The sequence below is a fragment of the Chlorogloeopsis sp. ULAP02 genome (assembly GCF_038404745.2).
Taxonomy (GTDB): Bacteria; Cyanobacteriota; Cyanobacteriia; order Cyanobacteriales; family Nostocaceae; genus Chlorogloeopsis.
In genome coordinates this window covers 1-43,882 of record NZ_JAYKTT020000022.1, presented here as the reverse complement: position 1 = coordinate 43,882, position 43,882 = coordinate 1, and the positions used below count along the sequence as shown (strand labels likewise).

Genomic DNA, 43,882 nt, shown 5'->3' with positions numbered 1-43,882 from the left:
GGTACTGAAACGTAACCCACCGATCAAAATAAACGAAAGTAGTCCATCAATTAATGGCAATGAACGTGGAAGTCCACTTAAAACGGAGTCTGGAATGTCATTGATGACAACAAAACAAAGAGATTGTATGATGATCGCTGCTGCCATCAACATAGCGATGTATGTGAGTTCCTCAATGCTGGCATAGCGCCAGTAGCGGCGATAGAAACCAGAACTCCATAAAATGAATTGTTTGATGAGCAAAAATAGTATTGTGGCGAATGCTAAGTTTGGTAGATATGCTTCTAGGCTAGGTATTCCATCTAAGCGCAGAATCAAAGCTAATAAGGGTGTAGTTGCAAAAATAATGATGTCGAGTATTAACCAATGCCTGTTTCTCATTTTCAGCAATTTATTCAGCAATATATTGCTTGATTTTTGTATCAACCAATGAGAAACAAAAAATAGTAAATTCATGGTTGTGCGTTCAGGCTACTGTATGTGAATAGTCAAAAAATTAATAACAGCTTTGCTGTCAATTGTTTAAACAAAAATTGCTTAGATAAATGTGTAAATTTTGTCTACACATTTAACATCGATTGATAAAAATTTTATTTTTACCACACAATTTATTTTTCCACCAAATACTTCACAAATGGTGAAAATTTCTTGTGGGAATTCTGAAAATAGCTTTTCGGCGCTTGTAATACTAGCTATCACCCTATTCGAGTCAAAATCTTTCAATAGAGGCTATATATCATCATCTCTCTCTAATAGAGGCTATATATCATCATCTCTCTCTAATAGAGGCTTTAATCCTCTTTTATCATCCAATCAAGGATTTTATTGCTTACATATAGCAAACTATCACAATCTGTTCAGTAAAATCGATAGATTTCTGCTCAATGGATTTTTACCTGAACAATTTAATAGTAATTAAACATTTCGTTTCATGCAACTTATTTTTTTATTTTTTTATTTTGTAACTGATTTGTATCTTGATTGATACTTTATTGATGCCATTTATTTACAATCGTTTGTATTTTGGTTGTAAGCAGAATACAAACCACAGAATCTAGAATTCAAAATTTAGTAATTAGAAAGTATAGGGCTGGAGCAAATTAGGACAAGGAGAGTGAATGTAAGTTATGTTCCTTACCCTTATTTACCTATCCACCATGCTAGGTGACGCTAGTTGCTAGACGACCAAATACTCTAGGTAGAAGGTAAAGGTCTATCCTAGCTAGTTTTTGTGAACAAGTATTTTATGTTTGATTATATCTACCTATTTAGTAAGAGTTATTCTGATTGCTAACTCCTGAGTTGATTCCATAAACTTTGTTCTGGAGTTTAGGTTAAAGATATAACAAAAGTCGAAGAAGCGTTTGCCAACTTATTCGGCTCTCTAAACTCCTTCGACCAAAATTTCTATAAACTAGAGATTTCCCTGGCGATCGCTAAACTTTTGCTTCCAAAGATTTCAGCAACTCAGTGTTTACTCCTGATTCACGAGTCAGGGCTATTTTACCAGTGCGGGCTATTTCTCTCAAACCAAATTTTTGTAATACCTGTACGATCGCCACCATTTTGCCTGGATCGCCCACAACTTCTAAAGTGAGAGAATCTTCTGCCACATCTACGACTCGCGCTCGGAAAATTTGTGCTAATTCAACAACTTCTGAGCGATTGGTGCTAGTAGCATTAACTTTCAACAACATTAATTCTCGCTCTACACAAGGAATTTCGGTGATATCCTGTACCTTCAAAACGTTGATGAGCTTGTAAAGTTGTTTTGTAAGTTGCTCAATCACATAATCGTCACCAGGTACGACCATTGTAATGCGAGAAATACCTGACTGCTCTGCTGGACCGACAGCAAGGCTTTCAATGTTGAAGCCACGACGGGCAAATAAACCAGAAATGCGGGATAGAACACCCGCTTCATCTTCTACAAGTACTGAAAGGGTATGTTTCATCTTCGCCGACAGAGGCTAGGGGAGCAGTGATTAAGGTGATGAGTATTGCCACACTTAATTGCAAGTGTGAATTTTTATTTTAATCTTAAATGAGTGAACAGGGAACAGGGGATAGGGGACAGGGAACAGGAGATAGGGTAAAAATAAATTATTACTGATAACTGTTAAAGTTAAATAGCATTTTAGGATCGGGCAAAGGTAATACTTGTACTGGATACTGCTTTAGCCACTCCTGAAACGATCGCCCGCCCTGCTCGATATATTGATTTAACTCTGGTAAACAAGAACGCCGATAGAAGCCACACAAAGGCTCCCATCTATTATCTTTTTGAACTAAAGCAGCGATCGCTTCTGGGGGTACGCGATCAAGCCCGCTCGCCCATTCCTGCAAAACTTCCAGCTGCAAATTTGGTAAATCGCAAGCTAGCAGCAACACCCACTCTGTTTCTACATATACCAGTGCTTGGGCAAATCCTACAAGTGGCCCGTGGGTTCGAGGTTCATTGCCAGTTTCTCCTGGTAAAAGTACTTCCTGAATGAACTGGCTTTTGGGAGGTAACAAGTGTTGATAGCGTTCCTGCCAAGGAGTGACTACGTAGACTTTTTCAGCACAAGCCTCAGCTATGCGACAAATAAATTGCAACATCGGCACTCCTTGAATCGGGATCAGGGCTTTATCTGTGCCCATGCGCGTACTTTTACCACCTGCGAGGACGATCGCAGTTAATTTACATTGCTGAATTTTCTCAGTTTGCTGGTTCATAAAACGTGATACACACACCAGCCGGATCAATTATGGCAAACTCTTTCATTCCCCAAGGTTTAGTTTCTAGCTTACCGTTCGGGTGAATCATCTGTCCCCCTTTGGCTTGAAATTCGGTGTAAAGTTGCTCAATCCCATCAACAAAGACACGAAAACTTGTCCATTCTGCCAAGTATTTATCATCATTCTTAAGCAGAAAAATTGTTGCCCCATCTCGTTGGACGATCGCCATCCTGACTGGATCGCCTTCTTTATGGATAGTTGTAAAGCCAAGCTGTTGTTCGTAAAACGCGATCACCACTTCCATGTCGCTTCCTGCTGGAATCATCGGGTTGATGTTTTTAAGTACAGGCGGCTTGTTCATAATTTATTGTGTTTATCCCCTAGTCTGACTTTGCTGTACTTGCTGCAACAATTGTTCTACATTCTCAGGTGCTGGCAAACATTTCAAACCTTGACAAACTAGCCCAACACTACCTTGTGGTAATTTTGATTCTGCTGTGAATACAGCACTTGGCAAATACTGGGAACTCAATGAGTTAATCTGCTCGGTTGTAGTGCGAATCAAAGTAGAATTGCTATACCAATCCAAAGCGGTAAATAAACTTGGGCAAGCTTGGGGAGCATGATTCATGGCAGAGCGAAATGCCCTCAACCCCTGCTCGGCTAAATCTAAATAATGGAGATTGTCGGTAAGCAAAGCAAGACGCACAAGATTTGTGATCGCTATTCCATTTGCAGAAGGTGTAGCATTATCTGCATAACTGCGCTCTCGTACGATTAAATCTTGAGTTGCATCGCTGGATGTGTTGTAGTATCCACCTAATTCCACACTCCAAAGATATTCGTCAAATTCTGCTTGGAGAGCGATCGCGCTTTCCAACCAATTTTTTTGATTGGGGCAACAAGTATACAAATCTAATAGCGCTTTGATGAAAAAGGCGTAATCTTCAGATTGAGCTAGTACCGTTGCTTGTCCTTCATAGTTAAGACGATGGAACCGCCCATCTACAAACTGATTATTTAAGATAAAGTTCGCTGCCTTGGTTGCTAGTTCCAAGTAAGAAGGTTGTCGGAATACTGCATACGCTCTTGCCAAACCGGAAATCATCAAACTATTCCAGGCAACAATCATTTTAGTATCTGTTACCGATGGAATTCGACCAGGCCAATTGCTTGTTTTTGCCTCTTGGTTATTGCGAGCAGGTGGAAAAGTTTTTAGCGATTCAGGCGTTGCACCATAACGAGCTACAAACAATTTCGTTAACGCTGTTTCTAACGTTTCGCTTAATTCTCCTGGGTGACGCCTTTGCAGTACGTTCTTGCCTTCAAAGTTGCCGTTAGGGGTAACTGTAAACGCTTGTTGTAATTCTGTTAGTTCTTCATGAGTAAGTAATTGCTCTAGTTCACTGTAACTCCAGACATAAAAGGCTCCCTCCTCTGGTTCAGCTTCTTCACCAGTGATAAAGCTATCGGCATCTTGAGCAGCCCAGAAGTAACCTGCTGTATCCGTCATTTCTCGTTTCAGCCATTGTACAGTGTGTGCGATCGCTCTCTCAAAGGCTGGTTCCTTTACTCCCGCACTCCAAAGATTAGCCAAGTACTCTACAATTTGACCGTTGTCGTAGAGCATTTTTTCAAAGTGAGGCACAGTCCAAGTGGGATCGACGGTGTAGCGGTGAAAACCTCCACCCACATGATCATAAATTCCGCCCAACGCCAGATCAAGTCCCCGCTGGGTACAAATTTTTTTACCATCATACTTAGATTCCTCATGAAATCGTGTTCCCCGCAGAGCTAATTCTGCATAAGGAATCATCGGAAAACTATTACCGTATTGATTGGGAGTAATGATCCCCGTGCTGTTTTCCCAGCCTTTCCGTAGTAATTCACGGTCTTGAGCTTGTGTTGTACCCTGAAATTGCAACACCGCAGAGGTAAGAAGTGACTCTAGAATTACTGCTTTGCGATCGCGCAAATCTTCTTTTTCTGTATCATAGTAACGGCGAATCGCTTGCAGAACTTGCAAAAAACCTGGACGACCGTAGCGTGGTTCCAATGGAAAGTAAGTACCAGCGTAAAATGGTACCAAATCCTCTGGAGAAAGAAAAACATTTAAAGGCCAACCTCCTTGCCCACTCATCATCTGCAAAGACTGCATATAAATGCTATCGAGGTCTGGTCTTTCTTCTCTATCTACTTTAATAGGGATAAAATTGGCGTTCATGTACTCGGCAACAGCCGGGTCGGAAAACGCTTCTCCTTCCATAACAGTACACCAGTGGCAGCTAGAGTAGCCAATGGAGAGAAAAATAGGCTTATTTTGCGCTTTTGCAGTTGCAAGTGCTTCGTTGCACCAAGGCCACCAATCGATAGGATTCTCGGCGTGTTTGCGGAGATAGAGGCTTTTAGCTTCAGCAAGGCGATTAGTCATGATTAAACACAGGTATTTACCCTATGAATGTCAGTCTAACGTGTTCTTTTAAGCCTGAGGGTGAATACCTTAATACTTACTGAAGAAACAAGGCAGAAGGCAGTCCCGTGAAAATCTTCTTTCTGTTCCCTGTTCTCTGTTCCTATTTTCTAGCTAGAGGGCAGTAGACGCGTAGCTGCTACTCGCACCAAGTCGCTCCGCGCAAGAGCGTAGGTAGGAAAGAGGATTTGACTTGTTTTATTCGTAGCGGTTGGTGTGCCACTTGTAAAGTTGCTCTTAAATATAGATAGAATTTTGGCAAGAATACTTAAATTATGATGAAGTAATTTTACATAAACAAAAACTGCCTGCTTGAACTATCTGGTAGTCTCAGCAGGCAGGCTTGTTTTATATTGTTGTGAATATTTACAAGTTGTTTACTATGTGCAGTCATATTAAAGATTTGGCACTTGTATTTGGGTCAATCTGTGAAATTTTCTTAATCTAGAAAACTCAGCAGTGAAGCTATTGGTGTTGACAGTGTGCCTGGGGATTTTGCTGCTCTAGTATGAATTGTGTTATTTGAAGTCAATCCTACGAGCAGATGAAGTAAAAAGGTGATGATCGCGGCTTGTAAAAATTTTTCTAGCATGGCAGTTTCCTCTCTTTAGGTAGATGTTTTTAAATTCCAAAGTCATAGGTCTTGAATACATCTTGTACTATTGATTAACCCGATTGAATAATGACATCGAGTTTATTGCCAGCAAAATAACGTAGTTACTTTTGACTAAAAAACGACACAATTGTTCCAAGGATGAGTGAACTATTATAGATTCACGAACAGAAGAAAGCGGTTCAGGTTGGCTAAGAAAAACAATCAGCCGTTGTAATCGGTAAAATGTATGTACATTAATTACAAGCAGGCTGCATGATTCCTATCGTTATTGAACAATCGGGTCGTGGCGAACGTGCCTTTGATATCTACTCACGATTGATGCGTGAGCGCATCATCTTTTTGGGACAACCGATTGATGACAACGTAGCTAACTTGGTTGTTGCCCAACTGCTATTTTTAGATGCCGAAGACGCGGAGAAAGACATTTATATGTATATCAATTCTCCTGGTGGTTCGGTGACGGCAGGGATGGGCATTTTTGATACAATGAAGCACATTCGTCCGGATGTATGTACCATTTGTACCGGGCTAGCTGCGAGTATGGGTGCTTTTCTCCTTAGCGCAGGTGCCAAAGGTAAGCGGATGAGTCTTCCCCATTCTCGGATGATGATTCACCAACCTTTGGGCGGTGCCAGGGGACAAGCAACTGATATTGAAATTCAAGCTCGTGAAATTCTTTATCACAAGCGACGACTAAATGATTATTTAGCCGAACACACTGGTCAACCCTTGGAAAAAATTGCTGAAGACACTGAAAGAGACTTCTTTATGTCGCCAGAAGAAGCCAGGGAATATGGCTTAATTGACCAAGTGATTGACCGTCACTCTGCTGGTAGCCGTCCGATGGCAGTTGTTTAGCTAATATCTCAGTAGTCAATAGCCAATAATTCCAACTGACTGTTGATTATTGAGTAATAACTTTTCAAAATGCCCCTGAATTATATTTTACTGTCAGCTGGAATTTCTATTTATTTAGAATTCCAGCTGTTACTTTTGGCGAATCAGTAGCAAACTAACTGTGCTTATTTTTATAAATATCATTGCCCTTATTAAACTATGAAGTCTAAGGGTTTATGATATTAGTTTTACTGAATTATATATCATACTTATCTAGAGATTTTATAGCGTTGATTACCGTTTCCTTGGGGATCGCTGTCTGTCGCTTCGAGCAAATATTTCCTTGTTTGTTAATTATTGTTAGTAATATGCAACCAATCTCCAACCCCTATGTGAGAGGGGTGGAGAAAGACAAGGAGACACGGAAATATGGGGAGGGGGAGCAAAGGCTTCAGCGCACTGGCTCCCCTACTAACCACTAACTACTAACTACTATCCAATCAAAACCCTGCTAACGGATCTAAAGGTGTAGGTTGGGATTCTAAATATTTGAGAAAATGGCGTAATTCTTCTGGATCAAGTAGATGACGCGATACCTTGCCGTAAGTTTTTTTCAAATAGTCCTTTCCTTGTTCAATTGTCCAGCCCAAACGCTGCATTTCCACGCCAATTTTGGCTATATCATCTGATTGATCTACAGGTTCACTCTTCTTTTTTTTCTTTGTAGTTGCTGGTTGAGTGTCTGCATTCTCTTTCGGATTGCTATAACTACGTTGTGGAAATGGAGTGACATTACTAGAAGTCATTTCTGGAAACTGTTGCTCTTCCAGTTCTTTGCTCGGCGCGATAGTGCGAGCAGGGATGGCAGATTCTTGCTGTGCAACATCTGCGTCAGCTTCGCTGACGGTAGAAAAATCTTCTATTTTTCTACCCCTGCCGTACCCGCTGGAGGCGATCGCTCCTGTTTCTAATGGAATTTCTAACTGCGGTTCTTGTTGACTAGTAACAGTAAAGCCTTGCTCAAAACCTTGGTTATTATATACCTCAATTTCCCCTACAGAAACAGGATGTTCTGTGACAGGCGCAATAGTTTCTGTTTGCGAAACATATTTTGTTGTGGGGGTAGGAGTCGATTCGCGATGAAATTCATCTATAGTGGGTAAAGCCAGTTTAGGCTCTAACTTTTCTCTCGGTTCTGAAGGAATAGTTGCTGATGGTTGTGACTTACTCGTTACTCCCAAAACCATCAATGCCCTATTTCTTGCTTGGTCTTCTGCTAATTCTACTGTCTCTGCTGCTGCCATACCAGTGGCACGAGTAACACCGTCAATTTGCACGCTGGCACGAACGATATATTTTCCATGATAAATTTGCAATAATTCGGAAACTAAACTACCCGTAGGATACAAGCTCTGGAACTCAGCCAACATCATACTGCCACCAATCTATCGTGTGCTAAACGAGGGATTATGTTATGTCAAGTTCGGAATCAATACTAAAGTAGTCGTGATGAACTGCATACACCAATAGGGTACTAGGTACTGGGTACTGGGTATCGGGGATTGGGAAGAAAAGGACAAGGTGACACGGTGACACGGAGAATGATTCTCCCCTTGTCTCCCCACGCCAGTCGCCCCAAGTCGGGAAACCCGCCCACGGCGCTGGCTCCTCTCCCCCTCTCCTCTTCCTAGCCCCTAGTCCCTAATCCCTTATTCTCTTTTTTCTAGTCTAGTAAAGTGTTTTGGATTGCTTGACCGCCGAAGGCAAAAGAGTCATGCTAATTTAACTAACTTTGAACTCACTGTTAATTTTCCGCCACAAAAGACTAACCTTATAGGAAGATACTTTTGCATCTGTGCTGAATTCAATTGAAAACTTAAAATTACTTAACTAAACTTATACGACTCGTTAGTTTATGAATCAGCTATTTTGCTATCAAACCTAAATTGACCAAAAAAGTGAGAAAACTCTTTATACGTGCGTTCTGGCGATGAATCGCTGCTTGGACTTGGTCATTAGTTATTAGTACAAAGGATAAATTACCCAAAATCCGCTGGTATTTTTATAAATGTAGGAGTGGAGCTTAAAAACTAGGGGACGAGGTGAATTTATCTTGCGAGGTAAGCTGCTTACCATAATTTTTGTCAAATTGTTTATAACAACTTCTGTTGTTGATTTTTTGACTATCTACAAACAACAGCCTAGATATCTACTTTCATATATTCTTTTACATGATGACCTTTGTTACTTCCGTATCCGGATTGTAGCATCGTGATTTGCAAGTAATTTTTTTGCTACCTCTCAGAGATTATACGTAGTATTACTAGTAATGCTATACTATTTACCTAATAAAACATTCAGAAATCTTTTCTGGAAGTACTTACTAAATCTACAATAATGAAGTAATGGTTCGTCCTCACAGCTGATTAAGCTGCTGACCTGATTGTTACCGATTCTACATATGTAGCATTTAGGTTTGTCGGCAGTTTCTCCTAGTTAAAAATCAGAGTCTTATGGCGTAAAGTACCTTGTAACTAGGCAATCGAACACCTGCGCTTTACCCTGCATGATGTGTTTGGGCAGTTCCACTGAGAGCAATCCAAACATAAGTCTCTTAAAAACCCGTTGCGTACTTAACTTAGTAGGGTAAAATCGGCATCAGGCACGCTTTTTCCGATTAGCATAAACAAGGGGCTTGAACGAAGATAATACTCTGAGATGAACGTGTAGCGCCCTACTTGTTGGGAAGTTCGTTTACCACTAGTGTCTGTGGTTCGTGAGGGTACTCAACCAAGAACCAGATTCAACAACAGACATTTTGCAAGGGCGGAGAATCCTCCGAAGTTCAAATTGCCGACAGTCGGCACTCTGACTTCTCTCTGCGCGCAAGTGTCCTCAAAAAAATGATGTTTTGACCAAAGGTCGGTTCACTGCATGGAATTTTCAATCGCTACACTCCTTGCCAATTTCACAGATGATAAATTGGTAGCTCGTAAACTGTTGGAAAAGAAACTTGGTTGTGAAGATGAAGCTAGTTTAGAAAAACTTCACATAGCCTTGGAGGTGCTAGAAAAAATAGGAATATTAGTAAAAGAACGTGGCAAGTATCGCCGTGTGACAGAAGAAGGCTTGATTGAAGCTAAACTTCGCTGTTCCAGTAAAGGCTTTTGCTTTGCAATTCAAGATGTAGAAGGCGCTGAAGATATATATATCCGGGAAAGCCATTTAAGTAACGCTTGGAATGGCGATCGCGTTTTAGTTAGGGTTCTCAAAGAAGGTAGCCGTCGCCGTTCTCCAGAGGGAGAAGTAAAGCTAATTTTAGAGCGATCAAATCATACCTTACTAGCACGAATCAAGCAGGTGGAAATCGGTTTTCGTGCTGTACCTTTGGACGATCGCTTGCTGTTTGAACTCAAACTGCAAAACCATAATCCCAAGTTAGAAGAAGCTGTCGATCACCTAGCTCATGTGGAGGTTTTGCGTTATCCCCTAGCACAGTATCCTCCCCTTGGTCGAGTAGTGCAAATCCTTGGTAGTGATGCAGAAGCTGCTGCTGATATTGATTTAGTTACCTGCAAACATGACCTTTCCCGTACTTTTTCGGAGAACGTGCAAGAAGCAGCCGCAAAACTACCGAAAAGGATTCTCAAAGCAGATCTGAAAAATCGATTAGATTTGCGACAAAAATTTACAGTTGCAATTAATGGTAATAATGTTGACACAAAAACTGTAGAAAATGCCTTTTCTTTAGAAAAAACTGCTGCTGGAAATTGGCAATTGAGCTTTCACATTGCTGACATTTCTCACTATGTTCAACCCGACGAAGCGCTGGATCGCGAAGCACTTAGACGCGGCAGATCTGTATATCTGGGAGAACTGGTACTGCCAATGTTACCAGAAACCGTGGCAGATCGCTGTTCTTTAGTGCCGGGCAGCGATCGCTTAACTATCTCCTGCTTGATTACTTTCGACTCGCAAACGGGACAAATGCTGGATTGGGAAATTCAGCCCAGCGTCATTAAAGTTGACACCTTACTCAATCCTCAAGAAGTAGAAGCAATTTTGGGTAAGAAATCCACCAGAAAGTCAACTGAAGTAGCACAAATGGTGCAACAGTTAGAAATTTTGCGGGTTTCTCTCAAACAGCAACGTACAGAGCGCGGTAGTTTGCAGTTAAATCTACCACCAAACAAAAACCCCTTCTATGACGAAGGCATTCTCGGATGTGTAGTGGAAAACGATTCACCTGTGCGATCGCTCCTGAGTGAATTTGTGCTGCTGGTTAATCAAATCGTGGCAAATCACCTTAATGCTTTGGGAATTCCTGCCATTTGGCGAGTGCAAGGCGCACCCGATCCAGAAGATGTACAGGAAATGCTGAAATTGGCCATTAATTTAGGCGTCGATCTGTCAATAGATCCAGAAATAGATATTCAACCACTGGATTATCAACAATTAACTAGAGTATTTGCAGAATCGTCATCTGAGCAAGTATTAACCTACCTGTTACAAGACACCCTCAAGCAGGCAATATATAGCACTAACAAAGCACCTCACTTTGGTTTAGCGCTGCCAGAATATACCCACTTTACAGCTCCTTTGCGACGTTATCCGGATTTACTAATGCAGAGGGTATTTTACGCATTACTCGAACACGGACGCGATCGCCGCAATACCCGTGTCAAAGAGCGTGTTAACCTGCGTTCTTCCACCAGTCACGGCGAAATCAATTGGAACGTTCTGCCACCAGAATTGCAAAGTGAACTGCAAAGCGAACTAACAAGGGTGATTACCCAAATTAATGATCGCGAAAAAGAAGTCCTAGAAGCCGAAGCCGATTTGGAGGGTTTGCAAAGAGCCTCTTTAATGAAACAGCGCATCGGTGAAGTGTTCAATGGTGTAATTACTGGTGTACAGTCTTACGGTTTCTTTGTAGAAATTGAAGTACCGCCCAGGGAAACTAAAGGAAGTCAAAACGTTCCTTTACGGGTAGAAGGATTGGTACATGTCAGTTCCCTCAAAGACGATTGGTATGAGTACCGAGCTAGACAACAAGCACTGTTTGGACGCAAAAATCGTGCTTCCTATCGATTGGGCGATCGCGTTGCCGTACAAGTTAAAAGTGTCGATTACTACCGCCAGCAAATTGATTTAGTAACAGTTGGTAGTGATGGTATTCCTTCTCGTCACGATATCGGCGCAATTAACGGTGAAGAACCAGGTATCTACTTACCTCATGATATGGAACCAGACGACTTAGAATCATATTCAGATGATGAATAAAGAAACTAAGAATTGGTTAATGGAGGCGTTAGTAGGGGAGGCAGTGCGGTGGTGAACCAGCACTTTTGGGAGGGTTTCTGGCGTTGTAGCACTTGGCGTCAACTGGTGTGCGGGTTTTGTTGATTATCGTTGGATTAAAACCAACAACTTATCTTCTAAACCCCCCCGCACAGTGGTTAGTTGTTAGCTACTAACCACTAACTACTATCTACTAACTACTAACTACTAAATTTCTTCCCAATTTCACATTTTACAGCGTGTCAAATCAAACTCAACCAATAGTCTTAGGAGTATCAGGTGCATCTGGACTGATTTACGCGGTGCGGATGATCAAATTTTTGCTTCAAGCCGACTATGAAATCGAATTGGTTGCTTCCAAATCAACCTACATGGTTTGGCAATCCGAGCAAAATATTCGTATGCCAGTAGAACCTATTCAACAAGAGCAATTTTGGCGAGAGCAAGCAGGTGTTGAAGTTGGAGGAAAACTACGCTGTCATCCTTGGGGTGATGTGGGAGCGAATATCGCCAGTGGTTCCTTTCGTACTCTCGGAATGATTGTAATTCCGTGTAGTATGGCGACAGTAGCCAAGCTAGCAGCAGGCTTGAGTTCTGATTTGTTGGAGCGGGCAGCAGATGTACAGATTAAAGAAGGACGAAAGCTAGTGATAGTCCCTCGTGAAACTCCTTTTAGCCTCATTCACCTCAGAAATTTAACTACCCTTGCAGAAGCTGGAGTCAGAATTGTTCCTGCAATTCCTGCTTGGTATCACAATCCTAAGACGATAGAGGATTTAGTTGATTTTGTAGTCGCTCGTGCTTTAGATCAACTAGAGATTGATTGCATCCCAATTCAGCGTTGGCAAGGTAATCATTGATAATAAGAGGTTAGGGGACAGGGGCAGGGAAGAGGACACGGAGAATCGGAAATCACGTTTTTGCCCCTCTGCTCCTGGTGCTCCTGGTGCTTCTTTCCTAGCCCTAGCCCCTAGCCCCTAGTCCCCAATCCCTATTCACTATGGCAGTATTTCGCTTAATTTTATTAGTAGCATTATTGGGAGGACTAGCATTGTTACTAGCACAAAACTGGTCACCTGTACTCCCACTAATTTTTTTGGGTATGCGGACTCAGGCATTACCACTAGCTATGTGGATTTTGTTCAGCACTGCTGCTGGTGCCGCTACCTCTTTAGCGATTTCTATCTTGTTTCAATTATCAGGTTATTTTACAGCACCAAAACGCCAAGTTCGCTCTGCATCTAAATCACCAAGAACAAAAGCTCCATTCGATAGCGATCGCCCTCGTACAGAAGAACCTAAATATAGCTATACTACTCCTCCACCATCAGCAACTAAAACTGGTGACAGTACCCGTGCTAGTGCAGAGGATTGGGAAACAAGCAGTATTAATGATGATTGGGATTTTGAAGAAATAGAGGAAACAGCTAAATCTCCTCAAAATACACAAGTTAGAGACTTTGATACCTACGAAAAACAACAAGAACCAAAAAGTGGCTCTAAATCAGGTTCTGTTTACTCTTACAACTACCGTGAACCTAAAAATTCTGGGGCGGGAAAAACGGAATCAATTTACGATGCTGATTATCGAGTGATAGTTCCCCCCTATCAACCACCGACTGAGAGTCAAGCCGATGGAGATGAAGATGATTGGGGATTTTTAGACGATGATAACGAAAATGAAGATGAACGTTCCCGTCAATAAGTAGAGGCACAATAGCCTTAGTGCCTATTTTATACCACAACGTTCGCGAGACTCTTGCTTGACTTTGCCTGTCATCGCAGCTTCCTGTAAAGTCATAAAAGCATTCAAATCTTCTAAATCATACCGGGTTGTCAGCAATTGTCGCAGTTGGTTTTCTGCCTCCACAGTTAAGTAGCCAGTTAATAAAGCCGTTTGTACAACGTCTCGAATCCGAGTCATGGTTGAAACCTCTAAAACCACACTTAATTTATTCGGCTCGCCCAGAATACGTAGTATTTTCTCCGTAGATCAATCAAGATGGCAAAGATTTTTCAACCACGAAATAAACTCAGTCATTTTTTACACCTTTTTAAGAATAAATACTGATTTGCAAATTAGAGAAATCAAGTTAAATTAGTTTGAAATTAAAGCAGAATTAAGTTTGTTACCACAGACTTGTCAGTGTACTGATAAAAACACTTTACTGCTTAAAGTTTCTACTACTTGTGAATCCCGCTTTTTGAAGTTGACGTAAATTGAGTGAATAAAGTTTCAAACAAATTTCATGAAAGTTCCTTTAAGCCTAAAGATACCTAAGCTGGAACTGTCAATTCACCTAACGAATGTTATCAAATTCGTTATAACTTTACCATACATTCATTATTGCTTCATCAAACAGTCGTTAATATTAGTTCTGAATTACTTATAAGAAATAACAGTAACTACTGTGTCTAATTTTAAGAAGAGAGAAGAGGAATTTATAGAAGCAAATACTCATTGGGAAATAGAGAAATTATATATAGATTTAGCTTTAGCAAAAGGAAAGGCTCTAACTCCAGTTGAGAAAAAGTTTCTACGCGGTTTACTTTGCGGTTTTAGTCCTGCTGAAATTGCAAGCAAAGTTTATGAAAGTCGTAGTAGTAGTACAGTTAGAGTCTATCTTTCTAATGGGTTATATAAGTATATAGAAGATTTGGTCAGTAATCAAGCTGGATATTCTGTTAAAGTAAAAAACTGGAGTCGTGTAACTTATTTACTTGAAAAGGCCGGTTACAAAAAAAAATTACTCACAATAGATTTAGATAGCGATCGCCTCATTACCACAAAACAAAACGATGCTAATTCATTTACGCTTAAACAAGACTCACATCTAGATTTAGATGAAGCAGCAGATGTGAGTTGTTTTTATGGAAGAGAAACAGAATTAGCACTAGTTAAAAAATATATTATTCAAGACAATTGTCGATTGTTAGTACTTTGGGGTATGGCTGGAATCGGCAAAACAGCTTTAGCAGTGAAACTAGCACAAGAGATTCAAGAAAATTTTGATTATGTAATTTGGCGTTCGTTACATCTTGCTCCAGCTTTAGAAACTATTTTGAGTCAAATCATTCAATTTTTATCTCCTCAGCAACAGATAAATATCACAGATAAAAGTATGAATTTGGCTTGTTCGCAACTCATAGATTGCTTACGTTCTTATCGCTGCCTTATTTTTTTAGATCATGTAGATGCAATATTAGATAATAGCTATGAGAATCAATTAGGTAATTTTAATATTCCAGATAATAATTATAGAATACAAAACACTTCTGATTACTCACTACCCCATATAGACTATCATCATGATTACGAAAATTATGGAGATTTAATTAGACGCATAGGAGATTCACAGCACCAAAGTTGCTTGTTGTTAACTATACGAGAGAAGCCAAGCAAAATAGTAGATTTAGAAGGTAAAATGTTATCTGTTCGATGTTTACAATTAACTGGATTAAATCAAGCAGAAAACACAAAGATTTTTAAAAATAACGCATTACTCGAATTTACTCAGAAAGATATAAAAAAAATTACTAATTGGTATGCAGGTAATCCATTATTGATTAAATTAGTAGCAAATATTATTCATGATTTTTTTGATAATAGTATCCAAGAGTTTTTAGCGCAAAATACTTTAATTTTTACAGATATACGAGTAATATTAGATGAACAGTTTAATCGTTTGTCTAGTATAGAAAAACAAATAATGTACTGCATTGCAGTCAATCCGGATCTTATATCATTGCAGACAATAGAAAGTCAGATATTACCATCCTTACCAAAACAATTATTATTGCAGGGTATAGAGCTACTGCGGAGGCGATCGCTCGTAGAAAAGCAAGCATCAGGTTTCTCGCTAGTACCAGTATTGAGAGAATATATTATTGAAAGATTAATAGAGGAGAGTTGGAAATTTAGTACAGAAAAAGCAGGCTCATTACTAATAACTCATGCATTTTTGGAAAAACAACTGAAAAATTATATTCAAGAAAGTCGTTTAAATATGGAAAATTAAGGTAGAGTAAAAAGCGATCGCCAATATTGGATGAGACTATAGCTGGAGCAAAGCGACTTGTGAATAGCTTATTAAAAGGAATTAACCTGTACTTAGTTGCGATGCCGGGAGCAGGAAAAACAACAGTAGGGCGTTTACTGGCAAAACAGCTAGGTTATGGGTTTATAGACACTGACGAAGTAATTGTACAAGCAGCAGGACAGTCTATTAGTCAAATTTTCGCCGAACAAGGAGAAGCAGAATTTCGCCTGTTAGAAAGCAAGGTTTTAGCACAAATTTGTGCAATTCAAAAGCTAGTAGTTGCTACTGGTGGAGGCATTGTCCTGCTGCGAGAAAACTGGAGCTATCTGCACCACGGCTTAGTTGTTTGGCTAGATGCAGCAGTAGATATACTGTACTGCCGTTTAGCACAGGACACAACCCGACCATTGTTACAACAAACCGATCCTAAAGCAAAGTTGCGATCGCTCCTCGAACAACGACAACCACTCTACGCTCAGGCAGATTTGCGAATTCCCATTAGGGAAGAAGAAACACCAGAAGACATTTCCACACGAGTTTTAGAAGCAATTCCCAGCGTTCTCAAAAAACCAGATTCTCTACCGAACGGTTATTAGTAATTTTGTTAGTGGATAGTCAATAGTCATTAGTCATTTGTTAGTAGGGGAGCCAGTGCTTTGCGGAGCCATTGCGGCGAAAGGGTTCCCAGCATAAAGCAGCGAGCGCGTTGCGGGGATTTCCCCCGTTGTAGCGACTGGCGGGCGGGTTTTATTGATGATTTTTCGGTTGAAACAGACAATTTATCTTCTAAACCCGCCCGTAGAGTGGTTAGTTGTTTATTACTCCCTTATCTCCTTGTCTCCTTATCCCTGTGTCCCCATGTCTCCGTCTCCCCATCTCCCTCAATCTGTGAGAAATTGTTGGGAGTACTAAATTAACTTTCACAAGCTCCTCATCATGATTAACGATACTGAATACATTCGGCAAGCTGCGGCTACGCGCGTGCAAGTGTTAAGTGAGGCATTACCTTACATCCAACAATTTACAGGCCGAACTATCGTTGTCAAATACGGCGGTGCCGCGATGAAAGATAGCAATCTCAAAGATAAAGTTATCCGCGACATCGTATTTATGTCCTGTGTTGGTTTGCGCCCGATTTTGGTACATGGCGGTGGCCCAGAAATTAATAGTTGGCTTGATAAACTGGGAATCGAAGCACAATTTAAGAATGGTTTGCGGGTGACTGATGCACCGACAATGGATGTTGTAGAAATGGTGTTAGTCGGTCGTGTTAATAAAGAAATTGTCTCTTTGATTAATCAAGCTGGCGGTTCAGCAGTGGGACTATGTGGTAAGGACGGCAATTTAATTAAAGCTCGTCCCCAAGGAGAAGAAGGCATTGGCTTTGTTGGGGAAGTGAGCATTGTAAAGATTAAGATTTTAGAAACACTGGTAAGTAACGGTTATATTCCCGTAGTATCAAGTGTAGCCGCCGATGACACTGGTCAAGCTTACAATATAAACGCCGACACCGTAGCTGGAGAAATCGCAGCAGCAATGGGAGCAGAAAAGTTAATTTTGCTTACTGATACACGAGGTATCCTGAAAGATTATAAAGACCCCTCTAGTTTAATTCCAAAAGTCGATATTCAAGAAGCCCGTGAACTAATTGGTACTGGTGTAGTCAGTGGCGGTATGATCCCCAAAGTTAATTGCTGCGTGCGATCGCTCGCTCAAGGAGTACGTGCTGCACACATTATTGATGGTCGCATTCCCCATGCTCTACTACTAGAAATTTTTACTGATGGCGGGATTGGCACAATGATTGGTGGCTCTCAATTTGTGTGAGCAGGGATTAGGGGCTAGGGACGCTTGTAAAGACGCACAGAGAAGAAGGAGACAAAGAAAGAGAACCTGATTCACAATTCCCCGTGTCCCCGTATCCCCGCGTCCCCGTGTCCTCTTCCTTCACCCAATTTACCAGGGAGATTTGATGATAATGTGTTGTCTTCCTGGCTTACGATCCGAAGAATCAACTATTGTCGGATTAATTAGTGTTGAGTTTATGATGCTTGGATTCGTCAACACAGGATTGACTAAGATTGTATCTTGGTTTTTGTACCGCCCATGTCGGTGTGGATGGTACTGATAATCTGGGTATGGGTGATGACTATCACTTGGGGATGAATAATAGATATGATTTGGGTACGAGTGATAACTATGACTTGGGGATGAGTGATAGGTGCGATTTGGTGTCAGCCCCGTTACCGGATTTACGGGCATGGGAGCGGGTATGGGGCTTCCGTAAATAATGTTACCAACACTAGATGGCTGGCTACCTTTATAAAAATCTGCACCACCTATTATTTTTATTTCAGCAGAAGCAGGAGCCACGGTTGCACTCATCAAAGCTGCTGTTAAACCTAGTCCCAGCATATGCACTTGGGAAAGCTTGTTGTTAAACATATTTTTATCACCTTGCTTGGATAAATTTTTTGACATTGTTATTAACCAAAAGGATTTCAAAAATGTTGCTGCCATTGGCACAATGAAGGCAGTGCTGATTTGTGAGAGAAACGTGAGTTCAGAGAGTTTAGAGATAGCTAAAACTCGTTACCAGAAAGGGAGAGCCGCCCTTGAAAGCGGGCAATACCGAGATGCCGTTGAACAGTTAGAAAAAGCCAGTGCGCTCTTGGTTCGTAATACTCGCCTCGGAGGTGAAGTACAAATTTGGTTGGCGACAGCTTATGAAGCAGCCGGACGCACACAAGATGCGATCACTCTTTGCGAACAGCTCAAACGCCATCCCCACTCAGAAACCAGCAAGGAAGCACGGCGATTACATTACATTCTCAAAGCACCCCGATTACAACGCCCTAAAGAATGGATGACGGAAATTCCCGATTTTAGTGCACTACCTGATAACGAAGCCAAAATTCGTTTTACTGCTAATACTACCAAATCCTCTCAACCTCGGAAGCCTCCTGAGGTAGAATTTGTTGACCTTAGCCAAGTGAATACTAAGGATAATCGCTTTATCTGGGTGGCTTTAATTGTTATTGTTTTGACACTAGGTAGTTTAATTTGGTTGAGTTTATAAGCTAGGAGGGAGAGGAGCGACACGGGGAATAATAGACAATCAACTATTGTACGGGCGGGTTTAGAAGATAAATTGTCTGTTTCAACCGAAAAATCATCAATAAAACCCGCACGCCAGTTGCTACAACGCGGGAAACCCGCGCAAAGCACTGGCTCCCCTACTTAACAAATGACTAATGACTAATGACTATTTAGGAGATTTACACTGATGAATTTATCTACTTTTAGAAAAAGTTTATTGAGGTTAAGGTACCTTTGCCTGGTGCTGGTGGCATCTGTGCTATTGTCGGGTTGTGTAGATTACCAGGTGGGAGTGAATTTCGATCATGCCAATAGCGGTGAACTGGTGCAGCATATTAAGTTAGGAGAACGGTTTACCAGTTTCGGTGGCGATCCAATATACGAATGGTTGAATAGCATTGAGCAGCGGGCGCGTCAAGAAGGAGGCAAAGTCCGACGGCTTTCTAAAGACGAAATTATTGTCAAAATCCCTTTCAACAATAGTCAGGAATTACAAAAGAAATTCAATACATTTTTCCACCCCAATACTAATTCAAAAGCAGAATCTGTCTCGGAACTGCCAAAGATAGAATCTAATATGCTTTTGTATCAAAACAATTTTTTACTGTTAGTAAGAAATCGCTTAATTTATGATTTAGATTTGCGCTCGCTTGGTTTGATTTCCAGTCAAGGTAATGTTTTAGCTAATACTGGCTCGATTCTGGATTTAGAATTCAGCTTGAAGGCTCCTTGGGGAGCAAGAAACATTCAAAAAACTGAAAATGCTCCCCCAGTGCAAAGAAATAAAAATCAGTTGTTATGGAAACTAAACCCCGGTGAACTTAACCATATAGAAGCGGTTTACTGGCTTCCTAGTCCGATGGGAATTGGTACATTGTTAATTATTTTGTTTGTCGCGGCAGGCTTTTACCTGCGATACAGGTTTATGCCCGATCCCAAAATTCAATTTACTTCCAAGACAGTAGCAACTCTTGGACAGTAGAATTTACAAACCACATCACTTTTTCTGTAATCAGTAGTTGTGGGTTCAACATCCAAAATTTACTATCCCTGTCCAAATCTACCAGTACTTAAAAGTAGCGATCGCTTTTTAAGACTTCTCGTCAGCGAGTCTCATAACCTCATTCATCAGTTTCAAATACTCATCAACGAGTCTTGGAAGCTCATTCATCAGTCTGAGATACTCGTTGGTGAGTCTTACAATCTGATTGATCACTCTCAGATACTCATCAACAAGTATTAAAACCTCATTCATCAGTTTCAAATACTCATCAGCGAGTCTTGGAAGCTAATTTATTAGTCTGAGATACTCATTGGCGGATCTTGGAATTTCAACAATCAGTATTAAAACTTACTCATCTAGATTAATACTCTACTCTGGAAATTTCCGCTCTCTGACTTCAACACTATAATCCTGCACTGCTTTAGTAATTGTCTCACGTAAATTGGTATAAATTTTTGCAAATGGTGGATGTTTTTCAGAAAGACCGAGAACATCAGAAGTAACTAAAACTTGACCATCACAATGCGGCCCAGCACCAATTCCAATCGTGGGAATACTGAGTTTTTGTGTAATTAGTAATGCCAAATCCGTGGGAATATGCTCTAACACTATTGAAAATACACCCGCTTGTTCAAGAGCGATCGCTTCCTGTAAAATTCGCTCCCGCGTTACTTCTGTTTTGCCTTGTTGCCGCAAGCCAATTTGATGGACTGATTGTGGTGTTAAACCAACATGACCCATTACCGGAATTCCCGCCTGTACCAAACGAGTGATGGTTTCTATCATCGCCGGGTATCCACCCTCTAATTTTACTGCTTGTGCTCCAGCTTCTTTAAGCGCACGTCCGGCAGAGTTTATAGCTTGTTGAATACTTTCTTGATACGTTAAAAATGGTAGATCTACGACCATCAAAGCGCGTTTCACCCCACGACGGACAGCTTTAGCATGGTAGAGCATCTCTTCTAGGGTAATTGGTAGTGTTGTTTCATACCCCAACACTACTGCCATTGAATCACCTACTAAGATTAAATCCACACCAGCGAGATCAAGTAGTTGGGCGATCGCATAATCCCAAGCGGTTAACGCCACAATTTGGCGTCCCTGTTGTTTCCATTGAATTAATTGCTGCGTGGTGAGTGCCATTTTCGATTAGGAGCTAGGGGTTAGAGTCTAGGGGTTATACCATTTTGGATTTTGGATTGGAATCGCCTTTTGTGTCCGGGTTCCGTGAATCCATCTATCGCAATCATTTTTTAAATTGGTATTAGTATTTAGACTCTTTAACAAAAAAGAATACAGAGTACAGAACTATTCTAAATTCTGTATTCTGTATTCTTCGTTTCATACAACGTCAATTCTTGAATTTATTAATCTCTAGTACCTAACTTCCCTACTTAACCGCGCGAGTAAAAGCTAAATGGGGTTTTGCAGCGATTGTTTTTGGCATTAGCCAAGCTAAACCCTCTGTGGTGCCAATCCACAATTTATTACCGACATCAAGGGCAAGAGTAAGCACACGACTAGAAGGAAGTCCAGGGACTTGTTGGTCTAGTACAGCTCCAGTATGCGGATTTAATCTTAGCAAACCGTTACTAGTACCAACCCAAACACTACCATCTTTAGCAAAACGTATTGCCTTTACATCACGTCCCCGCAGGCGAGTTACAGATCGTAATACAATACCAGTTTTCGGGTTAATTATCAACAGACTATTTGGCATTCCTGCCCAAATCAAACCCTCCGGACTAATAGCCAGGGCTTGCACATTTGTTCCTGGTAACTGGTCAATTCGCTTCATAATATAGGCATTAGCCGTATTCACTCGCACTACACCATCAAGCGTTCCTACCCAAAGTTGTCCTTCTGCATCTAAAGCCAAAGCATTTGCACTAACACCAGGAAGATTTTTGACTGTAGTCATAATCAAACCTTGATCCGGGCTAATCAAGGCTAAACCGTTATCTGTTCCAGTCCATAAATAGCCCCGCTTGTCAACCAGTAGAGACAAAACTCTCTTAGAAGGCAAAAATAAGTTTTGCGCTGTAATTTCACTCGTCTGAAGATCTACTCTTTTTAATCCCTCATAAGTTCCTACCCACAAGCGCCCGACTTTATCTTGGGCTAAAGCACCAATTGCCTGATTTGGTAAACTAACGCGAGCCAATATTTTGCCAGTATTGGGATCAATCCGCGACAATCCCCGCCAAGAAGCCACCCAGAGATTGCCTGTATAATCTGGGTGCAAGACGCTAACGCGATAATCAGTTTCTTGTATGCGTTCTTGTACATCGCGATCGTCGGGTAAAGGATCTACTTGTCGTGGTGGTGCAGTTGCTGGGTAAGAGGGGGTAACTTTAGGCGGACTAACATTAGGAATTTTTGGTAGTGGAGTACTATTATCAACTTTTGACGGAGTTGCTGGAATTCCTAGCGCTACATTACTTAAACTCGGCAAAGCTACCAAGCTCAACAAGGTAAAACTGATTAATAAATTAGTACGCTTGCAAAACACTTTCACAGGCAAATTTCCTCTAAAGACAGTTTTTATAACCTTTCCCTCAACGGGCTTCAGGTTAATTTCAGTGTTCCCTGGAAGCGTACTTTTTAAACTCTAATTTGTGATTTTTCTCAAATTCTCTCAAATAGCCTGGTGGTAGAATCTCCAAATCCTCGTTACCAGGTTCAACCTGGTAACGAAAACTAGAGCCTCTGGCTCAATATGTGCGAGATTTTTGAACCTTGTAAGGCTTAATATTATTTATGTCACAATTAAGGAAAACAGTATATATCCTACAACTCGGCAAGCACTTATGTGTGTGATTATTTGCCAGTACTTGTCCAATTTGTACCGAGACATTCAGCTATTCCGTTTTAGTGATACAACTGGCAATGTGTTTATTTTGGCAGGTGATGAACTGCAAATCCTTGTCTTTCGTGATGGAACTTGGAGATTTGCCAATGAAACCTAATTTTGCCCAAATGTCTACAAAAGAATTAAGGCAATATGTGCTTGCTCATCGCGAAGATATAGAAGCTTTGGAAATTCTATTTAGTCGCCGTACTCCCGACTCCGAAGCAATTATCTATCCTTCTATGTTTACTGAAGATGGTCAACTTATAGAAGAGAATATGCGGATCATTGAGGAAGCGATCGCCAAAAGAATCCAGCAAGAGAAGAACAATCAGGACTAATAGTTTTGTGTTGTTGGTAAATTTTACTTGTTATGTGGAAGTAAAAGTATGACACAATCCTTACCCAAATTACTCACCTTCAATGAATTTATCGAATGGTATCCTAACGATGGTAAACGCTACGAATTGCACAAGGGAGTAATTTTTGAAATGCCCCCTCCAACGGGAGAACATGAAAAAGTTATTGCGTTTTTGTCGCGTAAGTTAACCGTGGAGTTTGATCGTCTTAATTTACCCTACGGGATTCCCAAAACTGCATTCGTCAAAACTCCTGCTGCTGAAACTGCTTATTCGCCTGATGTGTTGCTGCTAAATCTTAATAATCTCGACAATGAACCGCTTTTTCAAAAACAGTCAACAGTCAGCCAAGCTGCATCTGTTCCTCTAGTGGTTGAGGTTGTATCAACTAATTGGCGCGACGATTACTACAATAAACTGAGGGATTACGAAGAAATGGGCATTCCCGAATATTGGATTGCTGATTATGCTGCATTGGGTGCAAGAAAGTTCATCGGCAATCCCAAACAACCCACTATTTTTGTATGCGAATTAGTTGATGGTGAATATCAAATGACTGCGTTTCAAGGCAACACCGCGATTTCATCACCCACTTTTCCCCAATTAAATTTAACCACACAACAGATTTTTGATGCGGCTAAGTAACCGACATCCTGACACCGTGCTTCATTTATTTGTACTAAAATCTCTTCTAAAATTACTATTTATTTAGTTATTTTCTGACTATACTCAGTCACCGCATCATATTGGTCAGCCATTTGCGCATATTTTGCTAATAAATCTAAATCTAAATCAGGTAATAAATTACTTCTAGTAACTTTTATATAGCTGTCACCTTGTAAACAATAAACTGATAATAAACCATCTTCCCAAAACCAAACTTCAGGTATTCGCAAACGCCGATAAATTTCTAATTTATTAATTCCGCCACTTGTGACAGTTATTTCCAAAATTAAATCGGGGATAGGTTTTTTTGTCTCTAAATTATAAGACTCATCGGGTTCTCGTCGCGTTTTGTTTTCCTGCTTACCTATAGTTGCACTTCCCCGTCCATAAAACCGGATATTTTTTGTCCGCATATAAACTTCCAGCAACATCGCCAGAGTTTTTTTATTATCCTCATGGTCGTCAGAAAGTGGGGACATAATTTCGAGAATCCCATCTAAATAAGTTAGTCGTGCGCTTGTCCCTGCAAGGGCAACATCAAGCTGTTCTAACTGTTCCCAACTGACATTGTAGAGAAGAACGTAGGAACTCTCAGAATTAGTAGGTTTTTCCAGAACAGGGGAAGACATATGTTAAACCGTAGAGTGGTTTGTTTATATCATAGAACGGTCATTATCTAGAGATGCCAATAAGTTAGCAATACCCTCTTGAACAGTAGTTAACCTGGCAACAATATCTTCTAGTCGTGTAAATCCTGACCGAAGCTCTTGTATACCCTCGCGCAATTCTTGACGTTCTAGCCTTGCTTCTACCATAGAATCAAGCATTGCTTGAGCAGTTCTTGCATTACTTTCAATTAGTTGCTTGAGTTCTTCGTCAGTCATAATTTGCGTGAAAGTGACTTTCTTTTCCTTAATTTTAAGATGATTTTTGCTATATTTTCATAGTCAATCCAAGGTGCTGTTTAGCTACCAAAAATTGGCTTAGGAATTGGATACGATCGCTAAAAGAATCCAGCAAGAGAACAATAATCGGGATTAATTGTCATAGTAAGCAACAGCATCATTTAATTCCTGTTTGGCATCAGGATGAAAATCATACGCCATTACTTACTCCTGGAATGGAGTTCTCGCAACACCTGTCCACCAGGAATTAAATTAACTTCTCCTTGTTCAACAGCTTGAAACCTTTTCTCTGCTTCCTCTGCCCAAATGGCATCTATTTCTGCCTGATTTTCTGCATCCAGACTTTTAAACAAATGTTCAGCCAGCATTGCTCTTAAACCTGGAGGCAAAGACAATGCAGCGTTGAAGATTTCATCATAAGTATTAACCATAATTTTTTCGGATTTAGTAGCAAGTTATTTTGATTTTAGTTTAGGTTACTTTTTGCGTGTCCAGCTAAATACTCAAAACTGCTAACTCAGCACTTACTACTTTAGCCGCCACATTTTGATGGTCTTGTCTTCGCCACCACTGACAAGGATTTTGCCATCTGGGCTAATGGCGACAGAACGAACCCAGCCATTATGCCCTGTAAGGATGCGGATTTGCTTTCCTGTTACCATATCCCATAGTTCGATCTCCTGGGAACTACCACTAACAACAGTTTTACTATCTGGACTGAGGATGAGGGAAACAGCCACACCGGAAGGCCATTTAAGGATTTGCTCTCCTGTTACCAAGTTCCATAGTTTGATGTTGGGACTGAAGAATCCGTCCTCAACCTCACCACCACTGGCAAGGGTTTTGCCATCTGGACTGATGGCGACGGGTATAAATCTAGAACTCGCTGTGAGGGTGCGTATTTCCTTTCCTGTTGCCAAATTCCACAGTTTAATATTGCTGTTTATACTACCACTGGCAAGGGTTTTGCCATCTGGACTGATGGCAACGGAATTTACTTGCTGAGAATGTCCTCTAAGAGTACGGATTAGCTCTCCTGTTGCCAAATTCCATAGTTTGATGGTTCCGTCACCACTACCACTGGCAAGGGTTTTACCATCTGGGCTGATGGCGACAGAATAAACAATACCGGAATGTCCTGTGAAGGTGCGGATTTGCTCTCCTGTTGCCAGATTCCACTGTTTGATGCCATCGCCACCACCACCACCGACAAGGGTTTTGCCATCTGGGCTGATGGTGACGGAATAAACCCCGTAGGGCTGACCAGAGAGGGTGCGGATTTGCTCTCCGGTAGCTAGATTCCACAATTTGATGTTTCCGTCACCGCTACCACTAGCAAAAGTTTTGCCATCTGGAGTGATGGCGACAGAATAAACTTGGTCGGAATGCCCTGTGACAGAATAAACTGCGTCGGAATGCCCTGTTTCTTGCACCAAACTACTGAGAAAGCTCTTAACTACAAATATTGGACTAGTTGGAAACAAGCCGTAACGAACGTAACCATAGATTTGAGTTCCAATTAATCCTACTAAGGTAATTGCAGCTCCAACCAGTAATCTTTTTCTAAACTTAGTATTTTGTATCGATAGGTTTTTTAGCCCTATTTTTGGCGTTACTACTGGCTTTGTCGATGCTACTGGTGTTAATGCTTGTGGTTGAGAAGGTGCTGTAACAGGCTGTGAGGGTGGTGTTTGTGGAGTTGCAATTACAGGTGGAGGTGGTGGCGGTGGGGGATTTAAATCTTGTAAAACTTCCTCAGCCGACTGATAACGCTGTTGGTATTCTTCTTGCAACAATTTATTCAGCACGCGCCCTAAATCCTGACTTACTGGTTGCTGCAAATGCTTTTGCCAACTAGTAACCCAACCATAACCTTGTCGTTTCCACAACTCCCAAGGGGAAATTCCACTCAATAGGTGAAAGCAAGTTGCACCTACACTATATAAATCACTTGCTGGGTAAGCTTTCCCACCCTGCATCTGTTCCAATGGCGCATAACCAAAAGAACCGATCGCTGTTCCTGGTTGAGTCATTACTGTCATCGTCAGTTGTTTGGATGCACCAAAGTCAATTAGCACCAATTTCCGATCACCGCGACGAATAATATTTTCTGGCTTGATATCGCGGTGAATTACTTTATGTTGATGGACTGTTTTGAGAATTTCTAACAAATCAAGTAATAATTCTCTGAGTTTCTGCTCGTTGAAAGTTCCCTGTTGTTGTAATTCGGCTAATAAATTCTGCCCATTGATAAACTGCTGCACTAAATACAGACGATTATCTTGCTCAAAATACGCCAACAGTGTCGGAATTTGTGGATGTTCTCCTAACTGTTGCAGTCGCCTTGCTTCTTGCTCAAATAGTTCTGTGGCTTTGTTGAGTGATGCTGTTCCCTGAACTTGCGGTGCAAATTGTTTAATGACACAACGCTCATTTAGCTTGTCTATATCTTCTGCCAAATAGGTTTTACCAAATCCCCCACCACCTAATGATTTAATTGGGCGATAGCGGTTTCTCAGTACTACTAGTCCAGTACCGCAGTTAGAGCAAAACATTGTGCCATCAAGATTGGGCGGGTTGTGGCAAGCTGGATTGAGGCAGCAAGTCATAACTGTGCTTTTATGGGCAAGTGTATTTATTATCGCCTAATCCCAACCTGTTTCTAGTAAAACCCGCAAAATATCAGATAAATTTAGTTTTTTTCACAAATTAAGGTTCTAATTAGTGAACATCTGAGGCTTACTATTATCTATGTCACAATTGAGGAACAGACAATAAACCCAACAAATGAACAAGCACAAGCCTGTGTGCGAGTCTGTCAAATGTTATCTAACACCTACAGAGATATTCACCTATTTCGTTTTGATATCCAAACTAGAGAAATATACATTTTGGCAGGCGAAAATCTTCAAATTATTGTACCCCCAAGCGGAAACTGGAGATTTTTAAATGAAACCGAATTTTGAAACAATGACTAGCAAGGAATTAATAGCTTATGTACTTGCACACCGAGAAGATGATGAGGCTATTCGGGTTCTGTTTAGTCGCCGTAATCCGCCCGACTCTGAAGCAACATGGTATGGGCCAATGGTAACTGAAAATGGTACACCAATAGAAGAAAATATTCGCATTGCAGAAGAAGCGATTAAGCGCCGCATTGAGCAAGAAAATAAAAGAAAACAAGATTCTCAAAGTTAAGGCTGACTCAAGTGCAATGAATGTAAGCTGAGTGTATGCCTAAGAAAATCAGAGAACTAAAAAGCTTGTTGCTACAAGCAGGATTTACATACCGTACTGGTAAAGGTAGCCAAACTAATTGGTATCATCCCTTGTTACCTGGGAGAGTTACTATATTAGGTAAAGATGGAAATGATGCTAAAGCTTATCAGGAGAAAGACGTTAAATAATGCACTTCAAAGGTTAGAAGAAATTAAAAAGACTCAAGGGGAAGAACAAGAATGAATTCTCACTACACGATAATTATTCAGTGGTCTGATGAAGATGAGTGTTTTGTGGTTAGTCTTCCTGAATGGGGAGAATTTTGTCATACTCACGGAGATACTTATGAAGAAGCTCTCAAAAATACTCAAGAAGTACTAGAACTTCTGATTGAGTCAGCTTTGGAAAATGGTGAACCTTTGCCAGAGCCTCAAACGCTAGGAACATCATTTAAAGTTGCATAGTGCATCAATATCTCTGAGTGTATGTGCCACTTGGCGCGATCGCTCCTCAATTGCTCTCTACATTGCCACAAAATGTGCGATCGCATTTACCTGCGGGAATCCTAAACATAGAAAACATTGCTACTTAATTCCTAGCATTACCAGGTAAATATACGATGGCATACCAAAATATCACAGCCAAGCTTTCGCCAGAAGATATCCAAGAAATCAAAGCAGCGCTACAGACAATTCAAAAAAAGCTACCTTTTCTGATTACACTCAGCACGGAAGAACGGCGCAAGCGAGTCAAAATGGGCGATAAAAGTTTAGCTTTCGTTAACAATAGCATCACTGCTGCTCAGTCTAACCCCGACATTCTCCCAGCCAGTTTTGATATTGAGGAATTTGTCCGAGATTACCAATTAGCCGCCACACTCACCGAACTGTTAATTTCAATGCGACAACTCACCGAACAGGTAGATGATACTCTACTGGCAGTTGGTAGTGAAGCCATGAGCAGCAGTTTGACAGTTTATGACTATGTCAAGACAGCTGCGAAAAAGACTCCTGGCTTAAAAACTCTTGCCGAACAATTAGGAGAACGCTTTAAAGCGATCGGCAAAAGTAAAATTACTAAAGCTGCATCTGGTTCTTGATATGTTAATACTCGTCGATGAGTCTTGGAATCTCATTCATCAATCTTAGATACTCGTCGATGAGTCTTTAAGCCTCGTTCATCAATCTCACACACTCATCGATGAGTCTTTGAACATCGTTCATCAATCCCAGATACTCGTCGATGAGTTTTTGAACCTCGTCCATCAGTCTCAAATATTCGTCGATGAGTCTTTAAAACTCGTCCATCAATCTCAGATACTCGTCGATGAGTCTTTGAACCTCGTCCATCAGCCTTGTATCACATCCGGCAGTTATGTTCACATCTTACACCTCGCCCCTAAAACGCCTGGTAGACGCCCAAAGGGCGGCTTCCCGTAGGGTACTTAAGTTCCTCTCTTATAGTTCAAGTCAGTTAAAACTGACTTTAGCTTTTAGCCAAGAAATTTATTTGTTGGCGGACAAGAGCATAAATGCAAGACGCCCATGTGATTAAATTACACAACAAAGAATGAAAATCTCTTTCCCTGTTTCCCCAACTCTATTCTCTATTCTCTGTCTCACATAATACTGACAGTTTGTAAAGCAACTTTAACAAAATGTTAAATCAGTATTTAATAAAAAATTTAAATATAAAAGTTAAGAAGATTGAAAGAATAACTTATTACATTCTTGATATATTGTGAAACAAGTTACAAATTTACGTGGTATGCAATTAGTGTTTCACTCACTGCTCCTCTAAATACAAGCCAATTTAAAGTTTTTCCTGGTCTCTACCCACTAATTGGGAGAGTTTTGGGTGTGAAAAAGCAGGAGACTAGCTACTTCTTGCCAGTCAGTCCCCAGAAGCAAAGCAGTTGTTGCTCTACTCTTCGCTGTCAGTGAAAGCAGGGGAGAGATTGCTAGGGGAATAAGAAAAGCCATGTGCTCGCTACATCGCGAAGTTAAATGGCACCCCAAAAATCGATTGGAGCGCGAGGAACAAATAAAAAATTAAGTTTTACTCCTGGGATGTAGGAAAGGTAAAAGCATACAAATGTGCGCTTTTACAAAGGAAAAACACCGATGGGAAGATCTCGCTTGAAGCCATCAAGGGCTGTGACTCTTGTGCTGACTTGGTAAGAGTTTCCATCTGGGGAAAAGCGCTGCTAATTTTTGAAGCGCGATCGCTCCAAGGTAAAAATTTCCTATCCTCCCCTTTTAGCAAGGGAAGCAGGAGAGTTAAGAGGAAATTGCACGCAACGTAGATTTTGTAAGTAGAAAGAGTGACTTCTTGGAAGGGAATTATGTCTTACGCTCAAACGAAGACTCAGACAAAAGCAGGGTATCAAGCTGGGGTAAAAGATTATAGACTTACCTATTACACCCCCGATTACACACCAAAAGATACAGACATTCTGGCGGCATTCCGGGTTACGCCTCAGCCTGGAGTTCCCTTTGAAGAAGCAGGTGCGGCTGTAGCGGCTGAGTCTTCCACTGGTACTTGGACAACCGTTTGGACAGACTTGCTCACCGACCTAGATCGCTACAAAGGTCGTTGCTACGATATCGAACCAGTTCGGGGTGAAGATAACCAATTTATTGCTTATATTGCTTATCCCCTAGATCTGTTTGAAGAAGGTTCTGTAACCAACATGTTTACCTCTATTGTCGGTAACGTGTTTGGTTTTAAAGCTCTGAAGGCTCTGCGTTTGGAAGACTTGCGGATTCCTGTCGCTTATTTGAAGACTTTCCAAGGGCCTCCCCACGGTATCCAAGTTGAGCGTGACAAAATTAATAAGTACGGTCGTCCTTTGTTGGGTTGTACAATTAAGCCCAAGTTGGGTCTGTCTGCGAAGAACTACGGACGTGCTGTTTACGAGTGCTTGCGTGGTGGTTTGGACTTCACCAAAGACGACGAAAACATCAACTCTGCACCTTTCCAACGGTGGCGCGATCGCTTCTTGTTTGTTGCTGATGCGATCCACAAATCTCAAGCGGAAACAGGTGAAATTAAAGGTCACTACCTCAACGTTACCGCTCCTACCTGCGAAGAAATGTTGAAGCGGGCGCAGTTCGCAAAAGAACTCAACATGCCCATCATCATGCATGACTATTTAACTGCTGGTTTCACCGCTAACACCACCTTGGCTCGTTGGTGCCGTGACAACGGTTTGTTGCTCCACATTCACCGGGCGATGCACGCGGTAATCGACCGTCAAAAGAACCACGGTATCCACTTCCGTGTTTTGGCTAAAGCTCTGCGGATGTCTGGCGGTGACCACATCCACACTGGTACCGTAGTTGGTAAGTTGGAAGGCGATCGCGCGATCACAATGGGTTTTGTTGATCTGTTGCGCGAAAACTATGTTGAACAAGACAAATCTCGCGGTATCTACTTCACCCAAGATTGGGCTTCTATGCCTGGTGTAATGGCAGTTGCTTCTGGTGGTATCCACGTATGGCACATGCCAGCTCTCGTAGAAATCTTCGGTGATGACTCCGTACTGCAATTCGGTGGTGGTACTCTTGGTCACCCGTGGGGTAACGCCCCCGGTGCAACCGCTAACCGTGTCGCTCTGGAAGCTTGTATCCAAGCTCGTAACGAAGGTCGCGACTTGGCTCGTGAAGGTAACGATGTTATCCGCGAAGCCGCTAAGTGGAGTCCTGAATTGGCAGCTGCTTGCGAACTGTGGAAAGAAATTAAGTTCGAGTTTGAGGCAGTTGATACCGTCTGATCGTCATGTGAAAAGTAAAAAGGTAAAAGGTAAAAGAAAATAATTCTTTTTACTTTTTACTCTTGACTTTTTACTTATTTGGTGCTGGGGTCAGGCATGAATCTAAAACAAATTGCAAAAGACACAGCTAAGACGCTGCAAAGCTACCTGACTTATCAGGCGCTAAAGACAGTGTTAAATCAGCTCGGTGAAACAAATCCTCCCTTGGCACTTTGGCTGCAACGCTTTTCTGCCGACAAGATTCAGGACAGCGAAACATACCTTCAAAGCCTGTTTCAAGAGAAAGCAGATTTGGCATTGCGGATCATGACAGTCAGAGAACATATAGCAGAGGAAATCACCGAATACTTACCGGAGATGGTTCGTACTGGCATTCAACAAGCCAATATGGAACACCGTCGGCAGCATCTAGAGCGCATTACGCAAATTAATGTGTCTAACCCCAGTCCTCAATCAGAACAGCAAGCCACTTCAGATCCGAACAGTGAACAGTAAACAGTCAACAGGGAACAGTAGACAGTGAAAAAATTAATAACTGGTAACTGATAACTGTTAACTGATGTAAACTACTACTCATTATCATTAGCTATGCAAACCTTACCAAAAGAGCGTCGTTACGAAACCCTTTCTTACCTGCCTCCTCTGAGCGATGCTCAAATCGCTAAACAGATCCAGTACATCCTCAATCAAGGTTATATCCCAGCGATTGAGTTCAACGAAACCTCAGAGCCTACAGAATATTACTGGACACTGTGGAAACTACCTTTGTTCAACGCTAGAAGCACTCAAGAAGTACTGAGCGAAGTTCAAGCTTGCCGTTCTCAGTATCCCAACTTCTTCATCCGCGTTGTTGGTTTTGACAACATCAAGCAGTGCCAAATTCTCAGCTTTATCGTTCACAAACCCAGCAGATACTAAAGCTGACGAGCTTTAACTGATTGACATATCTCCCTAATAAGAGAGGTAGTGAATTCTACCTCTCTTATTTATATAAGAAAAACTAATCTTTAGTGCTGCTCTAACCAAGTAATGCGATCGCGTATTTAAGGATCAAAAAAAGCAGCTACAACCCGAAAACCACAGAGCCGCAATCCACCATCCGCTTCATTCCAGCTACGGCTAGTACTGCGACATGATTCCGCGCTAAAACTCCAAGAGCCACCGCGTAATACCCGCCGATGCATGTCTCCCCCTGCTTCCCAAATCGATCCATCAGTGGGAGCGCCATCGTAATTTTTATGCCAAGGATCGGCACACCATTCCCAAACTAATCCATGCATATCATACAAACCAAAGGCATTTGCTAAACCAAATTGACCTACAGGAGTAGTTTCTTTGCGGTGTTTACTTCTTGCTTCTGGTGAGTCGCCACTACTGCAATTTGCTAATTCGGTAGTTATGATTTCACCAAAGTGGAAAGGTGTTGTTGTACCAGCACGACAAGCATATTCCCATTCTGCCTCACTAGGTAGACGATAGTGTCGTCCCGTTTTTTTACACAATCGAGCGCAAAATTCAACTGCTTCGTGCCAAGATACGTTTTCAACTGGGCGATTTGCACCTCTAAATTTAGATGGATAGGGATTTAAAGATTGTTTAATTTTGGGTAAGGCTGCTACCGCTCTCCACTGGGTTTGGGTAACAGGATATTTTCCCATAAAAAAAGGTTTAACGGAAACTGGATGTTGTGGACGTTCGTCAGCATTTCCTTCGTCTTCTTTAGAACCCATCATAAAATTACCGCCAGGAATAGCAACCATTTCTATATTTACTGCGTGTCCTAAGTATTCTGAATAGTACTTAGCGATGCGATGGTTACGGCTAATCACCCTGGCAGCAGCGTCTACTGTGACTACTTCAAACTCAAAGGTTTCTAAGGTGGTAAAGGCGGTGGTAAAAGCTAAGTTACTTGTTTGTGGCGTTGTAGTCGGAAATTCTGGTTGGAAAAGAGTTAACATCTGTGATGTCAAAGATAGCCTTTTCGGATTCAAGTCTTTGAGAACTTCTGTTGCTGATTGATATCTTTCTGATGCTGGGTTTTTCAACAATTTATCTAGAATTTGCCCCAAATCGTCACTGAGTGTTACACCTTTTTCCTGTAGAGTCTCGCGCCACAGCCATTTTCCACTCATGGGATCGTAAAGGCGATCGCGAATCTGTCCGTAAGCATCTCGTATAGGTAAACATTGAGTTAAAAGCCGCGCACAGGTAACACCCAAGGCGTATAAATCACTCGCATGACAAGCAAATCCAGCCATTTGCTCGTTCGGTGCATAACCAACTGTATAAAGTACCGTAGCTTGCCGAGCTAAACTAGTTTGCGTTACCTGCTTGGCACCACCAAAATCAATTAATACTAGCTTGCCATCAATTTGACGACGGATAATATTTTCTGGTTTGATATCTCGATGAATAACGTTGCGCGAATGAATAAATTGGAGAACTGGCAATAAATCAGCCAAAACATCCCGAATTTGTTCTTCGCTAAAGGCTTGTTGCTGAACTTCTGCTAAGAGTGTATCTCCTTGAATAAATTCCTGAACGAGATACAAACTTGTACCTTGTTCAAAATAGGCAAGCAGTCTGGGAATTTGCAGGTGATTCTCTCCTAGTTCATATAACCGAAAAGCCTCTTCTTTAAATAATTCTGCTGCTTTAGTACGCTCGGAAGTACCATGAACTTGTGGGAAAAATTGCTTGATGACACAAGGAGCATTAAGTCTATCAACGTCTTCTGCTGCATAAGTTCTGCTAAAACCGCCTTCACCTAATAATCTCGATACACTGTAGCGGTTTCGCAGCAATGCGCCAAAGTTACTTTGTCCACAACTAATGCAAAATCTATTGCCATCAGCGTTGAAGGGATTTGAGCAATTGAGATTTTGGCAGATTTGCATATTGGTGCCGGAGATTGCATCTTTATCCAGAGTATGCCCAGTACTATCTACTTGAAGATATGTAAATAAATAAACATAAGGATGTATTCACCTGCGTTTACTCACACATCGGGTCTTACAGATGAATCAATCCATTTTATTTGTATACCTATACTTAGAACTAGAACTTTTTAAATAAAAATAAATATGGACACGATTTTCCTTCGTAAAGGAATAATAATCTGAAGTGGTTAATGTTGTCAAGTGCTCGTAGAGAGCGAGAGGGAGAGACGCGGAAGGGGACAAGGGGAGGAATAGACAAGCAACCTATTAACTACTAACCACTAACCACTAACCACTAAATACTAACTATTGACTTTCTTGTTCAGAAGAAGCGCGAATTAATTCAGCAACGAAAGCAACAATGGCAGATACTAAGATTAAAATGACGCTCAGAGCATTAATATCGGGTTTGACTCCGGTTCTAATGCGGCTAAAAATTTCCATTGGTAAGGTGCTAGAACCGCTACCAGCTGTAAAGCTGGCAATGAGAAAGTCATCTAAGCTAAGGACAAAGGCTAACAAACAACCAGCGATAATCCCAGGCATTAGCTGGGGTAATAGGACTTTTAGAAAAGCTTGTACTGGTGTAGCTCCTAAATCCAGTGCTGCTTCTTCTAAGTGGGGATCTAAGTTAGTAAGCCTTGAAGAAACAACCAAAGCAACGTAAGCAAGACAAAACACTACATGTGCCGCGACAATAGTCCATACACTGAGGGGAATGGCAAAAGCTGCAAGAAAAACTAAAGTAGCAACAGCGATCGCAATATCGGGAATAATCAACGGTAGGTAAGAAATACCACGATACAACGCCTTACCTGAAAATTGATAACGTGTCAATCCCACTGCCATCAAAGTCCCCAGCAGCGCTGAAATTCCCACAGCAGTAAAGGCTACTATTAAACTATTTTGTAAAGCCAATAGAATCCGCTCATCACGGAATAAGTTGCGATACCAATCGAAGGTAAACCCTTGCCATGTAGCACTATAAGGCGACTTGTTGAAGCTGTAAAAAGCAAGTACCAGAATTGGTAAGTACATGAAAATAAACATTAACTGCGAGAAAACCGCCTGCCATGATAAGACACGCGGTTTAGTCGGAGATGGAGATATATTCACGTTGTATGGTTTTGACTTAGTTTTCTTATGACTTGCCTTTATACTCTATTTAAGGGAAAAAGTCAATAGTGACCACCCCCCTTCGGGGCGGGTGTAGGGGTGTAGGGGAGCCACTGCGGTGGACGGGTTTCCCGGCATAAAGCATGTGGCGTTGTAGGGTAAAGCGATTAGCCCCAAAGAAAAGGATGCAAGCCCCTGCTTTTAAGCATGGAGAAGAAAAGAAGATGTATTTCTCGTACTACGTATCTCGAAATACGGCGTCCTTGTTTCAAGCCCCTAAATTTATTTATGGGTTCCCTTACACCCCTATACCCTTATCCCCTTACACCCCTAATTCTTGACTATTCTTCGGTATTTATTAGGAGATTTGGAAGCAGAGACGTGATTACGTATTGAATCTGTAACACAATTCCTATAATACACAACCAACTACTAACGATTCTTCCTAACGAATTTGTAACGCTATCAGTCATTTCTGTACATCTACAAACTTGACTATGGATAGTTGAAATCCAGAGGGAATAATTATGTGTGATCGCGGGTGATTTAACAAATAAATTTATTGTCATAGTGTTCCCTTATCCGCACTTTAGACAAAAGACATATATCAGAAGAATGAGCTTCAAATTCCTCAGATTATAAATCAATTATTTTGTTAAAAATCTGAAAAATTAGAGATATTAAAACTTTTAGTATATACAAATAATTATTAATAAAGGGTGTTATTACTACAGGGATAAAGTAACCGTAATATCGTAACGGAAACTGCTAAGGCTGCAACTCCCTCACCGCTAAGTGTCTAATGCCCTCTACCTTCAGCCCTATTTTTAAGACAGTCCGTCATATCTGCTTAAAAACAAACTCTCTCTGACGAAAGAGTCAATTAAAATTTTGATTGTCTAGAGTGATTGTAGTCATACATAAACCAACAGTCACATCAAAAAATAGCTTTATGAATAGTCAGATAGACAGTCCAATAAATCAACCAGTAAGTGAAGATTGGCATTCCCAAGAAGAGCCGAACGTTAAGGAAAGAAACTTAACGGTAAATCCAGGAGATAGGATTGCCCATCGCCCTCAAAACATCGAAGAGAAAGCAAAACAAGTAGCTGTAGATGTTCCTGACATTACAGGAGACTGGATTAAAGTTCCCACTTACTTTATTGTCGAATATCCAAATGGAGAAAAAAAGGCGCTCCACCATGTCAAAGACGCCGAAGAAATTTCTGATGTAATCCGGCAAGCGCGAGTTGATGAAAACGGAAATCGAATTTGGTGGTAGTACCTACACTTATATGTCATGAGGCTTACTTCAATTAATAAGTCTGACTTCATATATACGGTTGAGTAAGCCTCAAAATTATTTTTGACTATGATTTGCCTTGCTGGTAATTAATTTTAGGTAATTACAACTAAAGTTAACTTCTTATCTATTAGGACTTACGCAAAATTCCTCTAAAACTATCTTTTCTCCGTGTTCTCTAAGTTCTCTGTGGTTGATTCTTCCGTAAGTCATACGTAAGTCCTGTCTATACTATCTAAATTATGGAGTGTTATTAAAAATGGTCACCACTATAGTTGGAAATAAATTTAGTTATCTAAGTACACAAGAACTCAAACATGAACTACTGGAACTAGTTAGAGATAGAGATGCAGAAAATTTAAAGACTAAAGTCAAATTTTATCAAGAGGAATTACAGCCGTATTTTGAAGAATTGATACAGCGTAATCCATTTCCTGTAGTTGAAGAACAATTGCCAGTTGTACTTGGGGTTTGGACACCAGTATGGTCTACCATACCTTTTCATGACATTTTACCAGGACGGATACGCGAACAATCTTACCAAATTTTTCATGATGATGGTTTGTACGCTAATATCGCTCGTTTTGCACCAGGTCAACAGTCTTCTTTCTGGAAAAATGTGACTTCAAAGTTACCTACTTATGATTTTATGGTAATGCAAAAATATGCAGTTTGCGATCATGATTGGCGGATTCAAAATGTAGGTATTTTCCAGGCTTTTAGGAATCGAGAAATTCCTCTGAATATTGACGATGCAGATGATTGGTTTACAAATGTAGTTAATTCCAAGATTAAGCAAGCTTTACAAACAGGAGGTTTACCAAAAGCACTCAAATTAGAAAATCTGGACAAAAATACTATTAAGAAATTTGAGAAAACATATTTAGCCACCCCCTTGTTGGAGCATGTATATGTAGACCATGAGTTAAGATTAGTGAAAACTCAAAGAGAACCATCACAACGACCAAGTTACACAATTGCGATTCGGAGGCGATAATATATAGAATTGCCACAACGATAAGTTCGTGGCACTGGTAGATAAAGGTACTTGCTGTTTCTTACTTCAAGATGACGAAATACTAGAGTCTCCTCTTCCAATAATTCTATGTTCACATAGTTAGAATTTACGCATGAGTCACGGAATAATAAAACCACAGAGAATACTGAGTAATACGGAGTAAGAAGAGTTAAAAAGGTATTTTGCGTAAGTCCTGATAGTTTAGGAGAGCGAGGCTCTAAATTATAAATATACTTTTAAATAAAGTTTTCCGAAAAAACAAAATTTATCATATTTGAATTAAGATTGTTTTTAAATTGAAAGCATATTATTTCTATGTTCAATCTATCAAGAAAATATTTTTTAGAAGTGCATAATCTTCTCAGTCGCTAGGAGGATGGAGTTATGTTAAACAGTATTTAATTTAGAAGGAAGATATCTGTCAAAAGTAGACTCTGTTCTTTTAATAAAAAAATTATAACAGGTAGGCTTTGAGAAACCTGCTTCTCATGGCATCTTTTAAAACTGATAATTAGTAGTTTATTAGTAGTTGTATGTAAAATCATCCAACCACTACTAACAAACCTCATTGTTATGTTTATTTAAGCCCAGTTACTTACTAACTTGTTTTGTTTAACCAATGCCAGCTTCCTAGCTTGTGGACAACTGGTGCTGGTTTTCAATGTGAATACTTTGTGCCTCAATGAGGAAATTTGGTTATGGCTACCGCTGAACAACTGCAAGCATGGCATGAACTAGCGCAGCAACTTCGTATAGATAGTATTCGCGCCACAACTGCTGCCGGATCAGGACATCCAACTTCTTCAATGTCTGCTGCTGACTTAATGGCAGTACTATTGTCGAATTACCTGCGTTACGACTTCGGCAATCCGGATTATGCCAACAATGATCGCCTGATTTTTTCTAAAGGCCATGCTTCACCCTTACTATACGCCTTATACAAAGCCGCAGGAGCTATTTCTGATGCAGAGTTAATGTCACTGCGTCAGTTTGGTAGTCCTTTGCAAGGACATCCTGTTCCCGTCTTACCTTGGGTAGATGTGGCCACTGGTTCCCTCGGACAAGGATTACCTATGGGTGTTGGTGTAGGTTTAGCAGGAGAGTATCTTGACCAATTGTCTTACCGTATCTGGATACTGCTGGGTGATAGCGAAATGTCTGAGGGTTCGGTTTGGGAAGCTTTTGAACTGGCAGGACATTACAAGCTGTCAAATTTAGTTGCCATTATTGATGTTAATCGCTTGGGGCAACGTGGACAAACAATGTTGGGGTGGAATACTCAAGCATATTGCGATCGCGCTAAAGCTTTTGGTTGGAATGTGATTGAAATTGACGGACACAATTTAACAGAAATTGACGAAGCTTACGCCGAAGTTGCTAGAAATACTGCCTGTCCAACAGCAATTGTAGCGCGAACCATCAAAGGTAAAGGAGTAAAAGCTTTTGAGGATATTGGTGGTTGGCATGGTAAAGCACTACCAGAAGAGGAAGCCAAAGGTGCGATCGCCGAACTTGGTGGTGAACGTCAGATCACAATTGAAGTAGAAAAACCCGAAACTCAAGCTAAACCAGCTTCTATTGATAAATCGGTAGCATTGGAACTGCCAATCTACAAACAGGGTAATTCCATTGCCACGCGCAAAGCTTACGGTGAAGCACTCAAAGCACTGGGAGCAGCTAGACATGATGTAGTTGTTCTTGATGCTGAAGTCAGTAATTCCACTTATGCTGAAGACTTTGCCGCGGCTTATCCAGACCGCTATTTCGAGATGTACATTGCCGAACAGCAAATGGTAGCAGCAGCAGTAGGCTTACAAGTACGAAAATACAAACCTTTTGCTTCTACCTTTGCAGCCTTTTTCACCCGTGCTTACGATTTTATCCGCATGGCAGCTATCTCTCGTGCCAATATTAACCTAGTGGGTTCCCATGCAGGCGTATCAATTGGTGAAGATGGCCCCTCTCAGATGGGATTAGAAGATATTGCATCTTTGCAGGCAGTATGGAATAGTACCATCCTTTATCCGTGCGATGGTAATCAAACAGCTAAATTGGTAGCTCAAATGGCTGATTGCAAAGGTATTGTTTACCTGCGAACAACCCGGATGAAAACTCCAGTGATTTATAGTCCTGACGAGGAATTTCCAATTGGAGGTTGTAAAGTCATCCGTAGTTCTAATCGCGACCAAGTAACAGTTGTTGGCGCAGGTGTAACTTTACACGAAACCCTGAAGGCGTATGAAGAACTTAATCATCAAGGCATTTCTATACGTGTGATTGACCTCTACTCAGTCAAACCAATTGATGCACAAACTCTTTACCAAGCAGTTAGTGATACGAACGGCAACTTGATTTTAGTAGAAGACCACTGGAGTGAAGGCGGATTGGGCGCAGCAGTACTGGAAGCTTTTGCTGGTACTGAAACTGCACCTAATTATGCAGGGCCAAAGTTACGAGTCGTTCACTTGGCAGTACGAGAAATGCCTGGCTCAGGTACACCGGAAGAATTGCTACACGCCGCCAAAATAGATGCAGATGCAATTATTGCTGCTGCAAAATCTTTACTCAAACAAACAGTAGGAGCATCTGCTTAAAAGAAAATAAACTTCACAATTAACTAGCAAGTATATACGAATCCGATTTGATTACTGAAAAAAATTAAGTCTAACGCACCCAACCCTTGAAAACGGTGCGTTACGCTCCGCAAGCAGACACCCTACGTGTTTTTCAAAAATCAAATATGAGTCCTATATAAACGTAAATTTTGCCTCTGGAGGTAAAAAAAATGACAAACACACACCAAACTAACGATAAAAGCAAAGTTCGTTATGCTGTGATTGGGCTAGGTTGGATTGCTCAAGAAACAGTTCTACCCGCCTTTGCCAACGCTGAAAACTCTGAATTGGTAGCATTGTTTTCTGAAGATGAAGTCAAACGTAAGGAACTGAGCGAAAAGTATGGAGTTCCTGCTTTCACCTACGAAGAATACGAAGCCTTTTTAAGAAGTGGTGCAGCTGATGCAGTGTATATTGCTCTGCCCAATCATCTGCATTGTGAATATACTGTGAAAGCAGCAAATGCCGGAGTGCATATACTTTGCGAAAAGCCAATGGCAGTAACAGAACAAGAATGTGAACAAATGATTCGTGCTGCCAAAGACAATAATGTCAAATTAATGATTGCTTATCGCTTGCACTTTGACAAAGCAAATATGCAGGCAGTGGAAATTCTCAAATCAGGGAAAATTGGTGAACCCCGCATTTTTAACTCTGTATTTTCTCAGGAGGTTGTTGAAGGTAACGTTCGGCTAGAACCAATTTCCAATGGTGGTGGAACGGTTTACGACATGGGCATCTACTGTATCAATGCTGCTCGTTACCTATTTCAAGATGAACCAACAGAAGTTGTTGCTTTCTGTGCTAATAACGGTGAAAAGCGTTTTGAAGAAGCTGACGAAATGACTAGTGCGATTCTACGTTTTCCTGGTGATAAGCTGGCAACTTTTACTTCTAGCTTTGGCGTTGCACCAGTTTCTACTTTGCAAGTATCGGGAACCAAAGGTGACTTGCGGATGGATTCGGCATATTCCTATCAAGGAGAATTAAAGCAGCAAATTACCATCAATAACGAGACGCAAGAACAATCTTTTCCCGCCGGAGATCAATTCGCCGCAGAAATCGTCTACTTCTCAGATTGCGTGTTAACTGGTAAAGATCCAGAACCATCTGGTGAAGAAGGATTGGCTGATGTTCGCATTATCCGTGCAATTATTGCATCAGCACAAACAGGTAAACCAGTGCAACTTCATCAGTTCCAAGAGCAAACAAGACCAACTGCTGAACAGGTAATTCAGCGTCCAGCTAGCGAACAGCCAGATTTAGTTAATGCTGCTGATCCTTCAGGAAAGTCTTAATTGAACTATTATCTGGCTAGCGCCTCCACGCTAGCCAAGTAGAGGTTAATTTTTTCACCATAGGAGTCAAACGGTTACGGCTGTAGGCATCGGCAGCTTTGCGAATCGCTTCTGCTTGGGTGGGGTAGGGGTGAATTGTTTTAGCGATCGCTCCTAATCCCAAATTATTCGTCATTGCCAGAGTAACTTCGTTAATCATCTCTCCGGCATGACGTGCCACTAGTGTTGCTCCTAAAATTTTGTCGGTGCCTTTTTTGACATGAATTTTGATAAATCCTTCCGCTTCACCATCGATAATTGCTCTGTCTACGGTGTTGAGGAGAATATGAAATGTATCAATTTCGATGCCTTTTTTCTCAGCTTCTTGGGGATAGATGCCAACATGGGCAATCTCTGGATCGGTGTAAGTACACCAAGGCATGGTTAGTGAACTCAGTTTTTTTTGTCCCAATCCCAAAATAGAAAAGAGCGAATTTTGAACTACGATTCGGGCTGCCGCATCCGCAGCGTGAGTATATTTCCACTTCATGCAGACATCTCCCACTGCGTAGATGCGGGGATTAGTTGTCTGGAGATAATCGTTAATAATTACCCCCTGTTTTTGGTCAAATTTGACACTCACAATCTCTAAATTCAAATCTTCAACATTAGGCGATCGCCCCACACTTACAAGAATGTCATCTACTATAAGTTTTTCTTGCTGTCCGTTTACCTCGTAGCAGATAATTTTTTCTGTATCCTGACGTTCTACGCGTTTAATATTGGCTTCCAGAATCAACTGAATACCTTCACTGATAAATGTTGCTTGGATAATTGTTGCTGCGTCTGCATCTTCGTGAGTTAGTAAACGAGGGCCTCTTTGCAGCAAAATAACTTGTGAACCTAAACGACAAAAAGTTTGAGCTAATTCACAACCAATATAACCTCCACCAATGACAGCTAGGCGATTTGGTCGTTTTGTTAGGGAAAACACGGTTTCGTTAGTTAAATAACCTGTTTCTTCTAAGCCCTCAATTGATAGTTTTTGAGGATATGAACCAGTAGCAATTACTGCCTTTTTAAAGCGCAAAATTTGCTGTGCTACTTGTACCGTATTCGGACTAGAAAAATATGCTTGGCCAAAAAATACGTCTACTCCAAACTCTTGCTGAAATCGCTTGGCAGAATCATTGGGGCTAATTTCTGCGCGTACGCGTCGCAATCTTTCCATCACCGCCGGAAAGTCAATGTCAGTTTGGGAAGAAGTGCCAATGCCAAACTTTTCCGCATACTTAATATCCGCAACTACACGCGCCGAGCGAATCATTGATTTTGACGGTACACAACCCACGTTTGTACAATCGCCACCCATCAGGTACTTTTCCACCAAAGCCACCTTGGCACCTAACAAAGCTGCACCCGCTGCCGTCACCAATCCAGCAGTACCCGCACCAATCACCACCAAGTTATAGCAAGAGGCTGGTTCTGGGTTAACCCAATCTGGAGGATGAAGATTTTCAATCAACTCCTGGTTATAACGATCCATAGGTGGAACTGTTATGGGTGGGATTACTGCCTTCATAACTTGTCATTTTTTGAAACAACAGCTGACTATCCTATAGTCTGAGGCATACCTTCCCCTCTAGCTAACGACGGTTTTGTTGCATCTCGTTTAACTTTGCTCTAATTGTCTCTACACGTTGACGATTCACACCCAAATCGCTTTGGCCTAAACGCGAAGCAGAACGAACA

At 41.1% G+C, this 43,882-nt stretch carries 44 protein-coding genes and 1 pseudogene; 25 read left to right on the top strand and 20 right to left on the bottom strand.

Going from position 1 to position 43,882, the window contains the following annotated elements:
• The 6 genes and pseudogenes from U2718_RS10400 to U2718_RS10375 all read right to left on the bottom strand — a co-directional run.
• Positions 1-381, bottom strand: a pseudogene (locus tag U2718_RS10400) (polysaccharide biosynthesis protein); the annotation flags it as partial.
• Between the two features lie 1,055 nt (positions 382-1,436).
• On the bottom strand, positions 1,437-1,955 hold the full coding sequence (ilvN, locus tag U2718_RS10395) for an acetolactate synthase small subunit (RefSeq protein ID WP_016875905.1): 519 nt from the start codon (positions 1,953-1,955) through the stop codon (positions 1,437-1,439).
• Positions 1,956-2,106: 151 nt separating this feature from the next.
• On the bottom strand, positions 2,107-2,718 hold the full coding sequence (locus U2718_RS10390) for a molybdenum cofactor guanylyltransferase (protein ID WP_341994041.1): 612 nt from the start codon (positions 2,716-2,718) through the stop codon (positions 2,107-2,109).
• Positions 2,702-3,082, bottom strand: a complete 381-nt coding sequence (locus tag U2718_RS10385) for a glyoxalase superfamily protein (RefSeq protein ID WP_341994040.1) — start codon at positions 3,080-3,082, stop codon at positions 2,702-2,704. Before U2718_RS10385 ends, U2718_RS10390 begins: the two co-directional genes overlap by 17 nt.
• Before the next feature lie 12 nt (positions 3,083-3,094).
• A complete protein-coding gene (locus tag U2718_RS10380; RefSeq protein WP_341994039.1) occupies positions 3,095-5,152 on the bottom strand; it encodes a thioredoxin domain-containing protein in 2,058 nt (685 codons plus the stop codon).
• 478 nt (positions 5,153-5,630) lie between these two features.
• A complete protein-coding gene (locus U2718_RS10375; protein ID WP_341994038.1) occupies positions 5,631-5,783 on the bottom strand; it encodes a hypothetical protein in 153 nt (50 codons plus the stop codon).
• A 276-nt stretch (positions 5,784-6,059) separates the two neighbouring features.
• On the opposite strand from U2718_RS10375, the gene clpP reads away from it, so the two are divergent.
• Positions 6,060-6,665 carry an ATP-dependent Clp endopeptidase proteolytic subunit ClpP gene (clpP, locus tag U2718_RS10370; RefSeq protein WP_341994037.1) on the top strand — a complete coding sequence of 202 codons (606 nt, stop codon included), beginning with the start codon at positions 6,060-6,062 and terminating at the stop codon, positions 6,663-6,665.
• A 479-nt stretch (positions 6,666-7,144) separates the two neighbouring features.
• On the opposite strand, the gene U2718_RS10365 is transcribed toward clpP, so the two are convergent.
• Positions 7,145-8,074 carry a hypothetical protein gene (locus tag U2718_RS10365; RefSeq protein WP_341994083.1) on the bottom strand — a complete coding sequence of 310 codons (930 nt, stop codon included), beginning with the start codon at positions 8,072-8,074 and terminating at the stop codon, positions 7,145-7,147.
• Positions 8,075-8,178: 104 nt separating this feature from the next.
• Positions 8,179-8,301, bottom strand: a complete 123-nt coding sequence (locus U2718_RS10360; RefSeq protein WP_341994036.1) for a hypothetical protein — start codon at positions 8,299-8,301, stop codon at positions 8,179-8,181.
• A gap of 1,277 nt (positions 8,302-9,578) precedes the next feature.
• On the opposite strand from U2718_RS10360, the gene U2718_RS10355 reads away from it, so the two are divergent.
• The 3 genes from U2718_RS10355 to U2718_RS10345 all read left to right on the top strand — a co-directional run bounded on the left by U2718_RS10355 (position 9,579) and on the right by U2718_RS10345 (position 13,650).
• Positions 9,579-11,927 (top strand): ribonuclease R family protein, encoded by a 2,349-nt coding sequence (locus U2718_RS10355; RefSeq protein ID WP_341994035.1) that lies wholly within the window; start codon positions 9,579-9,581, stop codon positions 11,925-11,927.
• Between the two features lie 257 nt (positions 11,928-12,184).
• Positions 12,185-12,805, top strand: coding sequence for a flavin prenyltransferase UbiX (locus U2718_RS10350; RefSeq protein ID WP_341994034.1), 621 nt, complete (start codon positions 12,185-12,187; stop codon positions 12,803-12,805).
• Positions 12,806-12,945: 140 nt separating this feature from the next.
• Positions 12,946-13,650 carry a LapA family protein gene (locus U2718_RS10345; protein ID WP_341994033.1) on the top strand — a complete coding sequence of 235 codons (705 nt, stop codon included), beginning with the start codon at positions 12,946-12,948 and terminating at the stop codon, positions 13,648-13,650.
• 24 nt (positions 13,651-13,674) lie between these two features.
• Here the strand turns inward: U2718_RS10345 and U2718_RS10340 are convergent, their stop codons facing one another.
• A complete protein-coding gene (locus tag U2718_RS10340) occupies positions 13,675-13,869 on the bottom strand; it encodes a hypothetical protein (RefSeq protein ID WP_289793453.1) in 195 nt (64 codons plus the stop codon).
• 487 nt (positions 13,870-14,356) lie between these two features.
• Between U2718_RS10340 and U2718_RS10335 the strand changes: the two genes are divergently transcribed.
• The 3 genes from U2718_RS10335 (at position 14,357) to argB (ending at position 17,812) form a co-directional block, all read left to right on the top strand.
• Positions 14,357-15,964, top strand: coding sequence for an NB-ARC domain-containing protein (locus U2718_RS10335; protein WP_341994032.1), 1,608 nt, complete (start codon positions 14,357-14,359; stop codon positions 15,962-15,964).
• Between the two features lie 59 nt (positions 15,965-16,023).
• Complete coding sequence (locus tag U2718_RS10330) at positions 16,024-16,581, top strand: shikimate kinase (protein ID WP_341994031.1); 558 nt, start codon at positions 16,024-16,026, stop codon at positions 16,579-16,581.
• 337 nt (positions 16,582-16,918) lie between these two features.
• Positions 16,919-17,812 (top strand): acetylglutamate kinase, encoded by an 894-nt coding sequence (gene argB / locus U2718_RS10325; protein ID WP_341994082.1) that lies wholly within the window; start codon positions 16,919-16,921, stop codon positions 17,810-17,812.
• A 129-nt stretch (positions 17,813-17,941) separates the two neighbouring features.
• Here the strand turns inward: argB and U2718_RS10320 are convergent, their stop codons facing one another.
• Entirely contained in the window at positions 17,942-18,466 is a 525-nt protein-coding gene (locus tag U2718_RS10320; RefSeq protein WP_411813262.1) for a hypothetical protein, read from the bottom strand.
• A 76-nt stretch (positions 18,467-18,542) separates the two neighbouring features.
• On the opposite strand from U2718_RS10320, the gene U2718_RS10315 reads away from it, so the two are divergent.
• From U2718_RS10315 to U2718_RS10305, 3 genes are all read left to right on the top strand, one after another.
• Positions 18,543-19,064: a tetratricopeptide repeat protein gene (locus U2718_RS10315; protein WP_341994081.1), complete on the top strand. Its 522-nt coding sequence runs from the start codon at positions 18,543-18,545 to the stop codon at positions 19,062-19,064.
• Positions 19,065-19,271: 207 nt separating this feature from the next.
• Complete coding sequence (locus U2718_RS10310; protein WP_341994029.1) at positions 19,272-20,066, top strand: DUF3153 domain-containing protein; 795 nt, start codon at positions 19,272-19,274, stop codon at positions 20,064-20,066.
• A 39-nt stretch (positions 20,067-20,105) separates the two neighbouring features.
• Positions 20,106-20,327: a hypothetical protein gene (locus U2718_RS10305; protein ID WP_341994028.1), complete on the top strand. Its 222-nt coding sequence runs from the start codon at positions 20,106-20,108 to the stop codon at positions 20,325-20,327.
• A 129-nt stretch (positions 20,328-20,456) separates the two neighbouring features.
• On the opposite strand, the gene panB is transcribed toward U2718_RS10305, so the two are convergent.
• Together panB and U2718_RS10295 are read right to left on the bottom strand one after the other, a co-directional pair.
• Positions 20,457-21,230, bottom strand: a complete 774-nt coding sequence (gene panB, locus U2718_RS10300) for a 3-methyl-2-oxobutanoate hydroxymethyltransferase (RefSeq protein ID WP_341994027.1) — start codon at positions 21,228-21,230, stop codon at positions 20,457-20,459.
• 247 nt (positions 21,231-21,477) lie between these two features.
• Positions 21,478-22,605, bottom strand: coding sequence for a two-component regulator propeller domain-containing protein (locus U2718_RS10295; protein ID WP_341994026.1), 1,128 nt, complete (start codon positions 22,603-22,605; stop codon positions 21,478-21,480).
• Positions 22,606-22,819: 214 nt separating this feature from the next.
• Here U2718_RS10295 and U2718_RS10290 point away from each other — a divergent pair, with 214 nt between their 5' ends.
• Genes U2718_RS10290 through U2718_RS10280 form a run of 3 tightly spaced genes read left to right on the top strand, consistent with a single transcriptional unit; the run spans position 22,820 to position 23,942 of the window.
• A complete protein-coding gene (locus U2718_RS10290) occupies positions 22,820-23,056 on the top strand; it encodes a DUF6888 family protein (protein ID WP_411813261.1) in 237 nt (78 codons plus the stop codon).
• The gene (locus U2718_RS10285) at positions 23,046-23,279 is read left to right on the top strand and encodes a DUF6887 family protein (RefSeq protein WP_341994024.1); all 234 of its coding nucleotides are present in this window, start codon (positions 23,046-23,048) and stop codon (positions 23,277-23,279) included. Before U2718_RS10290 ends, U2718_RS10285 begins: the two co-directional genes overlap by 11 nt.
• A gap of 48 nt (positions 23,280-23,327) precedes the next feature.
• Entirely contained in the window at positions 23,328-23,942 is a 615-nt protein-coding gene (locus U2718_RS10280) for a Uma2 family endonuclease (RefSeq protein ID WP_341994023.1), read from the top strand.
• A 59-nt stretch (positions 23,943-24,001) separates the two neighbouring features.
• Here U2718_RS10280 and U2718_RS10275 read toward each other — a convergent pair whose 3' ends face one another.
• The 4 genes from U2718_RS10275 to U2718_RS10260 form a co-directional block, all read right to left on the bottom strand.
• Positions 24,002-24,592 (bottom strand): Uma2 family endonuclease, encoded by a 591-nt coding sequence (locus U2718_RS10275; protein ID WP_341994022.1) that lies wholly within the window; start codon positions 24,590-24,592, stop codon positions 24,002-24,004.
• Positions 24,593-24,616: 24 nt separating this feature from the next.
• A complete protein-coding gene (locus tag U2718_RS10270) occupies positions 24,617-24,847 on the bottom strand; it encodes a hypothetical protein (RefSeq protein WP_341994021.1) in 231 nt (76 codons plus the stop codon).
• 221 nt (positions 24,848-25,068) lie between these two features.
• Positions 25,069-25,299 carry an addiction module protein gene (locus U2718_RS10265; RefSeq protein ID WP_341994020.1) on the bottom strand — a complete coding sequence of 77 codons (231 nt, stop codon included), beginning with the start codon at positions 25,297-25,299 and terminating at the stop codon, positions 25,069-25,071.
• A 96-nt stretch (positions 25,300-25,395) separates the two neighbouring features.
• Positions 25,396-27,477: a serine/threonine-protein kinase gene (locus tag U2718_RS10260; protein WP_341994019.1), complete on the bottom strand. Its 2,082-nt coding sequence runs from the start codon at positions 27,475-27,477 to the stop codon at positions 25,396-25,398.
• Between the two features lie 99 nt (positions 27,478-27,576).
• On the opposite strand from U2718_RS10260, the gene U2718_RS10255 reads away from it, so the two are divergent.
• From U2718_RS10255 to U2718_RS10220, 8 genes are all read left to right on the top strand, one after another.
• A complete protein-coding gene (locus tag U2718_RS10255) occupies positions 27,577-27,834 on the top strand; it encodes a DUF6888 family protein (protein WP_411813264.1) in 258 nt (85 codons plus the stop codon).
• Positions 27,818-28,066, top strand: a complete 249-nt coding sequence (locus U2718_RS10250) for a DUF6887 family protein (RefSeq protein WP_341994018.1) — start codon at positions 27,818-27,820, stop codon at positions 28,064-28,066. Before U2718_RS10255 ends, U2718_RS10250 begins: the two co-directional genes overlap by 17 nt.
• A 35-nt stretch (positions 28,067-28,101) precedes the next feature.
• Positions 28,102-28,275 (top strand): type II toxin-antitoxin system HicA family toxin, encoded by a 174-nt coding sequence (locus U2718_RS10245; protein ID WP_411813260.1) that lies wholly within the window; start codon positions 28,102-28,104, stop codon positions 28,273-28,275.
• Positions 28,276-28,326: 51 nt separating this feature from the next.
• The gene (locus U2718_RS10240) at positions 28,327-28,551 is read left to right on the top strand and encodes a type II toxin-antitoxin system HicB family antitoxin (RefSeq protein WP_341994017.1); all 225 of its coding nucleotides are present in this window, start codon (positions 28,327-28,329) and stop codon (positions 28,549-28,551) included.
• A 155-nt stretch (positions 28,552-28,706) separates the two neighbouring features.
• A complete protein-coding gene (locus U2718_RS10235; RefSeq protein ID WP_341994016.1) occupies positions 28,707-29,186 on the top strand; it encodes a hypothetical protein in 480 nt (159 codons plus the stop codon).
• Positions 29,187-30,431: 1,245 nt separating this feature from the next.
• Complete coding sequence (locus U2718_RS10230; protein WP_341994015.1) at positions 30,432-31,862, top strand: form I ribulose bisphosphate carboxylase large subunit; 1,431 nt, start codon at positions 30,432-30,434, stop codon at positions 31,860-31,862.
• A gap of 96 nt (positions 31,863-31,958) precedes the next feature.
• The gene (gene rcbX, locus U2718_RS10225; RefSeq protein WP_341994014.1) at positions 31,959-32,357 is read left to right on the top strand and encodes a RuBisCO chaperone RbcX; all 399 of its coding nucleotides are present in this window, start codon (positions 31,959-31,961) and stop codon (positions 32,355-32,357) included.
• 93 nt (positions 32,358-32,450) lie between these two features.
• Complete coding sequence (locus U2718_RS10220; protein ID WP_016875878.1) at positions 32,451-32,780, top strand: ribulose bisphosphate carboxylase small subunit; 330 nt, start codon at positions 32,451-32,453, stop codon at positions 32,778-32,780.
• A gap of 125 nt (positions 32,781-32,905) precedes the next feature.
• Here the strand turns inward: U2718_RS10220 and U2718_RS10215 are convergent, their stop codons facing one another.
• Entirely contained in the window at positions 32,906-34,759 is a 1,854-nt protein-coding gene (locus U2718_RS10215) for a bifunctional serine/threonine-protein kinase/formylglycine-generating enzyme family protein (protein ID WP_341994013.1), read from the bottom strand.
• Between the two features lie 348 nt (positions 34,760-35,107).
• Positions 35,108-35,917 (bottom strand): ABC transporter permease, encoded by an 810-nt coding sequence (locus tag U2718_RS10210; RefSeq protein ID WP_341994012.1) that lies wholly within the window; start codon positions 35,915-35,917, stop codon positions 35,108-35,110.
• Between the two features lie 952 nt (positions 35,918-36,869).
• On the opposite strand from U2718_RS10210, the gene U2718_RS10205 reads away from it, so the two are divergent.
• From U2718_RS10205 to U2718_RS10190, 4 genes are all read left to right on the top strand, one after another.
• The gene (locus U2718_RS10205; RefSeq protein ID WP_341994011.1) at positions 36,870-37,199 is read left to right on the top strand and encodes a hypothetical protein; all 330 of its coding nucleotides are present in this window, start codon (positions 36,870-36,872) and stop codon (positions 37,197-37,199) included.
• Between the two features lie 280 nt (positions 37,200-37,479).
• A complete protein-coding gene (locus U2718_RS10200; protein ID WP_341994010.1) occupies positions 37,480-38,217 on the top strand; it encodes a hypothetical protein in 738 nt (245 codons plus the stop codon).
• Positions 38,218-38,936: 719 nt separating this feature from the next.
• The gene (locus U2718_RS10195) at positions 38,937-40,832 is read left to right on the top strand and encodes a transketolase (protein WP_341994009.1); all 1,896 of its coding nucleotides are present in this window, start codon (positions 38,937-38,939) and stop codon (positions 40,830-40,832) included.
• A 191-nt stretch (positions 40,833-41,023) separates the two neighbouring features.
• Positions 41,024-42,151 carry a Gfo/Idh/MocA family oxidoreductase gene (locus U2718_RS10190; RefSeq protein ID WP_341994008.1) on the top strand — a complete coding sequence of 376 codons (1,128 nt, stop codon included), beginning with the start codon at positions 41,024-41,026 and terminating at the stop codon, positions 42,149-42,151.
• Between the two features lie 16 nt (positions 42,152-42,167).
• Here the strand turns inward: U2718_RS10190 and U2718_RS10185 are convergent, their stop codons facing one another.
• Both U2718_RS10185 and U2718_RS10180 read right to left on the bottom strand, forming a co-directional pair.
• A complete protein-coding gene (locus U2718_RS10185) occupies positions 42,168-43,712 on the bottom strand; it encodes a mercuric reductase (RefSeq protein ID WP_341994007.1) in 1,545 nt (514 codons plus the stop codon).
• Positions 43,713-43,776: 64 nt separating this feature from the next.
• The coding region (locus tag U2718_RS10180) for a DUF1499 domain-containing protein (RefSeq protein ID WP_411813263.1) at positions 43,777-43,882 on the bottom strand (106 nt) is incomplete at its 5' end.

Bases quoted from the DNA above. Each gene is read 5' to 3' on its own strand.
- ilvN (WP_016875905.1), bottom strand. From the start codon at position 1,955: ATGAAACATACCCTTTCAGTACTTGTAGAAGATGAAGCGGGTGTTCTA.
- U2718_RS10390 (WP_341994041.1), bottom strand. From the start codon at position 2,718: ATGAACCAGCAAACTGAGAAAATTCAGCAATGTAAATTAACTGCGATC.
- U2718_RS10385 (WP_341994040.1), bottom strand. From the start codon at position 3,082: ATGAACAAGCCGCCTGTACTTAAAAACATCAACCCGATGATTCCAGCA.
- U2718_RS10380 (WP_341994039.1), bottom strand. From the start codon at position 5,152: ATGACTAATCGCCTTGCTGAAGCTAAAAGCCTCTATCTCCGCAAACAC.
- U2718_RS10375 (WP_341994038.1), bottom strand. From the start codon at position 5,783: ATGCTAGAAAAATTTTTACAAGCCGCGATCATCACCTTTTTACTTCAT.
- clpP (WP_341994037.1), top strand. From the start codon at position 6,060: ATGATTCCTATCGTTATTGAACAATCGGGTCGTGGCGAACGTGCCTTT.
- U2718_RS10365 (WP_341994083.1), bottom strand. From the start codon at position 8,074: ATGTTGGCTGAGTTCCAGAGCTTGTATCCTACGGGTAGTTTAGTTTCC.
- U2718_RS10355 (WP_341994035.1), top strand. From the start codon at position 9,579: ATGGAATTTTCAATCGCTACACTCCTTGCCAATTTCACAGATGATAAA.
- U2718_RS10345 (WP_341994033.1), top strand. From the start codon at position 12,946: ATGGCAGTATTTCGCTTAATTTTATTAGTAGCATTATTGGGAGGACTA.
- U2718_RS10340 (WP_289793453.1), bottom strand. From the start codon at position 13,869: ATGACTCGGATTCGAGACGTTGTACAAACGGCTTTATTAACTGGCTAC.
- U2718_RS10320 (WP_411813262.1), bottom strand. From the start codon at position 18,466: ATGTCAAAAAATTTATCCAAGCAAGGTGATAAAAATATGTTTAACAAC.
- U2718_RS10310 (WP_341994029.1), top strand. From the start codon at position 19,272: ATGAATTTATCTACTTTTAGAAAAAGTTTATTGAGGTTAAGGTACCTT.
- panB (WP_341994027.1), bottom strand. From the start codon at position 21,230: ATGGCACTCACCACGCAGCAATTAATTCAATGGAAACAACAGGGACGC.
- U2718_RS10285 (WP_341994024.1), top strand. From the start codon at position 23,046: ATGAAACCTAATTTTGCCCAAATGTCTACAAAAGAATTAAGGCAATAT.
- U2718_RS10280 (WP_341994023.1), top strand. From the start codon at position 23,328: ATGACACAATCCTTACCCAAATTACTCACCTTCAATGAATTTATCGAA.
- U2718_RS10275 (WP_341994022.1), bottom strand. From the start codon at position 24,592: ATGTCTTCCCCTGTTCTGGAAAAACCTACTAATTCTGAGAGTTCCTAC.
- U2718_RS10270 (WP_341994021.1), bottom strand. From the start codon at position 24,847: ATGACTGACGAAGAACTCAAGCAACTAATTGAAAGTAATGCAAGAACT.
- U2718_RS10265 (WP_341994020.1), bottom strand. From the start codon at position 25,299: ATGGTTAATACTTATGATGAAATCTTCAACGCTGCATTGTCTTTGCCT.
- U2718_RS10260 (WP_341994019.1), bottom strand. From the start codon at position 27,477: ATGACTTGCTGCCTCAATCCAGCTTGCCACAACCCGCCCAATCTTGAT.
- U2718_RS10250 (WP_341994018.1), top strand. From the start codon at position 27,818: ATGAAACCGAATTTTGAAACAATGACTAGCAAGGAATTAATAGCTTAT.
- U2718_RS10245 (WP_411813260.1), top strand. From the start codon at position 28,102: ATGCCTAAGAAAATCAGAGAACTAAAAAGCTTGTTGCTACAAGCAGGA.
- U2718_RS10240 (WP_341994017.1), top strand. From the start codon at position 28,327: ATGAATTCTCACTACACGATAATTATTCAGTGGTCTGATGAAGATGAG.
- U2718_RS10235 (WP_341994016.1), top strand. From the start codon at position 28,707: ATGGCATACCAAAATATCACAGCCAAGCTTTCGCCAGAAGATATCCAA.
- U2718_RS10230 (WP_341994015.1), top strand. From the start codon at position 30,432: ATGTCTTACGCTCAAACGAAGACTCAGACAAAAGCAGGGTATCAAGCT.
- rcbX (WP_341994014.1), top strand. From the start codon at position 31,959: ATGAATCTAAAACAAATTGCAAAAGACACAGCTAAGACGCTGCAAAGC.
- U2718_RS10220 (WP_016875878.1), top strand. From the start codon at position 32,451: ATGCAAACCTTACCAAAAGAGCGTCGTTACGAAACCCTTTCTTACCTG.
- U2718_RS10215 (WP_341994013.1), bottom strand. From the start codon at position 34,759: ATGCAAATCTGCCAAAATCTCAATTGCTCAAATCCCTTCAACGCTGAT.
- U2718_RS10205 (WP_341994011.1), top strand. From the start codon at position 36,870: ATGAATAGTCAGATAGACAGTCCAATAAATCAACCAGTAAGTGAAGAT.
- U2718_RS10200 (WP_341994010.1), top strand. From the start codon at position 37,480: ATGGTCACCACTATAGTTGGAAATAAATTTAGTTATCTAAGTACACAA.
- U2718_RS10195 (WP_341994009.1), top strand. From the start codon at position 38,937: ATGGCTACCGCTGAACAACTGCAAGCATGGCATGAACTAGCGCAGCAA.
- U2718_RS10190 (WP_341994008.1), top strand. From the start codon at position 41,024: ATGACAAACACACACCAAACTAACGATAAAAGCAAAGTTCGTTATGCT.
- U2718_RS10185 (WP_341994007.1), bottom strand. From the start codon at position 43,712: ATGAAGGCAGTAATCCCACCCATAACAGTTCCACCTATGGATCGTTAT.